Origin of the sequence: Streptomyces sp. NBC_00344, from assembly GCF_036088315.1 — a bacterium.
In the GTDB taxonomy this organism is placed as follows: Bacteria; Actinomycetota; Actinomycetes; order Streptomycetales; family Streptomycetaceae; genus Streptomyces.
Genome location: NZ_CP107996.1, coordinates 2,262,695 through 2,317,690, shown reverse-complemented (window position 1 = coordinate 2,317,690; position 54,996 = coordinate 2,262,695). Strand labels below are relative to the sequence as shown.

General features: G+C 70.5%; 59 protein-coding genes (2 of these 59 only partly in view). 37 read left to right on the top strand and 22 right to left on the bottom strand.

Features of this window, described 5'->3' with window-relative positions; all coding sequences use genetic code 11:
- The 3 genes in view from OHS16_RS10345 to OHS16_RS10335 are tightly spaced (each overlapping or abutting the next) and all read left to right on the top strand, a layout consistent with a single transcriptional unit that may run on beyond the window.
- On the top strand, positions 1-524 hold the 3' portion of the coding sequence (locus tag OHS16_RS10345; RefSeq protein ID WP_328536884.1) for an ABC transporter permease. It extends 217 nt beyond the left edge of the window; only the last 524 of its 741 coding nucleotides appear in the window; the start codon falls outside the window, past its left edge; its stop codon occupies positions 522-524.
- Entirely contained in the window at positions 521-1,672 is a 1,152-nt protein-coding gene (locus OHS16_RS10340) for a sensor histidine kinase (RefSeq protein ID WP_328536883.1), read from the top strand. The genes OHS16_RS10345 and OHS16_RS10340 overlap by 4 nt, the downstream gene beginning before the upstream one ends.
- Entirely contained in the window at positions 1,669-2,274 is a 606-nt protein-coding gene (locus OHS16_RS10335) for a response regulator transcription factor (protein ID WP_443042589.1), read from the top strand. The genes OHS16_RS10340 and OHS16_RS10335 overlap by 4 nt, the downstream gene beginning before the upstream one ends.
- A gap of 117 nt (positions 2,275-2,391) precedes the next feature.
- Here OHS16_RS10335 and OHS16_RS10330 read toward each other — a convergent pair whose 3' ends face one another.
- The gene (locus OHS16_RS10330; protein WP_328536882.1) at positions 2,392-2,847 is read right to left on the bottom strand and encodes a DUF2000 domain-containing protein; all 456 of its coding nucleotides are present in this window, start codon (positions 2,845-2,847) and stop codon (positions 2,392-2,394) included.
- 49 nt (positions 2,848-2,896) lie between these two features.
- On the opposite strand from OHS16_RS10330, the gene OHS16_RS10325 reads away from it, so the two are divergent.
- Positions 2,897-3,700, top strand: a complete 804-nt coding sequence (locus OHS16_RS10325) for a helix-turn-helix transcriptional regulator (protein ID WP_328536881.1) — start codon at positions 2,897-2,899, stop codon at positions 3,698-3,700.
- On the opposite strand, the gene OHS16_RS10320 is transcribed toward OHS16_RS10325, so the two are convergent.
- On the bottom strand, positions 3,693-4,538 hold the full coding sequence (locus tag OHS16_RS10320) for a transglutaminase-like domain-containing protein (RefSeq protein ID WP_328536880.1): 846 nt from the start codon (positions 4,536-4,538) through the stop codon (positions 3,693-3,695). The two genes, OHS16_RS10325 and OHS16_RS10320, sit on opposite strands and share 8 nt — an antisense overlap.
- A gap of 20 nt (positions 4,539-4,558) precedes the next feature.
- Positions 4,559-5,554, bottom strand: a complete 996-nt coding sequence (locus OHS16_RS10315) for a GNAT family N-acetyltransferase (protein WP_328536879.1) — start codon at positions 5,552-5,554, stop codon at positions 4,559-4,561.
- Between the two features lie 113 nt (positions 5,555-5,667).
- Here OHS16_RS10315 and fdxA point away from each other — a divergent pair, with 113 nt between their 5' ends.
- On the top strand, positions 5,668-5,988 hold the full coding sequence (gene fdxA / locus OHS16_RS10310) for a ferredoxin (RefSeq protein ID WP_018845645.1): 321 nt from the start codon (positions 5,668-5,670) through the stop codon (positions 5,986-5,988).
- 94 nt (positions 5,989-6,082) lie between these two features.
- Positions 6,083-7,180, top strand: coding sequence for a succinyldiaminopimelate transaminase (dapC, locus tag OHS16_RS10305; RefSeq protein WP_328536878.1), 1,098 nt, complete (start codon positions 6,083-6,085; stop codon positions 7,178-7,180).
- 100 nt (positions 7,181-7,280) lie between these two features.
- On the opposite strand, the gene OHS16_RS10300 is transcribed toward dapC, so the two are convergent.
- Both OHS16_RS10300 and OHS16_RS10295 read right to left on the bottom strand, forming a co-directional pair.
- Positions 7,281-7,631, bottom strand: a complete 351-nt coding sequence (locus OHS16_RS10300; RefSeq protein ID WP_328536877.1) for an ATP-binding protein — start codon at positions 7,629-7,631, stop codon at positions 7,281-7,283.
- A 322-nt stretch (positions 7,632-7,953) separates the two neighbouring features.
- Complete coding sequence (locus tag OHS16_RS10295) at positions 7,954-8,883, bottom strand: heavy metal transporter (protein WP_328536876.1); 930 nt, start codon at positions 8,881-8,883, stop codon at positions 7,954-7,956.
- A 38-nt stretch (positions 8,884-8,921) separates the two neighbouring features.
- Between OHS16_RS10295 and dapE the strand changes: the two genes are divergently transcribed.
- Entirely contained in the window at positions 8,922-10,001 is a 1,080-nt protein-coding gene (gene dapE, locus OHS16_RS10290; protein ID WP_328536875.1) for a succinyl-diaminopimelate desuccinylase, read from the top strand.
- Between the two features lie 65 nt (positions 10,002-10,066).
- Entirely contained in the window at positions 10,067-10,825 is a 759-nt protein-coding gene (locus OHS16_RS10285; protein ID WP_328536874.1) for a TIGR00730 family Rossman fold protein, read from the top strand.
- A gap of 77 nt (positions 10,826-10,902) precedes the next feature.
- On the opposite strand, the gene folP is transcribed toward OHS16_RS10285, so the two are convergent.
- Complete coding sequence (gene folP, locus OHS16_RS10280) at positions 10,903-11,763, bottom strand: dihydropteroate synthase (protein WP_328536873.1); 861 nt, start codon at positions 11,761-11,763, stop codon at positions 10,903-10,905.
- 169 nt (positions 11,764-11,932) lie between these two features.
- Here folP and OHS16_RS10275 point away from each other — a divergent pair, with 169 nt between their 5' ends.
- Together OHS16_RS10275 and OHS16_RS10270 are read left to right on the top strand one after the other, a co-directional pair.
- A complete protein-coding gene (locus tag OHS16_RS10275; protein ID WP_328536872.1) occupies positions 11,933-12,265 on the top strand; it encodes a DivIVA domain-containing protein in 333 nt (110 codons plus the stop codon).
- Positions 12,262-12,864, top strand: a complete 603-nt coding sequence (locus tag OHS16_RS10270) for a DNA-3-methyladenine glycosylase I (RefSeq protein WP_328536871.1) — start codon at positions 12,262-12,264, stop codon at positions 12,862-12,864. The genes OHS16_RS10275 and OHS16_RS10270 overlap by 4 nt, the downstream gene beginning before the upstream one ends.
- Before the next feature lie 96 nt (positions 12,865-12,960).
- Here OHS16_RS10270 and OHS16_RS10265 read toward each other — a convergent pair whose 3' ends face one another.
- A complete protein-coding gene (locus OHS16_RS10265) occupies positions 12,961-13,761 on the bottom strand; it encodes an enoyl-CoA hydratase/isomerase family protein (RefSeq protein ID WP_328536870.1) in 801 nt (266 codons plus the stop codon).
- A 316-nt stretch (positions 13,762-14,077) separates the two neighbouring features.
- Between OHS16_RS10265 and OHS16_RS10260 the strand changes: the two genes are divergently transcribed.
- Positions 14,078-14,245, top strand: coding sequence for a DUF3117 domain-containing protein (locus OHS16_RS10260; RefSeq protein ID WP_003966491.1), 168 nt, complete (start codon positions 14,078-14,080; stop codon positions 14,243-14,245).
- A gap of 101 nt (positions 14,246-14,346) precedes the next feature.
- Here OHS16_RS10260 and OHS16_RS10255 read toward each other — a convergent pair whose 3' ends face one another.
- Entirely contained in the window at positions 14,347-15,015 is a 669-nt protein-coding gene (locus OHS16_RS10255) for an O-methyltransferase (protein ID WP_328536869.1), read from the bottom strand.
- Between the two features lie 126 nt (positions 15,016-15,141).
- Here OHS16_RS10255 and sigE point away from each other — a divergent pair, with 126 nt between their 5' ends.
- From sigE to OHS16_RS10230, 5 genes are all read left to right on the top strand, one after another.
- A complete protein-coding gene (gene sigE / locus OHS16_RS10250) occupies positions 15,142-15,915 on the top strand; it encodes an RNA polymerase sigma factor SigE (protein WP_328536868.1) in 774 nt (257 codons plus the stop codon).
- The gene (locus OHS16_RS10245; protein WP_328536867.1) at positions 15,912-16,865 is read left to right on the top strand and encodes an anti-sigma factor family protein; all 954 of its coding nucleotides are present in this window, start codon (positions 15,912-15,914) and stop codon (positions 16,863-16,865) included. Before sigE ends, OHS16_RS10245 begins: the two co-directional genes overlap by 4 nt.
- An 81-nt stretch (positions 16,866-16,946) precedes the next feature.
- Complete coding sequence (locus OHS16_RS10240) at positions 16,947-18,575, top strand: S1C family serine protease (RefSeq protein WP_328536866.1); 1,629 nt, start codon at positions 16,947-16,949, stop codon at positions 18,573-18,575.
- A 101-nt stretch (positions 18,576-18,676) separates the two neighbouring features.
- A complete protein-coding gene (locus OHS16_RS10235; protein ID WP_328536865.1) occupies positions 18,677-19,132 on the top strand; it encodes a sec-independent translocase in 456 nt (151 codons plus the stop codon).
- A gap of 82 nt (positions 19,133-19,214) precedes the next feature.
- The gene (locus OHS16_RS10230) at positions 19,215-19,826 is read left to right on the top strand and encodes a hypothetical protein (RefSeq protein ID WP_328536864.1); all 612 of its coding nucleotides are present in this window, start codon (positions 19,215-19,217) and stop codon (positions 19,824-19,826) included.
- Positions 19,827-19,941: 115 nt separating this feature from the next.
- On the opposite strand, the gene OHS16_RS10225 is transcribed toward OHS16_RS10230, so the two are convergent.
- The 3 genes from OHS16_RS10225 to OHS16_RS10215 are packed head-to-tail and all read right to left on the bottom strand — an operon-like array spanning position 19,942 to position 22,931.
- The gene (locus OHS16_RS10225; protein WP_328536863.1) at positions 19,942-21,075 is read right to left on the bottom strand and encodes an Mrp/NBP35 family ATP-binding protein; all 1,134 of its coding nucleotides are present in this window, start codon (positions 21,073-21,075) and stop codon (positions 19,942-19,944) included.
- A gap of 43 nt (positions 21,076-21,118) precedes the next feature.
- Positions 21,119-21,640, bottom strand: coding sequence for a DUF1003 domain-containing protein (locus OHS16_RS10220; RefSeq protein WP_328536862.1), 522 nt, complete (start codon positions 21,638-21,640; stop codon positions 21,119-21,121).
- On the bottom strand, positions 21,630-22,931 hold the full coding sequence (locus OHS16_RS10215; protein WP_328536861.1) for a magnesium transporter MgtE N-terminal domain-containing protein: 1,302 nt from the start codon (positions 22,929-22,931) through the stop codon (positions 21,630-21,632). The genes OHS16_RS10220 and OHS16_RS10215 overlap by 11 nt, the downstream gene beginning before the upstream one ends.
- Positions 22,932-23,085: 154 nt before the next feature.
- Here OHS16_RS10215 and OHS16_RS10210 point away from each other — a divergent pair, with 154 nt between their 5' ends.
- Positions 23,086-23,838 (top strand): hypothetical protein, encoded by a 753-nt coding sequence (locus tag OHS16_RS10210; RefSeq protein ID WP_443042588.1) that lies wholly within the window; start codon positions 23,086-23,088, stop codon positions 23,836-23,838.
- 31 nt (positions 23,839-23,869) lie between these two features.
- Here the strand turns inward: OHS16_RS10210 and OHS16_RS10205 are convergent, their stop codons facing one another.
- Positions 23,870-24,379 carry a hypothetical protein gene (locus OHS16_RS10205; protein WP_328536859.1) on the bottom strand — a complete coding sequence of 170 codons (510 nt, stop codon included), beginning with the start codon at positions 24,377-24,379 and terminating at the stop codon, positions 23,870-23,872.
- Positions 24,380-24,625: 246 nt separating this feature from the next.
- On the opposite strand from OHS16_RS10205, the gene OHS16_RS10200 reads away from it, so the two are divergent.
- Positions 24,626-25,582: a DMT family transporter gene (locus OHS16_RS10200; protein WP_443042587.1), complete on the top strand. Its 957-nt coding sequence runs from the start codon at positions 24,626-24,628 to the stop codon at positions 25,580-25,582.
- A 30-nt stretch (positions 25,583-25,612) separates the two neighbouring features.
- On the opposite strand, the gene OHS16_RS10195 is transcribed toward OHS16_RS10200, so the two are convergent.
- Positions 25,613-26,728: a magnesium and cobalt transport protein CorA gene (locus tag OHS16_RS10195; RefSeq protein ID WP_328536858.1), complete on the bottom strand. Its 1,116-nt coding sequence runs from the start codon at positions 26,726-26,728 to the stop codon at positions 25,613-25,615.
- Positions 26,729-27,152: 424 nt separating this feature from the next.
- On the opposite strand from OHS16_RS10195, the gene OHS16_RS10190 reads away from it, so the two are divergent.
- On the top strand, positions 27,153-27,737 hold the full coding sequence (locus tag OHS16_RS10190; protein WP_328536857.1) for a suppressor of fused domain protein: 585 nt from the start codon (positions 27,153-27,155) through the stop codon (positions 27,735-27,737).
- An 18-nt stretch (positions 27,738-27,755) separates the two neighbouring features.
- Here the strand turns inward: OHS16_RS10190 and OHS16_RS10185 are convergent, their stop codons facing one another.
- Positions 27,756-28,997, bottom strand: coding sequence for an MFS transporter (locus OHS16_RS10185; RefSeq protein WP_328536856.1), 1,242 nt, complete (start codon positions 28,995-28,997; stop codon positions 27,756-27,758).
- 178 nt (positions 28,998-29,175) lie between these two features.
- Here OHS16_RS10185 and OHS16_RS10180 point away from each other — a divergent pair, with 178 nt between their 5' ends.
- The 3 genes from OHS16_RS10180 (at position 29,176) to OHS16_RS10170 (ending at position 31,405) form a co-directional block, all read left to right on the top strand.
- On the top strand, positions 29,176-29,811 hold the full coding sequence (locus OHS16_RS10180) for a DUF6758 family protein (RefSeq protein ID WP_328536855.1): 636 nt from the start codon (positions 29,176-29,178) through the stop codon (positions 29,809-29,811).
- Positions 29,812-29,883: 72 nt separating this feature from the next.
- The gene (locus OHS16_RS10175) at positions 29,884-30,747 is read left to right on the top strand and encodes a PHP domain-containing protein (RefSeq protein ID WP_328536854.1); all 864 of its coding nucleotides are present in this window, start codon (positions 29,884-29,886) and stop codon (positions 30,745-30,747) included.
- A gap of 52 nt (positions 30,748-30,799) precedes the next feature.
- Positions 30,800-31,405: a MarC family protein gene (locus OHS16_RS10170; RefSeq protein WP_328536853.1), complete on the top strand. Its 606-nt coding sequence runs from the start codon at positions 30,800-30,802 to the stop codon at positions 31,403-31,405.
- A 115-nt stretch (positions 31,406-31,520) separates the two neighbouring features.
- Here OHS16_RS10170 and OHS16_RS10165 read toward each other — a convergent pair whose 3' ends face one another.
- Entirely contained in the window at positions 31,521-31,673 is a 153-nt protein-coding gene (locus OHS16_RS10165) for a hypothetical protein (RefSeq protein WP_328536852.1), read from the bottom strand.
- Between the two features lie 258 nt (positions 31,674-31,931).
- Between OHS16_RS10165 and OHS16_RS10160 the strand changes: the two genes are divergently transcribed.
- Positions 31,932-32,819, top strand: a complete 888-nt coding sequence (locus OHS16_RS10160) for an NYN domain-containing protein (RefSeq protein ID WP_328536851.1) — start codon at positions 31,932-31,934, stop codon at positions 32,817-32,819.
- A 17-nt stretch (positions 32,820-32,836) separates the two neighbouring features.
- Here OHS16_RS10160 and OHS16_RS10155 read toward each other — a convergent pair whose 3' ends face one another.
- Together OHS16_RS10155 and OHS16_RS10150 are read right to left on the bottom strand one after the other, a co-directional pair.
- Entirely contained in the window at positions 32,837-33,697 is an 861-nt protein-coding gene (locus OHS16_RS10155) for an alpha/beta fold hydrolase (RefSeq protein ID WP_328536850.1), read from the bottom strand.
- A gap of 103 nt (positions 33,698-33,800) precedes the next feature.
- The gene (locus OHS16_RS10150) at positions 33,801-35,615 is read right to left on the bottom strand and encodes a DEAD/DEAH box helicase (RefSeq protein WP_328536849.1); all 1,815 of its coding nucleotides are present in this window, start codon (positions 35,613-35,615) and stop codon (positions 33,801-33,803) included.
- Positions 35,616-36,027: 412 nt separating this feature from the next.
- Between OHS16_RS10150 and OHS16_RS10145 the strand changes: the two genes are divergently transcribed.
- Positions 36,028-36,753 (top strand): ferritin-like fold-containing protein, encoded by a 726-nt coding sequence (locus tag OHS16_RS10145; protein ID WP_328536848.1) that lies wholly within the window; start codon positions 36,028-36,030, stop codon positions 36,751-36,753.
- Between the two features lie 14 nt (positions 36,754-36,767).
- Here OHS16_RS10145 and OHS16_RS10140 read toward each other — a convergent pair whose 3' ends face one another.
- The 4 genes from OHS16_RS10140 to OHS16_RS10125 all read right to left on the bottom strand — a co-directional run bounded on the left by OHS16_RS10140 (position 36,768) and on the right by OHS16_RS10125 (position 38,576).
- Complete coding sequence (locus OHS16_RS10140) at positions 36,768-37,061, bottom strand: hypothetical protein (RefSeq protein WP_328536847.1); 294 nt, start codon at positions 37,059-37,061, stop codon at positions 36,768-36,770.
- A gap of 160 nt (positions 37,062-37,221) precedes the next feature.
- The gene (locus tag OHS16_RS10135) at positions 37,222-37,449 is read right to left on the bottom strand and encodes a DUF3107 domain-containing protein (RefSeq protein ID WP_328536846.1); all 228 of its coding nucleotides are present in this window, start codon (positions 37,447-37,449) and stop codon (positions 37,222-37,224) included.
- 120 nt (positions 37,450-37,569) lie between these two features.
- On the bottom strand, positions 37,570-38,211 hold the full coding sequence (locus tag OHS16_RS10130; RefSeq protein WP_328536845.1) for a TetR/AcrR family transcriptional regulator: 642 nt from the start codon (positions 38,209-38,211) through the stop codon (positions 37,570-37,572).
- A gap of 140 nt (positions 38,212-38,351) precedes the next feature.
- Positions 38,352-38,576, bottom strand: coding sequence for a hypothetical protein (locus OHS16_RS10125; RefSeq protein WP_328536844.1), 225 nt, complete (start codon positions 38,574-38,576; stop codon positions 38,352-38,354).
- Between the two features lie 113 nt (positions 38,577-38,689).
- Between OHS16_RS10125 and OHS16_RS10120 the strand changes: the two genes are divergently transcribed.
- The 12 genes from OHS16_RS10120 (at position 38,690) to moeZ (ending at position 52,714) form a co-directional block, all read left to right on the top strand.
- Positions 38,690-39,655 (top strand): alpha/beta fold hydrolase, encoded by a 966-nt coding sequence (locus OHS16_RS10120; protein WP_328536843.1) that lies wholly within the window; start codon positions 38,690-38,692, stop codon positions 39,653-39,655.
- An 8-nt stretch (positions 39,656-39,663) separates the two neighbouring features.
- Complete coding sequence (locus OHS16_RS10115) at positions 39,664-40,884, top strand: DUF3152 domain-containing protein (protein ID WP_328536842.1); 1,221 nt, start codon at positions 39,664-39,666, stop codon at positions 40,882-40,884.
- 67 nt (positions 40,885-40,951) lie between these two features.
- Entirely contained in the window at positions 40,952-41,047 is a 96-nt protein-coding gene (locus tag OHS16_RS10110; protein ID WP_328536841.1) for an Ms4533A family Cys-rich leader peptide, read from the top strand.
- 152 nt (positions 41,048-41,199) lie between these two features.
- Positions 41,200-42,912 carry an ABC transporter substrate-binding protein gene (locus tag OHS16_RS10105; RefSeq protein ID WP_328536840.1) on the top strand — a complete coding sequence of 571 codons (1,713 nt, stop codon included), beginning with the start codon at positions 41,200-41,202 and terminating at the stop codon, positions 42,910-42,912.
- Positions 42,913-42,914: 2 nt separating this feature from the next.
- Positions 42,915-43,907: an ABC transporter permease gene (locus tag OHS16_RS10100; protein WP_328536839.1), complete on the top strand. Its 993-nt coding sequence runs from the start codon at positions 42,915-42,917 to the stop codon at positions 43,905-43,907.
- A complete protein-coding gene (locus tag OHS16_RS10095) occupies positions 43,904-44,893 on the top strand; it encodes an ABC transporter permease (RefSeq protein ID WP_328536838.1) in 990 nt (329 codons plus the stop codon). Before OHS16_RS10100 ends, OHS16_RS10095 begins: the two co-directional genes overlap by 4 nt.
- Positions 44,890-46,542, top strand: a complete 1,653-nt coding sequence (locus tag OHS16_RS10090) for an ABC transporter ATP-binding protein (RefSeq protein ID WP_328536837.1) — start codon at positions 44,890-44,892, stop codon at positions 46,540-46,542. The genes OHS16_RS10095 and OHS16_RS10090 overlap by 4 nt, the downstream gene beginning before the upstream one ends.
- 192 nt (positions 46,543-46,734) lie before the next feature.
- A complete protein-coding gene (locus OHS16_RS10085) occupies positions 46,735-48,384 on the top strand; it encodes a DUF3492 domain-containing protein (RefSeq protein WP_328540787.1) in 1,650 nt (549 codons plus the stop codon).
- Entirely contained in the window at positions 48,381-49,583 is a 1,203-nt protein-coding gene (locus tag OHS16_RS10080) for a hypothetical protein (protein WP_328536836.1), read from the top strand. The genes OHS16_RS10085 and OHS16_RS10080 overlap by 4 nt, the downstream gene beginning before the upstream one ends.
- A 168-nt stretch (positions 49,584-49,751) precedes the next feature.
- Positions 49,752-50,714, top strand: a complete 963-nt coding sequence (locus tag OHS16_RS10075; RefSeq protein ID WP_328536835.1) for an NAD-dependent epimerase/dehydratase family protein — start codon at positions 49,752-49,754, stop codon at positions 50,712-50,714.
- Positions 50,702-51,472 carry a spherulation-specific family 4 protein gene (locus OHS16_RS10070; protein ID WP_328536834.1) on the top strand — a complete coding sequence of 257 codons (771 nt, stop codon included), beginning with the start codon at positions 50,702-50,704 and terminating at the stop codon, positions 51,470-51,472. The genes OHS16_RS10075 and OHS16_RS10070 overlap by 13 nt, the downstream gene beginning before the upstream one ends.
- 63 nt (positions 51,473-51,535) lie before the next feature.
- Positions 51,536-52,714: an adenylyltransferase/sulfurtransferase MoeZ gene (gene moeZ / locus OHS16_RS10065; RefSeq protein WP_328536833.1), complete on the top strand. Its 1,179-nt coding sequence runs from the start codon at positions 51,536-51,538 to the stop codon at positions 52,712-52,714.
- 162 nt (positions 52,715-52,876) lie between these two features.
- On the opposite strand, the gene OHS16_RS10060 is transcribed toward moeZ, so the two are convergent.
- A complete protein-coding gene (locus tag OHS16_RS10060; RefSeq protein WP_328536832.1) occupies positions 52,877-54,427 on the bottom strand; it encodes an alpha/beta hydrolase in 1,551 nt (516 codons plus the stop codon).
- 188 nt (positions 54,428-54,615) lie between these two features.
- On the opposite strand from OHS16_RS10060, the gene OHS16_RS10055 reads away from it, so the two are divergent.
- Positions 54,616-54,996: the 5' portion of a hypothetical protein gene (locus OHS16_RS10055; protein ID WP_328536831.1), read on the top strand. Its footprint extends 60 nt past the window's final position; the window shows 381 of its 441 coding nt (coding positions 1-381); it begins with the start codon at positions 54,616-54,618; its stop codon lies off the right edge, out of view.

Below are 54,996 nucleotides of genomic sequence, written 5' to 3'. Positions count from 1 at the left end.
AGCGCATCGCCAAGGAACGCGAGAAGGGCTGGGTCCGCCAGTTGCGCCTCACCTCGCTGCCGGGCCGTGGCTATGTGCTGGCGAAGATCGCCAGCGCGGGAGTGGTGACACTGCCCTGCATCGTCGTGGTCTTCGTGGTCTCCGCATCCGCCAAGCACGTACGGTTCGACACCTGGCAGTGGCTGGCCCTGACCGGTGTCATCTGGGCCGGCAGCCTGGTCTTCGCCGCGCTCGGCGTCGCGATCGGCTACATCGCCAGCGGTGACGCGGTCCGCCCGATCACGATGATCATCTACTTCGGCCTCTCCATCCTCGGCGGCCTCTGGATGCCCACCTCGATCTTCCCCCAGTGGCTGCAGAACATCGCGGAATGGCTGCCCACGCACGCGTACGCCGCCCTCGGCCAGTCCATCGAGCTGGGCGGTTCCCCGCATGCCAAGGACGTCGGCATCCTCTTCGTCTACTTCCTGCTCTTCGCCGGCGGCGCCGCCTGGCTGTACCGGAAGGACACACTGAAGGCGTGAACGAGGAACGCGTCGTCGGCATCGGCAGGGTGCCGTCGAACATCCGGCAGGCCGGTGCCAAGATGCTCTGGATCGGCATCTGGCTGATCTTCATGAGCGCCCCGGTCGACGACCTCCTGGACGGCGGCCGCAGCACCGTCCAGGAGGTTTCCGGCTGGACCGGGCTGGCCGTCTTCGTCGCCGCCTACCTGGTGCTGGTCTTCCGGCAGACCGCCCGCACCCTCTCGCCGCGGGCGGTCTACGGGGCCCTGGCGTTCCTGGGTCTGCTCGCCCTCGGACTCGCCCTCGCTCTCGGTTCCGCGTGGCTCGTCCTCTTCGTGTACGTGGCGGTGAGCTGCGGGGCGGTACTGCCCCTGCGGACCGCCTCCTGGGCCATCCTCGGTGTCACCGCGCTGATGTGCCTGCTCGCGCTGCCCGACGCCCACGTCGTGAAGGACGCCGTCCCGCTGCTCGTCCCTGCCCTGCTGGGCGGATTCGCGATGACCGGGGTGCGCCAACTGGTGCGTACGACGGTCGAGCTGAAAGCTGCCCGCGCCACGGTCGCCCAGCTCGCCGCGAACGAGGAGCGCCTGCGGATGGCCCGTGACCTTCATGACCTCCTCGGCCACTCGCTGTCGCTGATCACCCTCAAGTCCGAACTCGCCGGCCGGATGCTGCCGGACCGCCCGGACATGGCGGCGGCGCAGGTCGCCGATATCGAGCAGGTCAGCAGGCAGGCGCTGACGGACGTGCGGGAGGCGGTCACCGGATACCGCCGCCCGACCCTGCCGGGGGAACTGGCCGGAGCCCGTACCGCGCTGGCGGCGGCAGGAATCACGGCGGACGTGCCACCCGAGTGCGATGTCGACGGGCTCTCCGCCGAAGAGGAGACGGTGCTGGCCTGGGCGCTGCGGGAGGGCATCACGAACGTGGTGCGCCACAGCGGGGCCCGGCACTGCACGGTCACGCTCACCGCACGCCAGACCCTCGACGGCCGCCGCTGCGAGCTCAGGGTCAGGGACGACGGCAGGAACGCCGCCGTCGCCGCTCACGGCAACGGTCTCACCGGTCTGACGGAACGCCTGCTCACAGTGGGCGGCTCGCTCAGCACGGAGGCCGACCGGGGCTTCACACTCACCGTGCGGGTCCCCATAGGATCCGGGGCATGATCAGGCTCTTGCTCGCCGAGGACCAGTCCATGGTCCGGGAGGCCCTCGCCGCGCTGCTCGGTCTGGAACCGGACTTCGAGGTCGTCGCCCAGGTGGCCCGCGGCGACGAGGTGCTGGCCGCCGCACGCGCCGGTGCCGTGGATGTCGCCCTGCTCGACATCGAGATGCCGGGTATGACCGGTATCGAAGCGGCAGCGGTACTGCAGCGCGAGCTTCCCGCGCTCAAGGTCGTCGTCCTCACCACCTTCGGCCGCCCCGGCTATCTCCGCCGCGCGATGGAGTCGGGCGCCCACGCCTTTCTGGTCAAGGACGCCCCGGCGTCCCAACTGGCATCGGCGGTGCGGAGAGTGCTGGCAGGCGAACGCGTCATCGACCCCACCCTGGCGGCTGCGGCCCTCTCGGACGGGGCGAACCCGCTGACCGACCGCGAGCGCGATGTGCTGCGCGCGGCGGCCGACGGTTCCACCAACGCGGAGCTGGCCGCCGCCCTGCACCTGTCCCAGGGCACGGTCCGGAACTACCTCTCGACCGCCATTCAGAAGCTGACGGCGCGCAACCGCGCCGAGGCGGTACGCATCGCGCGGGAGAAGGGCTGGCTCTGAGGCACGCGGTGGACGGCCGCCGTCCCTCCACCGGCCGCCCCGCACCCGCCGCCCGTCCCCGCATGGGGGTTGTGGCCGCACCGGCCGTCCTTGCACCGCGGCTGCGCCTGTACCGGCTCAGGGGTGCATCCGGGCACCCTTGAGCACCTTGTCCACGGCATTGCGCGGCCCGTACACGGCCAGCCCCACCAGGTCGAGCTGTGCCCCGCCCACCGCCGCCACGGCGGCGCGGTTGTCGCGGTCATTGCCGGTGGCGAAGAGATCACGGGTGAAGACCGCCCTCGGCAGGGCGCGGGACAGGGCCCGGCCGTGCGCGGCCGTCAGGGTCTCCTTGCTGCCCTCGAAGACCAGCACCGGCTGCCGGAACATCGGCAGATAGGCGGTGCCGTCGGCGTCCGCGTACGGTTCGCCGATCACCTCGGGCACCGCGGGCCCGAGACCGCTGACCAGGAAGGCCGTCACGTTCAGCCGCTGCCAGGTCTCCAGATCGTCGCGGAGCAGCACAGCGATCTTGGTGTCGAAGCGGACGGGGGCGTCATCGCGCCGGGTGTCCGGGGCGTTCTCGGTTCTCATGCCTCGAGACTGCGGCCTGCCCCGCCGCGCCGTCTTGTACGTTCCTTGCATGGTGGCCCGGCAGCAGATCTCCGCATGGCGCCCGCCGGTCGCGGGTGTCGTGGAGGTCTTCCATGCCCGCTTCACCGAGCACACCTATCCCATGCACGTCCATGACGCCTGGACGCTGCTGATCGTCGACGACGGAGCGGTCCGCTACGACCTGGACCGTCATGAGCACGGCACCCCGCGCGACACGGTGTCCCTGCTCCCGCCCCAGGTGCCGCACAACGGGTCACCCGCGACCCCGCAGGGCTTCCGCAAGCGGGTGCTCTATCTGGACATGACCCAGCTGGACGCAGGCTTCATCGGAGCGGCGGTGGACCGGCCCGATCTGGCGGATCCGGTACTCCGGCGACGGGTGGGCCAACTGCACACGGCGCTGGCGCGCCCCGGCGACGAGCTGGAGGCCGAGAGCCGTCTCGCGCTGATCGGCGAGCGGCTGCGCGGACATCTGCGGCCGGGGCTCACCGCCCGCCCGCCGGACGGTGACCCCGGCGTCGCCCGCGCGCTGCGTGAGCTCATCGACGAGCGGCTGGTCGAGGGGGTGACGCTGGACGAGGCCGGAATGCTGGTGCACGCCCACCCCACCCATCTGGTGCGCGCCTTCGGCAGCGCTTTCGGCATCACCCCGCACCAGTACCTGATGTCCCGGCGGGTCGACCGCGCCCGCGGACTGCTGCTCGACGGGCAGCGGCCCGGCGAGGTCGCCCTGGCCACCGGCTTCTACGACCAGTCCCATCTGACACGGCACTTCAAGCGGGTGGTGGGTATCACTCCGGGCCGGTACGCCCGTACCGGCGGGGTCAGTTGAGCATGGCCCGCGCGGACCGGGCGCGCCCGCGGATCGTCTCCGCGGTGTCCGGCTCGACCGCCGCGACCACCTCGGCGTACTCCTCCATCTCGGCGGCCCCGCGCAGGAACTCGCCGCGTTCCACCAGCAGCCGGGCGCGTTCGTAGCGCAGCCTGGCCGGGTGGGCGGGCAGCAGCAGGGACAGTTCGATCGCCCACAGCTGTACGTCGGTGCGCTCGGGCCGGGCAGCGGCCCAGGCCCGGATGTTGTGGAGAATGCGCAGCACGATCGCGGGCGGATCTGCCGGAGCGAGCGTGGCAGGATCCAGCGGCGCGCCGGTGGCGCCGGCCACCATCAGGCCCGCGTCCTCCCCGGTGAGCAGTCGGCCGCCGTCGAACGGATCGGCCAGGACCTGCCGCTCCGGAGGGTCCGACGGGTGGCCGAAGCCGACCACGAAATGGCCCGGCAGAGCGACTCCGTACACCGGCGCACCGGCTCGCCGGGCCACCTCGATCCAGACCACCGAGAGCAGGATCGGCAGGCCCCGGCGGCGGTGCAGCACCTCGTGCAGAAGTGACGACTCCAGACGCCGGTAGTCGCCCGCACTGCCCCTGAAGCCGTTCCGTACGCCAAGGACTTCGGCCAGTGCCTGCGCCCAGTCCCGGGCCCGGGTGATCCCGAAGGGCAGCAGCCCGGCCAGTCGGTCCAGTTCGATCTGGGCCGCGTCGATACCGTGCCGGCCCAGCAGCGGGTCGGCCTCCGCGCCCACCAGCAGACACAGCAGTGCGAGGTCGGGCCGCGCGGACCGGACCTCGTCGGCGAACTGCGCTCGCCGGCCGGTGGAGTCTTCCTCGTCCATGGTGTCCTCCTCGCCTCCGGTCAGGCGGATCGGAAGTGGTGATAGCTGTGGTGGGTCTCGAAGCCCATACCGTCGTAGAGGGTGCGGGCCCCCGCATTCTCCTCCTCGACCTGGAGCCAGGCGGCGGATGCGCCCTCGCCGAGCGCCCTGCGGGCGAGCGCCGTCATCACGGCGGTGGCCAGCCCCTGACGGCGGGCCGCGGGATCCACCTCGATCGCCATGAAGCCGGCCCACCGCCCGTCGACCACACAGCGGCCGATCGCGGCGGTGGTCTCCCGCCCCCCGGCGACCGAGGCGAACCAGGTGGAAGGGCCGCTGGCGATGACCTTCGTCACCTCGGGGCCCGGGGCGCTGAAGCGCCCGTACCGGGACAGCCAGGCGTCGTCGAAGGAACGGGACAGCGTGACCCGGGAGACGTCCACGTCGAGATCCCCGATCGGGGCGAGCGCACCGGTCCTGATCAGCGCGGTCACCTCACGCGTCCAGTCCCGCCGCTCCAACTCGGCTGCCAGCGCCTCCTGGGTGCCCTCGTGGCCGGTGGCCAGCTGCATGTACGCAGGCAGGTTCCGGGCCGCGTACCACGCGCGGACCCGGTCGAGCGCCTCGTCCAGCGGGCACCCGGGGTCGCCCAGCGGGAGCACCGAATTGGCGCGCCGGGTGAAGCCCGCCGCGGCCCTCAGCTGCCAGTCGCCCAGGTACTCGCACTCCACCGGCTGCCAGGCACGCGCTCCGGCCCGTGCCAGCTCGGCGAAAGTGGCCGCCGGGCCGCGCCGCCTGGCCGGTGCGGCGGGCACGACCCGGCCCGCGACCAGTACCGATTCCTCGATCCGCACCGACACGCCCGACCGCCGTGTGATGGACAGCACACCGTCGTTCCAGGATGTGAGAACCCCGACCGTGTCGGTGAACTTTCCCCCCGCGGTGCTCTCCCCCGTGAGCTGCCGGACTGATACCCGTTTGCCCACGTCATGGGGTGTAATTCGGACCTCGAGTTGTCCGCCGGTGGTGAATTCCACAGCTCTCTCCGCCCCTCCTGTTCGGATCGTGCCCAGGAACGGAGATACTAGGTGTGGGCATCGACGACGCCGCGCTCCCGCGCAGAGCAGCCCTACCGAGGAGGAACGACAGCGTGACTTACGTCATCGCGCAGCCTTGTGTCGACGTCAAGGACAAGGCGTGCATCGAGGAGTGCCCCGTCGACTGCATCTACGAGGGCTCCAGGTCCTTGTACATCCACCCGGACGAATGCGTCGACTGTGGTGCCTGTGAGCCGGTGTGCCCGGTGGAGGCGATCTTCTACGAGGACGACACCCCGGATGAATGGAAGGACTACTACAAGGCGAACGTCGAGTTCTTCGACGAACTCGGTTCGCCCGGTGGCGCCTCCAAGCTCGGTCTCATCGAGCGTGACCACCCCTTCATCGCGGCGCTGCCTCCGCAGAACGGCTGACCCCGTAACGCTCCCGGTCCCGTACGGCGATGCTGCCGTACGGGGCCGCGGTGTTTCCCGCGCAGCGCACGTCCGTACGAGAAAGTGAAGCTCTGTGTCCGCAGTCTCATCGCGTCTTCCCGTCTTCCCCTGGGACAAGCTCGAGCCGTACAAGGCGACCGCCGCCGCCCATCCGGACGGCATCGTGGATCTCTCCGTCGGCACGCCGGTGGACCCGGTTCCCGCGGTCGTCCGGAACGCGCTGATCGACGCCGCGGACTCGCCGGGCTATCCGACCGTGTGGGGGACGCCCGCGCTGCGGGACGCCCTCACCTCCTGGTGCGAGCGGCGGCTCGGTGCGCGCGATGTCGCGCACACCCATGTGCTGCCGGTCGTCGGCTCGAAGGAACTCGTGGCCTGGCTGCCCACCCAGCTCGGTCTCGGCGCCGGTGACCGGGTGGCCTACCCCCGGCTCGCCTACCCGACGTACGAGGTCGGTGCGCGGCTCTGCGGCGCCGAGCCGGTGGAGTACGACGATCCGACGGAGCTCGACCCCGCGGGGCTGAAGCTGCTGTGGCTCAATTCGCCGTCGAACCCGACCGGCCGGGTCCTCTCCCGGGAGGAGCTGGCCCGTATCGTGCGCTGGGCCCGCGAGCACCACGTGCTCGTCGCCAGCGACGAGTGTTATCTGGAGCTCGGCTGGGAGGCGGAGCCGGTCTCGGTGCTGCACCCGGCGGTCTGCGGCGGTTCGTTCGAAGGCCTGATCTCCGTGCACTCGCTGTCCAAGCGGTCGAACCTGGCCGGATACCGTGCCGCTTTCCTGGCGGGTGACGCCGAAGTGCTGGGCGAACTGCTGCGGATCCGCAAGCACGGCGGGATGATGACGGCCGCGCCGGTGCAGGCGGCGGTGGTCGCCGCGCTCGGGGACGACGTCCATGTCCAGGAGCAGCGGGCGCGGTACGCGGCCCGGCGGACGGCACTCCGTGCGGCGCTGGAGGCGCACGGCTTCCGGATCGAGCACAGCGAGGCCAGCCTCTACCTGTGGGCCACCCGCGACGAGCCCTGCTGGCAGACCGTGGCCCACCTGGCCGAGCTGGGCATCCTGGTGGCCCCTGGTGACTTCTACGGCCCGGCCGGCGAGCGGTTCGTGCGCGTGGCCCTGACGGCCACGGACGAGCGGGTGGCGGCGGCGGTGAAGCGGCTGGGCCAGTAGGCCCCTGACCCGGTACGACAGGGCCCCGGAGAGCGGATGCTCTCCGGGGCCCTGTCGTGTGGAGCGAGCCGCTACCGGCCCGGCGCCAGGCTCTGCGCGGTCACTTGCCCAGCGGCAGGTTCTTCACCGGCAGCTGGTCGGTGGGCAGGCCGGCCCCGCCGAGGGGGGTGGCGGTCCTGCCGACCTTCGCGACGGCACCCGAGGCGGTCGGGACGGCCTTCTTGACGGTCTTGGCGCCGGCGGTGGCGCCGCCGGTCAGACCGGTGGCCTGGTGGGCGGTGCCGCCGACCGCACCCAGGCCGGCGCTGTCGAGCGCGGTCATGCCGCCCAGGTTCGGCGTCGCCGGGAGTGTCGCGGCGCCGGCCGCGCCGGCCGCACCGACCACGGGGGCTGCACCCGCCGCGATGAGCAGCGCGGCACGGGCGATCCGACGGGTCAGGGAGAGGGACATGGTGCTCCTTGAGCGGGAGGGGACGGTGAATGTCCGGCGTTCGGACGCAGTGACAACCGCTCGAGGGGAGGGGGAAGTTGCGGTGACCAGAGGTAAAGACTTTTTAATGGGTCGCATAATCGGCTTCGGATAAAAACGGACAAATGATGTCGCGCCGATGTACTTGATGAATCGTCACTTCCCTTGTCGCCCATGGTGATTCCGGATCATGAGCCGACCTCCGAGCAGGGCAGCGGGAGACCACTCCGGACCTGCCTCGGGTGATGCTTCCGAGTGATCGGTCGTGCGGGTGTGCGGAAGGCGTGACGGGGCCGTTCCGTCGCTACTTCACCAGTTCGATGCGGACGTCGCCCGTGCCCTGCGCCGCCGGGCCCGCAGACTTCGGAGAGGGCCTGCTCCAGGAGTTCCCGTCGGCGCCCGCGGTCCACTCCCGGCCCGCATAGGCGACCCGCTCGATACGGAGGGCGGCCGAGTTGGCCACCGCCCAGTGCGCGAGTTCCCAGCCGCGCCGCCCGGCCGGGCCCCCGGCGGGCTTCGTGCCGGCTGCCGCGTCTCCGGCCCTGGCCACCGGCACCGTCAGATCCGACCGCCCCGCGGACCGGCCCGTGGGTGCTGCCCCCGAACCGAAGGCCCGCACCAACTGGGACCGGACCTTCGCCGGATCGCCGGCCATCGTGCTCTGCGCTCCCGAACAGGTGAACGAGGCGGCCACCCGGCCGGTCAGGGCCGAGGCCAGCAGCGTGGCGTCCGGTTCGTGTTTCGCGTACGCGTCGGGGAAGGCGCTGTGCTGCACCCGCTGCGCGGCGACGGTCAGCGGAAGCCGGGTGTAGCCCGGTACCAGGCTGAGGTGCTGATAGAACTTCCCGGCCGCGTAGACCGGATCCTGGATCTGCTCGGCATTGCCCCAGCCCTGCGAGGGCCGTTGCTGGAACAGCCCGAGCGAGTCGCGGTCACCGTGGTCGAGATTGCGCAGCCCGGACTCCTGGAGCGCGGTGGCCAGTGCGATGGTGACCGCACGCTCCGGCATCCCCCGCGCCGTACCGACCGCGGAGATGGTCGCGGCGTTGACGGCCTGTTCGGGGCTGAGGTCATAGGTGTCGCCGCCCCTGGAGCCCGCGGTGCAGTGCGGTGCGCCGCCGCCCCCCGTGACGTACTGCGCGATCACATAACCAGCCAGCGCGAGCAGGACGACGACAGCCGCCGCGATACGGAGGGCGCGGCCACGGCGGGGTGCGGTGCTGGGCTGGGACACGAGGCCACCGTACTGGAGGCTGCGTTAGGGTCTGAGCCATGTCCCGCACCCCGCTTGACCTCACACTCGACGGCCCGGCCCTGACCGCCCAGCTGGTGGATTTCCCGTCCGTGAGCGGTACCGAGAAGCCCCTCGCGGACGCGGTCGAGGAGGCGCTTCGCGCGCTGCCGCATCTGACCGTCGACCGCTTCGGCAACAACGTCGTCGCCCGTACGAATCTGGGGCGCGCCGAGCGTGTCGTGCTGGCCGGACACCTGGACACCGTGCCGATCGCGGACAACGTGCCGTCCCGGCTCGACGAGGACGGGGTGCTCTGGGGCTGCGGCAGCTGCGACATGAAGTCCGGTGTGGCGGTGCAGCTGCGTATCGCGGCGACACTCCCCGAGCCGAACCGGGACCTCACCTTCGTCTTCTACGACAACGAAGAGGTCGCTGCGGAGCTCAACGGCCTCAAGCACGTCGCGGAGGCCCGCCCCGACTGGCTGGTCGCCGACTTCGCCGTACTCCTCGAATCCTCCGACGGGGAGGTCGAGGGCGGCTGCCAGGGGACCCTGCGGGTACTGCTGCGCACCAAGGGTGAGCGGGCACACTCGGCACGCGGCTGGATGGGGTCCAACGCGATCCACACGGCAGCGCCGATCCTGGCGAAACTGGCTGCGTACGAGCCGCGCCGGCCGGTGATCGACGGCCTGGAGTTCCACGAGGGCCTCAACGCCGTACGGATCGAGGCGGGCGTCGCGAACAACGTCATCCCCGACGCCTGCACGGTGGTCGTGAACTTCCGTTACGCGCCTGACCGCAGTGAGGAGCAGGCCCTCGCGTACGTCAGGGAGTTCTTCGCGGACTGCGACGTCGACGAGTTCATCGTGGACGACCACACCGGCGGCGCTCTGCCCGGCCTCTCGCATCCCGCGGCCGCCGCTTTCATGGAGGCGGTGGGCGGCGTCGCCAGACCGAAGTTCGGCTGGACGGACGTGTCGCGCTTCAGCGCGCTGGGCGTGCCCGCGGTGAACTACGGCCCCGGTAACCCGCTGCTCGCGCACAAACGGGACGAGCGGGTCGAGATCACGAAGATCACACACGCCGAGGAACGACTTCGCGCCTGGCTGACGGCCTGAATTTCCCCATTCGTCACACGTGCCGACCTAGGCTGGCGGGACACGCACAGCGGAGGGAGCACAACATGGGCAACCCTGAGGGAGCACCGGCGCCGGAGGAACAGCGGCTCGGCCCGGTGGTGCGCCGCCGGGACCAGGTCCAGTCCGGCACCACCGACCAGCGGCTGCTCGACACCACCGAGGACGGCACGGACTGGGTGCACACGGACCCCTGGCGGGTCATGCGGATCCAGTCGGAGTTCGTGGAAGGCTTCGGTGCGCTGGCCGAACTGCCCAGCGCCATCAGCGTCTTCGGTTCGGCCCGTACCCGGCCCGGATCGCCGGACTACGACGCCGGTGTACGTATCGGCCGCGCCCTGGTGAACGCGGGCTTCGCAGTGATCACCGGCGGCGGGCCCGGCGCGATGGAAGCCGCGAACCGTGGTGCCAGGGAGGCCAACGGGATCTCGGTCGGCCTGGGCATCGAGCTGCCCTTCGAGCAGGGACTCAACCCGCATGTCGACATCGGTGTGAACTTCCGTTATTTCTTCGTCCGCAAGACGATGTTCGTGAAGTACGCCCAGGGTTTCGTGGTCCTGCCTGGCGGCCTCGGCACCCTGGACGAGCTGTTCGAGGCGCTGACGCTGGTGCAGACCCGGAAGGTCACCAAGTTCCCGATCGTCCTGTTCGGCACGGCGTACTGGAGCGGGCTCGTGGACTGGCTGCGGGGGACGGTGGTGGCCGAGGGGAAGGCATCGGAGCACGATCTGCTGCTCTTCCATGTCACGGATGACGTGGAAGAGGCAGTGGACCTCGTGACGAAGGAGACCGGACTCGAGGGCTGACCGGACTCCGGGAGGTCCGCCGCTACGCCCCGCCGGTCACCGGCGGGGCGTAGCGGCGCTCCGGCGGCGGGACGCCGCTACGCCAGCCCCCGCCGGGCCACCGCCGGTGGCCGGTGTCCGGCAATCGTCGCCACCATGTCCAGCACCTGCCGTGTCTCGGCGACCTCGTGCACCCGGTACACCCTCGCCCCCAGCCACGCCGAGACCGCGGTCGTCGCCAGGGTCCCCAGCACCCGCTCCTTCACCGGCCTGTCCAGGGTCTCGCCCACGAAGTCCTTGTTGGAGAGGGAGACCAGCACGGGCCATCCCGTCTCCGTCATCTCGCCGAGACGGCGGGTGGCCTCGAGCGAGTGTCTGGTGTTCTTCCCGAAGTCATGACCGGGGTCGATCATGATGCCGTCGCGCCGTACGCCCAGCGAGACCGCCCGCTCGGCGAGCGAGACCGTCACCCGCAGGATGTCGGCCATGACGTCCTCGTACTCGACCCGGTGCGGCCGGGTGCGCGGCTCCGCGCCCCCCGCGTGGGTGCAGACCAGACCGGCACCGCACCGCGCGGCCACCTCCGCCAGCTTCGGGTCCACCCCGCCCCAGGCGTCGTTGAGCAGATCGGCGCCCGCCTCGCAGACGGCCTCGCCCACATCGTGGCGCCAGGTGTCGACGCTGATCACCACATCGGGGTGGCGCCGCCGCACCTCGGCGACGAAGCCGACCGTGCGCCGCGCCTCCTCCTCGGCCGTCACGTCCTCGCCCGGGCCCGCCTTGACCCCGCCGATGTCGATGATGGCGGCGCCCTCGGACACCGCCTGCTCCACGCGTGCCAGCGCGGGCTCGTCGCGGAAAGTGGCTCCCTGGTCGTAGAAGGAGTCCGGGGTCCGGTTCACGATCGCCATGATCACCGGTTCGTGCGCGTCGAACTCGCGCCGTCCCAACCGCAACATTTCGCCGTATCCTCCTGAGGCTCTGGGTCGCCTGCGACCTTAGACCCACCGGCACCCGCCGGGCGGCTCGGCCTATTTCCGCCGGCGCCGTACCGGCCGGTCCTCAACGCCGGCGACCCATGGCACGATCGGACCCGCACCGTTCCGAAACCCGGGGAGAGGTTCGCACGTGTTCTGGTTCTTGCTGATCGCGATGGTCGTGGTGGTCGCCGCGGTGACACTCGCGGTGATCGGCGGTGACGGCGAAGGCACCGTACTGCCCGACGTGCCGCCCGAGCTGCCCACCGACCCGCTGCCCACCGCCCGCCCGGTGGCGCGGGCGGACATCGAGGCGCTGCGGCTGCCGATGGTGGTGCGCGGTTACCGGATGGCCGATGTGGACGACGTACTGAGCAGGCTGGGCGCCGAGCTCGCCGAGCGGGACGCCAGGATCGCCGAGCTCGAGGCGGCGCTCGCCGGTGCGCGGGCCGCCGCGGTCGCGGACGAGGACCGGCGGCGGTGAGTTCGGACGCGGTGGCGGGGCCGGACGGGAAGCTGCGCTGCCCGTGGGGCGTGTCCACCGAGGACTATCTCGCCTACCACGACACCGAGTGGGGCAGACCGGTCCGCGGCGACGACGCGCTGTACGAACGGCTCTGCCTGGAAGCATTCCAGTCCGGCCTGTCCTGGATCACGATCCTGCGCCGCCGCGAGGGGTTCCGTGCCGCCTTCGCCGGTTTCCGGATCGCCGAGGTGGCGGCCTTCACCGAAGCGGACAGGGAACGGCTGCTCGCCGACCCGGGGATCATCCGCAACCGCGCCAAGATCGACGCGACGCTCGCCAACGCCCGCGAGCTCGCCGGCTGGCAGGCCGGCGAACTGGACACCCTGATCTGGTCGTACGCACCGGATCCGGCGACCCGCCCGGCCCCCCGTGTCCTCGCCGATGTCCCCGCGGTCACCGCGGAGTCCACCGCGCTGGCCAGGGATCTGAAGAAGCACGGCATCCGCTTCGTCGGCCCGACCACGGCCTACGCCCTGATGCAGGCCTGCGGTTTGGTCGACGATCATCTGGCGCAGTGCACGGTGCGCACGGCCCGGTCCGGCGCCGCGCGGGACTGACCCCGGCAGACCGGCCGTGCCTGTCTCCTGCAAGCTCGTGCGGCGGGCCGGCCCGCTCGGTCAGCGGGCGCAGCCGCGGAAGCCCGGAGGCCGGGCTCAGCGCCCCAGATAGGTGGGCTTCACCTTGTTGACGAAGGCCTCGACCGCGATGACATGGTCCTCCGACGCGCCCGCGCGGGTCTGGAGTTCGTCCTCCTTCGCCAGGGTCTCGGCAAGCGAGTGGTCCGCACCGTAGGCCAGCGACTCCTTGAGCGCCGCATACGCCACGGTGGGCCCCGCAGCGAGCGCCCGGGCCACCGCGAGAGCCTGCGCGGCGAGCTCGGCGGCAGGCACCACCTTGTTGGCGATACCGAGCTCGCTCGCCTCCTGGGCGGTGAAGGAGCGCGGGAAGAGGAGCAGGTCGGCGGCGCGGCCGGGGCCGATCAGACGGGGCAGCGTCCAGGAGACACCCGAGTCCGCGGTCAGGGCGACACCCGCGAAGGAGGTGGTGAATGTGGCGGTGTCGGCCACCACCCGGTAGTCGGCGGCGAGCGCGAAGCCGAGTCCGGCGCCCGCCGCCACCCCGTTGACCCCGGCGACGACCGGCTTGGGCATCTCGGTGATGGCCCGCACGATGGGGTTGTAGTGCTCCTTCACGGTGCTCATGGTGGCGCCGCTGCCCTCCGCGCGGTCGGCCGAGAGCAGTCCGATGTGCTCCTTCAGGTCCTGCCCGACACAGAAGGCGCGCCCGGCCGCGGTGAGCAGTACAGCCCGTACTTCGGGGGCCGCGGCAGCGGTCTGCAATGCGTCGCGCAGAGCGGCCTTCGCCTCGATGTTCAACGCGTTCATGGACTCGGGTCGGTTGATGGTGACGGTCGCGAGACCGTCGGTCACCTCGTAGAGCACGGTGTCCGCCATGGGGCCCTCCACTGCTGTTTCGGCTGCTGATGCGGCTGGTTGGTCGTCCGCAGCTCAGCATGACGGAGATCGATCACGGCGAACATGTGACCTGCGTCAAAGAATGCTGGTCGACAATGGTGTGCGAGGCGGCGCAGTATCGCAGGGGGACCGCCGAAATGAGTGGTTTTGGGGAAGCACGTTGCGCAAGCGATGCAGACCGATGTTGGTCATCGGGTCCTGCGATGCGGGATAATGGCCGGGAAGCAATATGTTCGATGCCGGTGACACCTGGGTTGTCGGCTGCGATGAGCTGGTTTCAGGAAGGGGAACGAGCATGGCGGCCATGAAGCCGCGGACGGGCGACGGCCCGCTCGAGGTGACCAAGGAGGGGCGGGGCATCGTCATGCGCGTTCCGCTCGAAGGCGGCGGACGACTTGTTGTCGAGCTGACTCCGGACGAGGCCGATGCACTCGGCGACGCGCTGAAGAAGGTCGTCGGCTGACACCGGCGCCCCCCATATTTCCACCGCTGCCCCGGCCCCGGCCGGGGCAGCGGTGTTTCTCCGGACGGTTCTCCCGGCCGGCCTGGAGAACGCGGGAGCGCTCAGCCGCCCAGGCGTACGGCGCAGAGGAGCCCGTCGCCCACCGGCAGCAGCGAGGGCAGCAGTTCCTGGCTCTCGCGCACCGCACGCAGCAGCTCGCGCAGATGCTGCACCTCCGCGGGCTGGGACGCGGAGTCGACCGTACGGCCGTCCGCGAAGACGCCCCCGAAGCAGACGACACCGCCGGGGCGCAGCAGGCGCAACGATTCGGCGAGCACGTCCAGCGACTCCAGCGGGTCGCCGTCGCAGAACACGAGGTCGTATCCGCCGTCCGCGAGACGGGGGAGTACGTCGAGGGCGCGGCCCGGGATGAACCGGGAACGGTTGCTCGCGAAGCCCGCGGCGCGGAAGGCCTGGCGGGCGAAACCCTGGCGCTCGGGCTCCGGATCGACGGTGGTCAGTACGCCGTCCGGCCGCATGCCCTGGAGCAGATAGATACCGGAGACGCCGGTGCCCGTACCGATCTCCGCAACCGCCTTGGCGTCCGCGGCCGCGGCCAGCAGCCGCAGCGCAGCGCCGGTGCCCGGTGAGACCGAGGGCAGCCCGGCATCGCGGGCCCTGTCACGGGCCCAGCGCAGGGTCTCGTCCTCGGCGACAAAGGCGTCGGCGAACGCCCAGCTCGTCTGCCGGTTGGCGGTAATGGCCCTCTCCTGTCCCCGTAGTTGACGCACTCGTGACTGTATCCGCTGCACCCGGGAACCCGCAGATGGGACCGGGCGTTACAAGGGGGCAGGGGGATGCGCATGAACGAGGATTCCGGCAATCAGTCTTATCCGGAGCTAACGGGCGAGGTGGCTATGGTAGGGGCTCCACTGGACACCACCAGAGCCGACAGGGGAGGTGCGGCTGCGCCTGTGGATCGGGGAGGAGTGCTGCGGCGCTTTCTCAGGTCGGCGGGTGAGCCGAAATCCGTGACCGACATTGCTGACCACTCCATCGCTGCCGACTCCGCACAGACCGCGACCTTCGCCTCGGACACGGATGCGCAGACGTGGACTCCGCCCTCGTGGGAGGAAATCGTCAGCACGCACAGCGGCCGGGTATACCGCCTCGCTTACCGTCTGACCGGCAATCAGCACGACGCCGAGGACCTCACCCAGGAGGTCTTCGTCCGCGTGTTCCGCTCATTGTCGACCTACACGCCCGGCACCTTCGAGGGCTGGCTGCACCGCATCACCACCAATCTCTTCCTCGACATGGTCCGGCGCAAGCAGCGGATCCGTTTCGACGCGCTCGGTGACGACGCGGCCGAGCGGCTGCCGAGCCGTGAGCCCTCGCCCCAGCAGGTCTTCCACGACACCCACTTCGACGCCGACGTGCAGCAGGCACTGGACACGCTGGCGCCCGAGTTCCGCGCCGCCGTGGTGCTCTGCGACATCGAGGGCCTGTCCTACGAGGAGATCGCCGCGACGCTGGGTGTCAAGCTCGGCACCGTCCGCAGCAGGATCCACCGCGGCCGTTCCCACCTGCGCAAGGCGCTTCAGCACCGTTCACCCGAGGCCCGCCGTGCCGAGCAGCGCGCGCTGGCCGGGGTGACCCCCGGCCTGGACGGAGAGGATGGGAGCGCGTGAGTGGATCCAGTCCCACCCCTGCCGAGCAGCATCTCGGGGACCGGCTGGCCGCCCTGGTGGACGGTGAGCTGAACCACGACGCCCGCGAGCGGGTCCTCGCCCATCTCGCCACCTGCCCCCGGTGCAAGACGGAGGCCGACGCACAGCGCCGGCTCAAATCCGTTTTCGCCGAGACCGCACCGCCACCTCCTTCCGAGGGACTGCTGGCGCGCCTCCAGGGGCTGCCCGGCGGCCCCGGCGACGACTCCGGCCGTGGCGGCCCCTTCGGCGGCGGACGTCTCGCCGACGAGTTCTTCGGCCAGGCCCGATCATCGGGCAGACGGTCCTCGGACCCCCGGCTCGACACCTTCGGTCATCTGCCCGCGGGCGCCCACGGGGCTGCTGTCCCTGACGGCGGTCCCGGCACCGGATTCCGGATCCACCCGGTGGGTCGGCCGGGCCAGGAGCGCACGGCCTGGCGGGGGCGGCGGTTCGCCTTCGTGGCTGCCAGTGCCTTCTCGCTGGCGGCGATCGCGCTGGGCGGCACCCTGCCGCTCGACGGCCCGGGCGAGCCCGCCGCGCGTACCGAGGGCAACGGCAGCAACGTCACCCCGCTCAGCACCACCGAGCCGGTCGGCGCGAGCGCGGCAGCGGATCGCCGCCGCGGCGGCGAGGGTGACGGCGTCTTCGCCACGCACGGATACCGGCAGACGCCGGGCCGGCTGCTTCCGCCGACCACGTTCACGGCGGGGCACGCCGTGTCCGCCGCCACCGCCCCGCCCGTGCGGCCGCTGCTCTACTCGCTCACCACACCGCTGCTCAGCACCGTGCCAGTGCCCCCGGTCATCCGTCCGTCCGGCGTGGCCACGCCGACCGCGCGGACGACGCAGCCGAGTCCGGCGGCCACCCCGGCGCCGGTGCTGCTGGCCGTTCCCTCCGCAGCGGGTCTGCCGGTTTCCCGACAGCGCTGAAGGCTCCCGCCCGACCTGGTTGAATTCCTGCAGGGGTGCCTTCCACACGGGCACGCGGAGCAGGGGCAGGTGCGGGAGAGCATGAACGACGGGACACCCACCGGACCGCGGGCCACCTGGTGGAGCAGCCCCGCACCGAGGCGGCCAGGGCCGGCGCCACACTCCCCGGGGCCGGCGCCGCGGCCCGGACCGGTGCCCGAGCCGCTGGGCGGACCGGTGTCCGAGCCGCTGCCGGACGCCCCACAGGCGCCGGACGACCCACCTGCGCCGCGATTCCGGCCGGTTCCTGAGGGCATAGCCGGGGCCGCGCCGGACGGCTCAGGCTCCGCCGTGGGGCCGGCCACCGGCGCTGCGCCCGCCTTCCGCAGGCAGCCGCTGCACGAACCCGACACCTACAGCACCCCGCCCTACGGCGGCCCCGGTCCCTGGGCGCCCGCACCACCGGTACAGCGCCCCGTGCCCGCCCCGGCCCGCGGCGTTCCCGTCCCGTCTCCCCGCACCGGCCCCGCGCAGCCGTCGCCGCCCGGGCCGCCCGTGCCGCAGCCGTCGCAGTGGATGCGCTACGACCCCTGGAACCCGCCGCAGCCGGCGCCGGCCCCGAAGCGGCGCCGCCGGGGCGCCGGTCTGGCGGTGGTCATCCTCGCGCTGGTCACCGGTGTGATCGGCGGCGGCGTCGGTGCCTACGTCGAACGCAACGGCTCGTTCACGGACATCAGGCTGCCGCAGGCGGGCAGGGAGAGCCCGGACCGCGCCCCCGGCAGCGTCGCCGCAATCGCGGCCGGCGCGCTGCCCGGTGTGGTGACGCTGCACGTCCGGGGCAACGACGAGCAGGGCACCGGCACCGGCATCGTCCTCGACCGCGAGGGACACATCCTCACCAACAACCATGTGGTCGAGCCGGCCGGCTCGACAGGCGACATCTCCGTCACCTTCAGCGGCGGTCAGAGCGCCAGGGCCGAACTGGTCGGCAAGGACAGCGGCTACGACCTGGCGGTCGTCAGGGTCTCCGGCGTCTCCGGGCTCAGGCCGATGCCGCTGGGCAACTCCGACAACGTCCGGGTCGGAGATCCGGTGGTGGCCATCGGCGCCCCCTTCGACCTCGCCAACACGGTGACATCCGGCATCATCAGCGCCAAGGAGCGCCCCATCACCGCCGGTGGCGAGAAGGGTGACGGCAGCGACATCAGCTATGTCGACGCGCTGCAGACGGACGCGCCGATCAACCCCGGCAACTCCGGGGGCCCGCTGGTCGACACCGGGGGCCGGGTGATCGGCATCAACAGCGCCATCCGTGCCGCCGGCAACAGCGCGGATCCGGAAGGCGGTCAGAGCGGCTCCATCGGCCTGGGCTTCGCCATACCCGTCAACCAGGCCAAGCGGGTCGCCGAGCAGCTCATCAACAAGGGCCGGGCGATCCACCCGGTGATCGGTGCCACACTCGACATGCGGTACGCGGGCGACGGCGCGCGGGTGGCCGCCAAGGCGAACGACGGCGGCCCTTCGGTGGCGGCCGGCGGGCCTGGAGCGGCCGCGGGAATCGAGCCGGGCGACATCGTGACGGTGGTGGACGGGGAGCGGGTGCACACCGCTGAGGAGCTCATCGTCCGGATCCGTGCGCACGAGCCGGGCGACAGACTCCGGCTCGGCGTGCGGCGTGGGAGCCGGAGCCGATCCGTGACCCTGACCCTCGGTTCGGCCGACGGCACATGAACGTCACGGCAAGGTACCGTCCGTACAGCTTCGCCGGGTACCGTGGTCGAGGCCCCGACCCACCCGACCTGCGGGCCGCGGAGAACACGAGGAGCAACAAGGTGTTCAATGACATAGGCGCACTCGAGATCGTGACGCTCGTGGTCCTCGCCGTGATCGTCTTCGGCCCGGACAAGCTGCCGAAGGTCATCCAGGACGTCACCCGCACGATCCGCAAGATCCGTGAGTTCTCCGAGAGCGCGAAGCAGGACATCCGTACCGAGCTCGGTCCCGAGTTCAAGGACTTCGAGTTCGAGGACCTCAACCCCAAGAACTTCGTCCGCAAGCAGCTGATGGACAACGACGATCTGGGGCTGAAGGAGATCCGCAGCAGTTTCGACCTCAAGAAGGAGCTCTCCGAGGTCGCGGACGCGGTGCAGGGCAAGGAAAGTGCCACGGCAGCGGCTCCGGCGAACGGCTCCGGTACGAATGGCTCAGCCTCCGCCCCCGACCTGCTGAAGAAGAGTGTGAAGCTCGACACCGACGAGCGTCCGCCGTTCGACTCCGACGCCACCTGAGTATTCTCCAACTGTCCGGCAGTGAGGGCGCCCGTGGGGGTGGGCCGCTTCGGACACTGAGGATCGAGGAGGCGGCCGGCACATGGAAACGACGAGTCGGACGGGAAGACGTACCGTCGACGGCTATCTGAGTGCGCCATTTTCCTGGTACGGCCTCGACGAGGCCTTCACCGGACCGCGATGGCTGATGCAGGTGGGGGTCACCGCCGAAGGCGCAGTCCAGCACGGCTCGGTCGGACATGGCGACGAGCCTTCGGTACGGATGGAGACAGGGCCCGAGAAGGAACGCTTCGCGGTCGTGGTGACGGTCGGGCCCAGTCCCGTGCAGAGCAGCGGTGACGGTACGGGAGTCCTGGAGGCCACGTCGGTCTCCTCGGCGGCCTGGCTGGCCGGTTCCGGGCTGCTTGCGTACACCTGGCCCGCGCAGCTGGACCACGCGCTGCGCGACGAATGGCTCGAGCAGCAGACCGAGACGGCGTTCGAGCTGGCCGACGACCTGGCAGGCCCCGAGTGGTCGGCGCTGACGCTGCCGGTGGACGGGTCGCCGGCGGAGTTCGCCTACCGCGAGTCCGAGTTCGGATGGGTCCTCGCGGGTTCCACACCCACCGGTGTGCACCTCGGGGCGTACGGGCGCGGGATGAGCGCGTACGGTCTGGGCTTCGCGGTGGCCAAGGACATCGCGGCCTACGCGTAGTGCCGGGGCGCCGGCCCCGGCAGTGACGGGTGCCCCTCGGCCGCGGGTGACCCCTGGAAGCAACGCTGAAGGGGTGTCCCCGGCACGGGGACACCCCTTCAGCGGTACCGGTGGCTCAGAACTTGTTGCGCGGGGTCACACCCAGCGACATGCCCGCGAGGCCGCGCTGGCGGCTGCTGAGCTTGTCCGCGATGGACCGCAGGGCGGCGCCCGCGGGGGAGTCGGGGTCGGTGAGGACGACGGGCTTGCCCTCGTCGCCGCCCTCGCGCAGACGTACGTCGATCGGAATGGAGCCGAGGACCGGGACTGTCGCGCCGGTCGTCTTCGTGAGTCCCTCGGCGACCTTCTGTCCGCCGCCCGTGCCGAAGACATCGACCATCTCGTCGCAGTGCGGGCACGGCAGGCCCGACATGTTCTCGACCACGCCGACGATCTTCTGGTGGGTCTGTACGGCGATGGAGCCCGCCCGTTCGGCGACCTCGGCAGCGGCCTGCTGCGGAGTGGTGACCACCAGGATCTCGGCGTTCGGGACCAGCTGGGCCACCGAGATGGCGATGTCACCGGTGCCGGGCGGCAGGTCGAGCAGCAGGACGTCCAGGTCGCCCCAGTACACGTCCGCGAGGAACTGCTGGAGCGCGCGGTGCAGCATCGGTCCGCGCCACACCACCGGGGCGTTGCCCGGGGTGAACATCCCGATCGAGATGACCTTCACACCGTGCGCCGACGGCGGCATGATCATGTTCTCGACCTGGGTGGGCGAACCGTACGCACCGAGCATCCGCGGAACGCTGTGCCCGTAGATGTCCGCGTCGACGACGCCGACCTTGAGTCCGTCCGCGGCCAGTGCGGCCGCGAGGTTGACGGTGACCGACGACTTGCCGACGCCGCCCTTGCCGGAGGCGACCGCGTACACGCGGGTCAGCGAACCGGGCTTGGCGAAGGGCACCTCGCGTTCGGCCGTGCCGCCGCGCAGCGAGTTCGCGAGCTCCTTGCGCTGCTCGTCGCTCATCACGTCCAGTTCGACGCTGACCGATGTGACACCTTCGACCCGTGCGACCGCGTCGGTGACGTTGGTGGTGATGGTCTCGCGCATCGGACAGCCGGAGACGGTGAGGTAGACCGTGACAGCGACCGCCCCGTCCGCTCCGATGTCGACCGATTTGACCATGCCGAGTTCGGTGATCGGTCGGTGGATCTCGGGGTCGTTCACTGTCGCCAGTGCTTCACGCACAGCGTCTTCCATAGCCATGTACCGATGGTACGGCGCCCACTCCCGCCCCGGGAAAGAGCGGTCAGTGGTCGGCTTCGTCACTTTCCCGCGGGAATACGGTGTGCCGGTCGCCCAGTTCCTTCATCACGTCCTGGAGCTCCGAGCGGATCCAGTCGCGGGTCGCGACCTCACCGAGTCCCATCCGCAGTGCGGCGATCTCCCGGGTCAGGTACTCGGTGTCCGCGATGGAGCGTTCGTTCTGATTGCGGTCCTGCTCCAGGTTGACCCGGTCGCGGTCGTCCTGGCGGTTCTGGGCGAGCAGGATCAGCGGGGCCGCGTACGAGGCCTGGAGCGACAGCACCAGGGTCAGGAAGATGAACGGGAACGGGTCGAAGCGCAGGGCGCTGGGGACGCTGGTGTTCCACACCACCCAGACGGCGATGACCACCGTCATCCAGACGATGAACCGCCCTGTCCCGAGGAACCGCGCGACCCGCTCGGAGAGACGGCCGAACGACTCGGGGTCGTATTCGGGAAGCCAGCGCCGCCGCTGGGACAGCGGCTGGTCCAGCCGGCTCCTGGCCGGTACCGGTTCACTGCCCATCGCGGGCCTCCGGGAGACCGTCGTCGTCCGGGTCGCCGTGCTCGTGATGGAAGTCCATCTCGCGCCAGTCGTCGGGCAGCAGATGGTCGAGCACGTCGTCCACCGTGACCACTCCGAGCAGCGAGCCGCTCGCGTCCACGACAGGCGCCGCGACCAGGTTGTAGGCCGCGAGATAGCTGGTCACGGCGGGCAGTGTGGCCTCCGGTGACAGCGGTGGGAGGTCGCTGTCGACGACCGCGCCCACCAGGGTGAAAGGCGGGTCCCGCAGCAGCCGCTGGAAGTGCACCGTGCCCAGGTACTTGCCGGTCGGCGTCTCGTCGGGCGGCCGGCACACGTAGACCTGCGCGGCCAGCGCGGGGGAGAGGTCCTGCTGCCGTACCCGGGCCAGGGCGTCTGCCACCGTGGCGTCCGGACGCAGCACGATCGGCTCGGTGGTCATCAAGCCGCCGGCCGTCCGCTCCTCGTACGAGAGCAGCCGCCGAACGTCCGCCGCGTCATCCGGGCGCATCAGGGTCAGCAGCCGTTCCTTGTCCTCCTCGGGCAGCTCGCTCAGCAGGTCGGCGGCATCGTCCGGATCCATCGCCTCCAGGACGTCCGCGGCGCGCTCCTCCTTGAGCTTGCCCAGGATCTCGACCTGGTCGTCCTCGGGCAGTTCCTCCAGGACGTCGGCGAGCCGGTCGTCGTCCAGCGCGACCGCCACCTCGGCCCGACGTTTCGGCGACAGATGGTGCAGCACATTGGCGAGGTCGGCGGGGCGCAGCTGCTCGAAGGTCGCCACCAGGTTTTCCGCGCCCTGCCCCTCCTCCTCCAGCGAGAAGCCGGTGACCCCCGACCACTCGACGGTCAGCGTCTCGCCCCTGCGCCGCAGCGCGCCGCCTTTGCCCTTCCGTACGAAGACCTTGTCGATCTCCCAGTCGCGGCGGGCAGGCAGCTGCTGCACGGAGACGTCGAGGACGGTCACCTCTTCGTCCGTACCGACCAGATGCACCCGCCGGTCGAGCAGCTCGCCGAGCACCAGCCGTTCGGTCGGACGCTGTTCGAAGCGGCGCACATTGAGTACGCCGGTGGTGATGACCTGGCCGGACTCGATACCCGTGACCCGGGTCATGGGCAGGAAGATCCGGCGCCTGCTGACCACCTCGACCACCAGGCCGAGCAGCCGCGGTGGCCGGCTGCCCACGCGCAGCATCGCCACCAGGTCGCGCACCCGTCCCACCTGGTCGCCGTTCGGGTCGAACACGGCGACGCCGGAAAGGTGCGAGACGAAGATCCGGGGGGCGCCTCCCGCCATCCGTGCGCCTCCTCCGTGTCACCATGTGCCGCGTTTCTCGGACTTCACGCTAGCCCGTCCTGATCTGCACCGCTCCGGCAGGGCGTCCGGATGGCTGTCTGCTCTGCTCCGCGGCGGCACGGGTACGCTGCGGTCTGCTGTTGAGGACACTCGCATGAGAGGCAGTGCGCACGTGGCTGCATTTCCCCCGGCCGCCCGGACCCGCAGGACGGTATGGGCAGGAACGCTGTGCGCCGCCCTGGCGCTGTCGCTCACCGCCTGCGGAGGCGGAGACCCCGACGCGGGAACCAATGGCGTCGGCAAGCTCTCCGCGAAGGAGATCGAGGCCAGGGCCCGCGAGGCGGCGGACGGCTCCCGTGCGGTACGGCTCTCCGGCACGCTGGTCAGCAAGGGCGGTTCGTACAAGTTGAACATGCAGCTCAGATCGGACGGCGGCACGGGTTCCGTCACCTCGAAGAACAGTACGTTCGAACTGCTGCGGATCGACGACGCCCTCTATGTGAAGGCCCCGGCCGCCTTCTGGCGGCAGACGGACGGCCGGAGCGGTGCGACAGCAGCGGACAAGCTCGCTGCCAAGTACGTGAAGGTGCCGAAGGGTGACCCCGCCTATCAGCAGTTCCGTGGTTTCACCGACATGAAGGTGCTGCTGAACGGACTGCTGGCGCTGCACGGCCCGCTGGACAAGGGCGACCGCAGCAAGGTCGCCGGGGTCCGGGCCGTCCAGGTCACCGGCGGCGACGGCGGCCGGCTCGACGTGTCCCTCAAGGGAACGCCGTACCCCTTGCGGTTCGAGCGCGCCGGCGGGGCGGGCGTACTGCAGCTCGCCGACTGGAACCAGAACTTCTCCCTGGCGGCCCCGGCGAAGAGCGACACCGTCGACTACGGGCATGAACTGCCCCGGAAGTGAGACGGCCGGGGGAGAGCGACGCCGGGCCGCGTCAGGTCCGCCGCTTCCGCTTGAGCAGCAGCTTGGGCAACCCCGCCGGCATCGCCTGCCGTGTGGTGGCGGGCGATGCCACCGGCACCACGGCGAGCGAGCCGGACGGCAGGTCCGTGCTGATCACCCGCGGAGCCAGCCGTACCACCCGGCACTCCCGCCCCCAGCGGGACACCATGGCCTCGCCGTCCGGGGCGTTGAGACGCTTGCCCTTGAGTTCGGCGACCGCCGCCTGCCACTCGTCGGAATCCGGCACGAGTTCGGTGACGTCAGCGGTCCACGCCACCAGCCGCCCGCCCTTGTCCTTGCTGCGCACCGTGACCTCGGCCTCGCCCCCGTCGGCCAGCCCGGGCAGCGGCTGTTCCCCGGGTCCGTCCCCGACGAGCACGACCGCGCCCTCGTGCCACACATGCCAGAGCGCCTGGGCGGGACGTGTGCCCCGCACCCAGATGAGGCCGGACTTCTTGGTGGCCTCCTCGACGATTGCCTGCTCCAGCAAGGTCTGTGTCATGGGGCAAAGCCTAAGGGCTGCCTCGTGGTCGGTGGCGGGCGCACGACGGCAGCCACGGCGCATCGCCGCTGCCGGAACACGCGGATGCGTCCCGCTTGCGGTCGTCCCTCCGCCCAAGCGACGCACCGCGCCCGACGCCGTGCGCCGACCAGCAGGGATCACGGGGCAGGCCGCGGAGGCCGCCCGCGGATCGTGCCGGCGCCGAAGGACAGTTCCGTACGGCAGCCACGCCCCTTACTCTGAACCGTGCCCATCGCAACCCGCCGTACCTCCGCCCCCCTGGCGCCGCCCGCGCCGACCGGCCTGCACGCAGCGCCCCGGATCGACCTGGTGCTGCTCGGCGTCGCCGTGGCGAGTGTCTCGCTGTCCGCCCCGCTCATCGCGGCGACCGCCGCTCCTGCCCTGGCCATCGCCTTCTGGCGCAATGCCATGGCGGCCGGTGTCCTGACCCCCGTCGCGCTGCTCGGGCGGGGCCACCGCACCGAACTGCGCACCATGGGCCGGCGTGCGGTGCTGCTGGCGGCCGCCGCCGGATGTCTGCTCGCGCTGCACTTCGCGCTGTGGCTGCCGAGCCTGCGCATGACATCGGTCGCTTCGTCGACGGCGCTGTGCACCACGACACCGATCTGGACCACCATCGTGCTGTGGCTGCGCGGCCGGCATGTCCCCAGGATGGTGTGGGCCGGGTCCGTGGTGGCCATCGCGGGGGTGCTGATCCTGACCGGCGTCGACCTCTCGCTGTCGCCGCGCGCCCTCGCGGGCGACGCCCTCGCGCTGGGCGGCGGTGTCGCGGCCGCGGGCTATGTGCTGCTCGGCGCCGAGGTGCGGCGGACGGTGAGCACCACCGCCTACACCTACGTCTGCTATTCGACGGCCGCGCTGCTGCTCCTGGGGGTCTGCGTGGCCTCCGGCGCCCAGCTCGGGTCGTACTCCCCGGCCACCTGGGCCAAGCTCGCCGTGCTCACCGGGGCCGCCCAGCTGCTCGGACACACGCTGCTCAACCGGGTGGTGAGCACGCTCGGCCCCTCCGTCACCTCGACGTCGATCCTGCTCGAGACGCCGGGGGCCGCACTGATCGCGGCGCTCTGGCTCCACCAGCTGCCGCCTGCCGCGGCCTGGCCGGCGCTGCTGGTCATCCTGGTGGGGCTGGCCCTGGTGATCCGGGGTGACAGCGTGGCCCGGAAAGGGCCGGTGGGGGAGTGAGGTACGGCCGCCGGCGGTGGCGGCCGCACGTCAGAGCCAGCCGTTCCGCTTCAGCGTGCGGTGGATGGTGAGGCAGATGACCAGGATGCCGCCCATCACCGCCGGGTAGCCGAAGCGCCACTGGAGCTCGGGCATGTGCTTGAAGTTCATGCCGTACACCCCGCAGATCATCGTCGGCACCGCGATGATCGCCGCCCACGCCGTGATCTTCCGCATGTCCTCGTTCTGCGCGACGGTGGCCTGTGCCAGGTTCGCCTGGAGGATCGAGTTGAGCAGGTCGTCGAAGCCGACCACCTGCTCCTGGACCCGCGCCAAATGGTCGGCGACGTCCCGGAAGTACTTCTGGATGTCCGGGTCCACCAGCCGCATGGGGCGCTCGCTCAGCTGCTGCATCGGCCGCAGCAGCGGTGAGACCGCCCGCTTGAACTCGAGCACCTCACGCTTCAGCTGGTAGATCCGGCCGGCGTCGGTACCCCGCGCACTCCCCTTCTGGGGCTCGGAGAAGACGTCGATCTCGACTTCGTCGATGTCGTCCTGCACCGCCGACGCGACAGCCAGATAACCGTCGACGACCTGGTCGGCGATGGCGTGCAGGACGGCGGACGGGCCCTTGGCGAGCAGCTCCGCGTCCTCCTGCAGCCGGTGGCGCAGCGCCCGCAGCGAGCCCTGGCCGCCGTGCCGCACCGTGATGACGAAGTCCCGCCCGGTGAAGCACATCACCTCGCCGGTCTCCACGACCTCGCTGGTCGACGTGAGTTCGGCGTGTTCCACGTAGTGAATGGTCTTGAAGACCGTGAAGAGGGTGTCGTCGTACCGTTCCAGCTTGGGCCGCTGGTGGGCGTGGACCGCGTCCTCGACGGCGAGCGGGTGGAGACCGAACTCGGCTGCGATGCCGGAGAACTCCTCCTCGGTGGGCTCGTGAAGGCCGATCCAGGCGAAGCCTCCGGTGTCATGCACCCGGCGCAGTGCCTCACGCGGCGTCAGGCACTCCTCGCCCCGCTCCCGCAGTCCTTCGCGGTAGACCGCGCAGTCGACCACCGCACTGCTGGCCGACGGGTCCCGGGTGGAGTCGTAATTGCTGTACGCGGTGCTGCTCTTGCGCAGGGACGGACGGACCGCTGCACGCAGGTCACGGATCATCGACATGGCGGGCTCCTTCACGGAGAGGCCGTCAGCGAGCCTGGCACTGCCCGGAATGGAGGCGTATCGAGGCGTCGGTCTCGTACGTCGGCAAAGCGGGCGGAACCACGGCGTCGCGGTGGCGGCGTTCGCTACAGACACGGATCAGGCAAAGCGAGGTGCTCTTCCGGCGTGCGACATGCCATAAGACTCAGAGGTTTCCCGGCATGACGGCCGGGTAAGCAGGGTCTCGGGTCACAGAGAACACTGTGCGGAAGAGCGGCTAGTACTGCACGGTCGACTCGGATCTCGATCCATCGCAGTCCCACCTCCTCCGGCCGGTCCCCCGTAGGGGACGATCATGATGCCCTGACCAGCGGCCAAGACTATCAGCCGACTGAAGTGTCAAGCCCCCACTTTGCCCGTTCGATACGCGCTCTATGCTCGGCACATGGGAGATGTTCTTGCTCTGGTCGAAGCCCGGCTGCGCTCCGCGCTGGGCGAGCCGGACGCGCGCGCCGCAGTGACCTTCCTGGGCACCGACCGGATCGAGGTGCTGCGGTTCATCGACGGTGACATCGCCCGCTACGCCACGCTGGGGATGTCCGCCCACCCGATGGCCGATCCCACGGCCGCCCTCGCCGACCCGCTGCGCGGCCCACGGGCCGAGCTGGTGCTCTCGGTGCGCGCTGGGCTCGCCGACACCGACCCGGTGCTGCGCCCGCTTGCCGTGCTCGCCGCTTCGCCGCAGGTGGAGGGCGTGGTCGTGGCCGCCGGGGCCTCACTCGACGTGGGCGAACCGCTCTGGAGCGAAGCGCCCTTCAGCTCGGTGCTGGTCGCCGAGTCCGGCGGGCTCATCGAGGACCTGGAGCTCGACGAGCCACTGGATCCGGTCCGGTTTCTGCCGCTGCTGCCGATGACCGCGAACGAAGCCGCCTGGAAGCGGGTGCACGGTGCCGCGGAACTCCAGGAGCGCTGGCTGACGCCTGGCACGGACCTGCGCGATCCTCTGCGCAGGTCCGTGACCCTGGACTGAAGTCCCCTGAGGGGCAGGTCAGTTGGCGAAGGCCGAGACCCCGTCCTCGGTGGCGTGCACCGGCTGGAGTTCCGCGGCCTCGTGGCTCAGGGCCGAGCGCCGCACCCGGACCACACCCGCGCCGAGCACCGCGGCGACCGCGGCGACCACGAACGGGATGTGGATGTCGGTCCACCCCTCGATGTGCGGGGCGAGGAAGGGCGCGGCTGCCGCCGCGAACCAGCGGACGAAGTTGTAGCCCGCGCTGGCCACCGGGCGCGGCGCGTCCGAGACGCCGAGCGCCAGCTCGGTGTAGACGGTGTTGTTGAGGCCGATGAAGGCACCGGACACGATCGTGCAGACCACGGCCGTCAGGTGATCGCCGTAGCCGAGCACCACCAGGTCCACCGCGAGCAGCACCAGTGAGGCACCCAGCACCTTGAGGGTGCCGAAGCGCTTCTGCAGCCGGGGTGCGACGAGGACCGAGAAGACCGCCAGCAGCAGTCCCCAGCCGAAGAAGACGGCACCCGACTTGTACGGCGTCATGTTCAGCACGAACGGGGTGAAGGCCAGCACGGTGAAGAACGCGTAGTTGTAGAAGAAGGCCGATGCGGCGACTGACGCGAGCCCGCCGTGTCCGAGGGCCCGGATCGGGTCGAGCAGTGAGGTCTTGCGGGCCGGCTTCGGCTGCTCCTTGAGGAAGAACGAGATGCAGATGAACCCGATGGCCATCAGCACCGCGGTGCCGAAGAACGGATAGCGCCAGCTGGCGTTGCCGAGCAGGGCGCCCACCAGCGGCCCGCAGGCCATGCCGAGGCCGAGTGCCGACTCGTACAGCAGGATCGCCGCGGCACTGCCGCCCGCCGCGGCGCCGACGATGACGGCGAGGGCGGTGGAGACGAAGAGCGCGTTGCCGAGTCCCCAGCCGGCCCGGAAGCCGACCAGCTCGCCGACGGACCCCGATGTGCCGGACAGCGCGGCGAAGACCACGACCAGGGCGAGGCCGGCCAGCAGGGTCTTCTTGCCGCCGATCCGGCTGGAGACGAAACCTGTCACCAGCATCGCGACCGCGGTGATCAGGAAGTACGAGGTGAACAGCAGCGACACCTGGCTGGGTGTGGCGCTGAGCCCCTTGGCGATGGACGGCAGGATCGGGTCCACCAGGCCGATCCCCATGAAGGCGACGACGGACGCGCCTGCCGTGGCCCATACGGCCTTCGGCTGGCGCAGGATGCTGGTGGCCCCCTCGTCGAACGGATCCCTGTCCTGCGTCTCTGCCACTGCCACTCCCCGGTTGATGGTTGCGTTATACACACAATAGGTTAGCCGACCTAACAAATGCAAGATGCATCTATCTCGTTCCCTCCGTGGCCGCCGCAGAGGTGTCCGGGGAGCCGCCGCACCCCGGACGGGTGATCGTCCTTGACGCGGCGACGGGTGGGGAGGACCGTTGAGGGTTATGAGGGGCGAACCCAGTTGCCCGAAGTGCGGTGGCCGGGTGAGGGCGCCCGGTCTCTTCGCCGACTCCTGGCAGTGCGATGTGCACGGGGTGGTCCACCCGCTTCAGCCGGTGATACCGCCCAGCGTCGAGGGCCTCGGTGTCGTCGTCCACCGGGCGCAGGTACCGGTCTGGATGCCGTGGCCGCTGCCCCTCGGCTGGCTTTTCACCGGTGTGGCCTGCGCGGGTGACGACCGCAGCGGTGGCCGGGCCACGGCCGTGGCCTGTTCAGGTCCGGGCCCGCTCGGCGGCATGGGTGAGCTGCTGCTGGTGGCCGAGGAACTGGGGGTGGGTCTCGGAGCGCGCTATGCGGGCATCGACGGTCCCGACCCCGGCCCTTACATGGACGTCGCCACGCCCCCGCAGGCCAAAGTCCTCGCGGCGGGCCGGCCGGCGCCGCTGTGGCATGTCACGGCGCCGGGTGACCGGGCGGTCTTCGCGGGCGAGGCCCGCGGGCTCTGGCTGTGGGCCATCCTCTGGCCCGAACAGTCGGGGCTGCTGATGTACGACGAACTGGTGCTGACGGATCTGCGGGACGCGGGCGCCGAGGTGGATCTGCTGCCGTGCGGGGCCCTGTCCCCGCGCATTCTGTCCTGACCAGGACATGCCCGCGCGGCGGTTATCCTGGAGCGTCCCCCCTTACGTCCCTGAGCCCCGGAGTCCCGCGTCGTGCGCATCGACCTGCACACCCACTCCCGGGCGTCCGACGGTACGGACACCCCCGCCGAACTGGTGCGCAACGCCTCTGCGGCCGGGCTGGACGTGGTGGCGCTGACCGACCACGACTCGACCCGCGGCCATGCCGAGGCGGTCGCCGCCCTGCCCGCGGGGCTGACCCTGGTCACCGGCGCCGAGCTCTCCTGCCGGCTCGACGGGACCGGGGTGCACATGCTCGCGTATCTCTTCGACCCCGAAGAGCCGGAGTTCCTGCGCGAGCGCAAACTCGTGAGGGACGACCGCGTCCCGCGGGCCCGGAGCATGGTAGTCAAGCTTCAGGAACTCGGGGTGCCGATCACCTGGGACCAAGTGGCGCGCATCGCGGGTGATGCCTCGCTCGGCCGCCCGCACATCGCCACCGCGCTGGTCGAACTGGGTGTCGTGGACACCGTTTCGGACGCCTTCACGGCCGATTGGCTGGCCGACGGCGGCCGGGCGTACGCGGAGAAGCACGAGCTCGACCCCTTCACGGCGATCCGGCTGGTCAAGCAGGCCGGTGGCGTCACCGTCCTCGCGCACCCGCGGGCCGTCAAGCGGGGCCGGGTGGTACCGGAGTCCGCCCTGGCCGATCTCGCGGCCGCCGGACTGGACGGTGTCGAGGTCGATCACATGGACCATGACGAGCCCACCAGGGCCGCACTGCGCGACCTTGCCGGCGATCTGGGTCTGCTGACCACGGGATCCAGCGATTACCACGGCAGCCGCAAGTTCGTGGAGCTCGGCGCGTGCACCACGGATCCCGAGGTGTACGGAGAGATCACCCGGCGCGCGACCGGCGCCTTCCCGGTGCCGGGCGCCGGCGGACACTCCGCGTAAGCACCGCTCCCTCCCTCCTCCCCACCCTCTTCACTGAAGCAAGGCCCTCACTGTGTTCGACGTTGCCGTTTTCGGATCCCTCTTTGTCACGCTTTTTGTGATCATGGATCCGCCGGGGATCACCCCGATCTTCCTCGCTCTCACCGCGGGCCGCCCCGCCAAGGTGCAGCGCCGGATGGCCTGGCAGGCCGTGGCCGTGGCCTTCGGGGTCATCGCCGTCTTCGGCGTCCTCGGCCAGCAGATCCTCGACTATCTGCATGTGTCCGTGCCCGCCCTGATGATCGCGGGCGGACTGCTGCTGCTGCTCATCGCGCTCGATCTGCTCACCGGCAAGACCGACGAGCCGACGCAGACCAAGGACGTCAATGTGGCACTCGTCCCGCTGGGCATGCCGCTGCTCGCGGGGCCCGGTGCCATCGTCTCGGTGATCCTCGCGGTGCAGCACGCGGGCACCGGGTCCGCGCAGGTCTCCGTCTGGGCGGCGATCGTGGCGATGCACGTGGTGCTCTGGGTGACCATGCGGTATTCGCTGCTCATCATCCGGGTGATCAAGGACGGTGGTGTGGTGCTGGTCACGCGGCTGGCCGGGATGATGCTGTCCGCCATCGCGGTCCAGCAGATCATCAACGGTGTCACCCAGGTCATCAAGGGCGGCTGAGCTGTCCGCCGGAGCGCCCGCGACGCACAAGCGCCCCCGTGCATCGGCACGGGGGCGCTTCGTCCTGTCGTATACCTCTTCGTCGCGTACTTCTTCGTCTCTTGCTCTTACGGTGTTACAAGGCCGAGGTCTCGGCCGGGCGGATGTAGATGCGCTGGCCGATTGCGGCAGCCTGCTGCACGATCCGGTTGACGGAGGCGGCGTCTACGACGGTGCTGTCCATGGCGGTTCCATCGACATCATTGAGTCGCATGATTTCGAAGCGCAAGGCTTCTCCCTTCGTCTGATCCTCCTGCTAGGAGAACTACTGGTGCGGGACATCAGTCTTCTCCCGCGCGGCGTCCGGACGGTTGCCCATCCGTAAAGAGTGGATTGCGTGATGGAAGTGCGGCACGCTCCACAGGAGACAACGGCTTGCCTACAGCAAACATTCCCTACGCTAAAGAAAATTTTCGGGAGCCTAACTACTCATGGGTAGTGCGACAGGTTGTGCTCGTTGCGTGACGGCACGGACAATGAAGCCCGTATGAACGATCCTGATATCAGCGCTCAGCTGCAGCGCACCAACGAGCTACTCCAGCGCGTGCTGTCCGAGGTGTCCAAGACACCGTCGACCCACGCGATCTTCGTCGACGCCGGGTACGTGTACGCGGCCGCCGGCCTGCTGGTCACCGGCAACGAGGACCGCCGATCCTTCGACCTCGATGCGGAGGGTCTGATCGAGGCGTTCATCGACAAGGCCCGGACGATCTTCGCGGACAGCCGGCTGCTCCGGGTGTACTGGTACGACGGAGCCCGCCGCCGTATCCACACCCCGGAACAGCAGTCCATCGCCGAACTGCCCGACGTCAAGGTCCGGCTGGGCAATCTCAACGCGAACAACCAGCAGAAGGGCGTCGACTCGCTGATCCGCACGGACCTGGAGTCTCTCGCCAGGCACCGCGCGATCAGCGACGCGGCCCTGGTCGGAGGTGACGAGGACCTGGTCTCAGCCGTGGAGGCCGCGCAGGGATACGGCGCCAGGGTCCATCTCTGGGGCATCGAGGCGGGGGAGGGCCGTAACCAGGCCGAGCCCCTGCTCTGGGAGGTCGACAGCCAGCGGACCTTCGATCTCGACTTCTGGAAGCCGTACGTCGTCCGGCGCCCGGTGACCGTCTACGAGGACGCCACACCGCCGCCCTCCCGCGACGACGTCCGCTTCGTCGGTGCGCAGATCGCGGCGACCTGGCTGTCGGAGCGCGGCCGTCAGACGCTGGCCGAACTGCTGCCGGGCCGCCCCTATCTGCCGGGCCCGGTGGACCAGGATCTGCTGGTCGAGGCCGAGAAGCTGCTCCAGCGGTCGCTGCGCGGGCACGGAGATCTGCGACGGGCACTGCGGGACGGCTTCTGGAACCATCTGCAGTCGCAGTACTGAACGCGGCCGCGGTCGCCTCAGTGCTGCGCGTCCCAGAAGTCGGCCAGCGCCTCGGCGGTCCTGGCGGGCCGGTCGGTGTTGGGTGAGTGCTCGGCGCCTTCGATGATGCTGCGCCGGGCCCCCAGCCGGACGGCCATCTCGTCGAGCAGGGGCACCGGCCAGGTGTCGTCGCGTTCGCCGGAGACCACATGCTTGGGCAGCGGCAGGGCTGCCAGTTCGTCCACCCGGTCCGGCTCGACGGTCAACTGCCGCCCGGTGGCGATCAGCTGGGCCGGGCGATGCATCAGCCAGCGCCTGCGCAGTGCGGGCGTGTTCCCGTTCGGGTGGGCGTCCGGGTCGTCGGCATCCTGCGGGGGGTCCATCGCGCGCATCGCCTCCCACACCTGTCCCATGTCCATCACGGCGAGTGCCTCGCTCAGCATCCGCACTTTCTGCCGCTGCGTCTCGGTGACCCTGGCGGGCCCGGACGACATCAGTGTCAGCGACCGGAAGGGACCGGCGTCGAGAAGCACGGCGGCGCGGGCGATCTGCCCCCCGAGCGAATGTCCCACCAGATGCACCCGGTCGCCCGTGGCCGCTGTCTGCGCCAGCACATCCAGAGCCAACTCGCCCTGTGCATAGGCGTCTTGGCTGTCAGGTCCGGTGGATTCGTACTGGCCGCGCCCATCCACGGAGATGACGCGGTAACCGGCGGCGGCCAGTGGCTGGAGCATGGCGATGAAGTCCTCCTTGCTGCCCGTGAAGCCGGGGAGCAGCAGCGCTGTCCCCTTGCCGGGCGCGCTGGGAGGCGCTTCGAGAGTGGCGAAGGTTCCCCGGGTGGTGCGGAGAAGGCGGGAGCGGGTTCCGGGGGGCGGGGTGAAGGTCGCAGGCCTGCTCATGGGACGAGGCTAACGGGAGAGCCCGACGCACGTCCTCCGGGCTCCCCGGACACACCGGTGGCCCGGCCCCTGTGCAGGGACCGGGCCACCGGGACCGGGGAGATCAGCTCTCCGGCTGTGCCTTGGGCGCGCGGGCCCTGCGCCGCCGGGGCTTCGCTTCCGCGTCCTCCGCTGTTGCGGTGGCCGGGGCTGTTGCCGTGGTGTCGGTGGCCTTGGCGCGGGTGCGGGTGCGCTTGGGCTTTTCGGTGGCGGTTTCGGTGGCTTCCGCTGTTGCGGTGGCCGGGGCTGTTGCCGTGGTGTCGGTGGCCTTGGCGCGGGTGCGGGTGCGCTTGGGCTTTTCGGTGGCGGTTTCGGTGGCTTCCGCTGTTGCGGTGGCCGGGGCTGTTGCCGTGGTGTCGGTGGCCTTGGCGCGGGTGCGGGTGCGCCTGGGCTTCACGGCGACGGCCTCGGCGGCCTCCGCCGGAGGGGCCGCGACCGCCGCTTCCGCCACCACCGTCTGGGCGCCGGAGTCTGCCGCGTTCGCCCGGGTACGGCGCCGGCGGCGAGGCGTGCGCGGCTCATCGGCCTCCGGTGCAGGCTGTACCGGCTCGGCCACATCGGTGATCGTCGCTGTGGGCTCCGCCAGCGGAGAACCGCTGCGGGTGCGCCGCCGCTGACGGGGAGTACGCGGCGCGCGCTCCTCCCTGACAGCTGGTGCGGCGGCGGACGCCTTGCGGCCGCGGCCACCGGTCTCGCCCAGATCCTCCACGGCCTCCGCGCCGAGCCCGGCACGGGTGCGGTCCGCACGCGGCAGAACGCCCTTGGTGCCGACCGGGATGGAGAGCAGCTCGTAGAGGTGGCTCGATGTGGAGTACGTCTCCTCGGGCTCGTCGAAGGGCAGGTCCAGCGCCTTGTTGATCAGCTTCCAGCGCGGGATGTCGTCCCAGTCGACCAGCGTGATCGCGGTACCCGACTTGCCCGCGCGGCCGGTGCGGCCGATGCGGTGGAGATAGGTCTTCTCGTCCTCGGGGGACTGGTAGTTGATGACGTGCGTCACATCGTCGACGTCGATGCCGCGGGCCGCGACGTCGGTGCAGACCAGGACGTCGACCTTGCCGTTGCGGAAGGCGCGCAACGCCTGCTCACGGGCGCCCTGGCCGAGGTCGCCGTGGACCGCGCCTGAGGCGAAGCCGCGGGTGGCGAGCTGCTCGGCGATGTCGGCGGCGGTGCGCTTGGTGCGACAGAAGATCATCGCGAGGCCGCGGCCCTCCGCCTGGAGGATCCGGGAGACGAGCTCCGGCTTGTCCATGGAGTGGGCGCGGAAGATGTGCTGGGTGATGTTCGCGACTGTCTGGCCCTCACCGTCGGGCGATGTCGCCCGGATGTGGGTGGGCTGTGACATGTAACGCCGGGCCAGTCCGATGACCGCACCGGGCATCGTCGCGGAGAACAGCATGGTCTGGCGCTTCGGCGGCAGCATGCCCATGATCCGCTCGACGTCCGGGAGGAAGCCGAGGTCGAGCATCTCGTCGGCCTCGTCGAGGACAAGAGCGCGGATGTGACCGAGGTTGAGCTTCTTCTGACCTGCCAGGTCGAGCAGCCGGCCCGGGGTGCCGACAATGATGTCGACGCCCTTCTTCAGGGCCTCGACCTGCGGTTCGTACGCCCGGCCTCCGTAAATGGCGAGCACTCGGACGTTACGGACCTTGCCCGCGGTCTGCAGGTCGTTGGTGACCTGCTGGCAGAGCTCACGGGTCGGCACGACGACGAGCGCCTGGGGGGCGTCGGTCAGCTTGTCGGGCTTCGCCCGGCCGGCCTCGACGTCCGCGGGGACGGTGACGCGCTCCAGGAGGGGAAGGCCGAAGCCGAGCGTCTTGCCGGTGCCGGTCTTGGCCTGGCCGATGACGTCGGAGCCGGAGAGCGCTACAGGGAGCGTCATCTCCTGGATGGGGAAGGGGGACGTGATGCCGACAGCCTCAAGGGCTTCGGCGGTCTCGGTAAGAATGCCGAGGTCTCGGAACGTAGTCAGGGTGCTGCCTCTTCTGTGAGACGCGGTCCGAGGCGAACAAGGGGGTCGTACCGTGCCGGCTAGCGCGGGACCACTGCCTTCGCTCAAGCGCTCGTGCCGCTGAGGGGGCCCCTCACATCGGAATGGTGAGGGCGGTCAGGTGGAGCCGATCGGGCCACCGACCGGGCATCCTCATTCAAATGGCATGCCAAACATTCGGCAGGCGCATTACCACTGTACCCCCAAATCGCGCAGGTGTGTTGAGCCATTTCATAAGGAGAGGGAGGCCACAGTGGCTGACCGACCCCCTGCACACCGCGTCCGCCCCGCTATTGTGCGGTTCATGGAGACGTCTGACACCGCCAACGCACCCACTGGAATCGCCGCCCAGGACTGGATCACGGCTTCGGCCGACCCGAGGTACCACGCAGCGGTCGTGGATCTCCTCGGCGCGCTCGCCTACGGCGAGCTTGCGGCCTTCGAGCGGCTCGCCGAGGACGCGAAGCTCGCCCCCAGCCTCGGTGACAAGGCGGCGCTGGCGAAGATGGCGTCGGCCGAGTTCTCCCATTTCGAGCGGCTGTCGGACCGGCTGTCGGCTATCGACGTGGAGCCGACGGCCTCCATGGAACCCTTCGCGCAGGCCCTGGACGACTTCCACCGCCAGACCGCACCGTCCGACTGGCTCGAGGGCCTGGTCAAGGCATACGTGGGTGACTCGATCGCGAGCGACTTCTACCGTGAGGTGGCGGCCAGGCTCGACACCGACACCCGTGAACTCGTCCTCGCGGTGCTCGACGACACCGGCCACGGAAACTTCGCCGTGGAGAAGGTCCGCGCCGCGATCGAGGCGGACCCCCGGGTCGGCGGGCGGCTCGCGCTGTGGGCCCGGCGGCTGATGGGCGAAGCACTGAGCCAGGCGCAGCGCGTGGTCGCCGACCGGGACGCGCTCTCCACGATGCTGGTGGGAGGCGTCGCCGACGGCTTCGACCTGGCGGAGGTCGGGCGGATGTTCTCGCGGATCACCGAGGCGCACACCAAGCGGATGGCCGCACTGGGGCTGGCCGCCTGAGCGTCGTCGGCGCCTCAGCCGGCGGGCGAGACCGAGGACCGGGAGTCGGAGGGCAGCCTGCCCAGGGACCTGGGCCCGCGCAGCAGCAGCGACAGCGTCACGGCACCCACCACCACCGCTCCGAGCAGCGTGGCAAGGGCATGGCCCGGGCCGAGTGCGGAATGGGTGATCAGGGCACCGAAGAGCGTGCCGATCGGGCCGGTGGTGAACACCACCCTCCCGGACGGCAGCCGGGCCGGCATCGTGTGCGCTGCGGCCCAGGCCAGTGCGAGGCCGAGCAGTACGGAACCGAGGGCTTCCCAGAGCATGTCTTCCCTCCCGCGGGTCACGGCGTATCAGTGGTAGCCCGGTCCTACCCGATGCCCGTGACGTGCAATCCTTCCCCGGCGCCACCCACCACGTACGGGAACGGCCCGGCGGTCTGTTGACCGCCGGGCCGTTCCCGTCGTTCGTCCTGCGCGCGTGCGCCTACAGCGTGCCGAAGCCGACCCGGCGGGCCGCCGGCTCGCCGAGCTCCACGTAGGCGATGCGGTCGGCCGGTACCAGGACCTTGCGGCCCTTGTCGTCCGTGAGGCTGAGCAGCTGCGCCTTGCCGGCCAGCGCGTCGGATACCGCGCGCTCGACCTCCTCGGCGGACTGCCCGCTCTCCAGAACGATCTCCCGGGGCGCGTGCTGCACGCCGATCTTGACCTCCACGGCTATGTCCCTCCGACGGTCGTGCGATGCGCGGTCAGCCGCGCCGTACGCCCCACACATTAGCCGGGTGCGAAGGCCGGTAAGACGCCCGCTCTGCACGCCCGCAGCGAACAGCGGCTCTCAGTGCTGGTCGGTTCCGTGCAGCGGGAAGCCTGCGATGCCGCGCCAGGCGAGCGAGGTGAGGAGCTGGACCGCGGTGTCCCGCGGGATGGCGGATTCGCTGGAGAGCCAGTAGCGGGCGACCACCTGGGACACACCGCCGAGGCCCACGGCGAGCAGCATCGACTCCTCCTTGGAGAGCCCGGTGTCACCCGCGATGACGTCCGAGATCGCCTCCGCGCACTGCAGCGACACCCGGTCGACGCGCTCCCGGACGGCGGGCTCGTTGGTCAGATCGGACTCGAAGACCAGCCGGAAGGCGCCGCCCTCCTCCTGGACATACGCGAAGTAGGCGTCCATCGTCGCCGCCACGCGCTGTTTGTTGTCCGTCGTCGAGGCCAGCGCCGTGCGGACCGCTTGGAGCAGCGACTCGCAGTGCTGGTCGAGAAGGGCCAGATAGAGGTCGAGCTTGCCCGGGAAGTGCTGGTAGAGCACGGGCTTGCTGACACCGGCCCGCTCGGCGATGTCATCCATGGCCGCCGAGTGGTAACCCTGTGCGACGAAGACCTCCTGGGCAGCGCCCAGGAGCTGATTCCGTCGTGCGCGGCGCGGCAGCCGCGTCCCCCGCGGGCGCGCTGCCTCGGTCTGCTCGATGGCTGTCACGCCGCCTCCCAAATGATTGAACAAGCACAGTTGAACAAGCACACGCTGGTGCGTCGCCCTGCCATCGTACTTTTGGGTAACCCGGCTGTGTGGGGTGCGGACGCAGAATTTCACGGACCGGACGGCCGGAGAGGGGGAGATCAGCGGTAGTCCTCCTCGTCGAGGGGCACCACCCGTGCCTGCTCGCTGGCATCCGCCTCATTGGCCGATGAGGGATCGATGCCGGTCAGAGGGTCGTCCTCCTGCGGTGTGAGGTCCTTGCGCTGTTCCGCCCTGTCCGCCGGGTCGGCTTCCGACGGTTCATCCGCTCCGATGGCTCCGCCGGGTCGTTCGGCTTCGTTCGGTTCTGCGGGCTCGGTCGGCATGCTGGATTCCCCTTCCCTCTCCTACGAGCGTAGAAGCCTGCCCGCCGCGGCGCTATGCGGTCTGTGACGGCGAACACACGGACGTCGGCGTGATCGTCTCGTAACATCGCCCTATGTCTTCGACCGAGCTGCCGGGTATCGCGGCCGCCACCGCGGTCCCCAGAGCGAGCGCCGTACGGATCGCGGAGGGGGAGGAACTGCGGTCCGTGACGCTGCCAGGACTCACCCTGACCGTGCGTTCCCGCCCGCCGGCCCGCCAGGGGCTCCCGCCAGCGCTCTTCGTGCACGGGCTGGGCGGCTCCTCGCAGAACTGGTCCGGGCTGATGCCGCTCATCGACGACGAGGTGGACGGTGAGGCGCTCGATCTGCCCGGATTCGGGGACTCGCCGCCACCGGACGACGGCAACTACTCGGTGAACGGGCACACCCGTGCGGTGATCCGTCACCTCGATGCGAGCGGGCGCGGGCCCGTCCATCTCTTCGGCAATTCGCTGGGCGGTGCGGTCTCCACCCGGGTCGCGGCGCTCCGGCCCGATCTGGTGCGCACCCTCACCCTGGTCTCGCCGGCCCTTCCCGAGCTGCGGGTGCAGCGCTCGGCCGTGCCCACCGCGCTGCTCGCGGTTCCGGGCATCGCGAGACTCTTCCTTCGGCTCACCAAGGAGTGGACGCCGGAGATGCGCACCCGCGGCATGCTGGGCCTCTGCTACGGAGAGCCCTCGCGGGTCAGCGAGGAAGGCCTTCGCAACGCGGTCGACGAGATGGAGCGACGTCTCGAACTGCCGTACTTCTGGGACGCCATGACCCGATCGGCGCGCGGCATCGTCAATGCGTACACACTGGGGGGCCAGCACGGGCTGTGGCGTCAGGCCCAGCGGGTGCTCGCCCCTACGCTGCTGGTCTACGGAGGCCGGGACCTGCTTGTCTCGTACCGTATGGCGCAGAGGGCGGCGGCCGAGTTCCGCGGGTCCCGGCTGCTGACGCTGCCGGACGCCGGGCACGTGGCCATGATGGAGTATCCCGGGATGGTCGCCAGGGCCTTCCGGGAGTTGCTCGAGGACTACGACAGCAGTGGGAGCTGATCCGGGGAGTGGGACGTCACAGCCGTCGGGCCGATGCGCCTGGGAGCGCGGACGACACCGTGGAGAGCGCCGCAGACGCCGGTGATGAAGGGGCGCAGCCGGCCGGACCCGGATCGGGACGGCGCAGGAGGTCGCCCGGGCCACCGGCGCAGGTGCGCGGTGGTCACCCCGAGCAGCCCGAGTGGAACGCACCGGCCCCCGAGCGGTACGGCGAGTGGCAGGGGGTGCAGCGCGGGCCACGCATACCGGGACCGCGCAAGGAGTTCGTCGAGGCGTTCGAGACGCCGTCGCCACAGGCCCGGCCCGCGACGCTTCCCGAGTCCGGCCCGGTGCTGAGTACGCGGAAGCCGGAGGCGGACCGGGACACCGAGCCGCGTTACGAGCCGATCGTGCCCACCGCCGAGGCCGACGAGGCCAAGGGCGGCAGGGGAGGACGTACCTTCACCGGGATCGCGGCAGCTGCCGTGACCACCGTGCTGGCCGTCGTGGTGGCCGGGCAGGTGGCCCATGGCGGCGGAGGCCATGACGGCGCACAGGCGTCGGGTCCGGTGAAGCGGGAGACCGGCGCAGGCCCGGCATCGCGCGGCGACACCCGGACGGATCCGAAAGGGGCGGCCCCGCTGCAGGCCACCTACGAGCAGAAGATGGCCACGCTGTATCCGCTCTCGCCGAAGCTCACCGCATCCGGTTCCTTCGCCGTGGTGCCGGGATCCGCCGCTGCTCCGGGCAAGGGGCACAAGTACACCTACCGGGTGGATATCGAGAAGGGCCTGAGCCTCGACGGGGCGCTCTTCGCCGATGCGGTCCAGAAAACCCTCAATGACAAACGGAGTTGGGCCCACGACGGGACCATGACCTTCGGGCGTATTTCATCGGGACACCCGGATTTCGTGATTACGCTGGCAAGTCCTGGAACTACCGCGAAATGGTGTGCGAAGTCCGGTCTCGACACTCTTGACGAGAATGTGTCCTGTGATTCCGCCGCTACCGAGCGTGTGATGATCAATGCCTATCGCTGGGCCCGGGGTTCCACGACCTACGGTGATGCCAAGATCCTTCCGTACCGCCAGATGCTGATCAATCACGAGGTCGGCCACCGGCTCGGACACAACCATGTGACCTGCCGCACTCCGGGCGCGCTCGCGCCGGTCATGCAGCAGCAGACCAAGTCGCTGGACATCGGAGGGATCAAGTGCCGGGCCAATCCCTGGGTCCATCCCAAGGGGTGAGACGGTCGTCTCGTTCTCGGCCCCTACGGCTTTGACATCGGACTTTAGTTCGTTCATATTTCTCGGCATGTCGTACTGCCCTGTCGCCTCCGAACGCACCGCCATTGAGCTGGTGCTGTTCGGCGTGACCGAGCACTGCGTCGCCGACATTCTCTGTCGCTGACCCGCCTGTCCCGGTGCGCCCCTTTATCTCCTGCCGCGCTCCGGTCGCACATCATCCGCAGGCGCGGCATTTTGTTTTCCGGCTTCCTTCCGGTGTTGCAGCCTGCGCATAATCCCCCTGCTGCTTTCAGTACACCGAGAGGCCCCGCCCCCATGCGTCAACTGTCCCCACGCACAACGTCCTTGGCGGCCGCGAGTCTGGTCCTGGCCCTGGGCGCTGCCGCCTGCGGGCCCAAGGACAGCGGCGACGCCAAGTCCGGTGCCACCGGCAAGCCCGAGAAGGGCGGCACCCTCACCGTCCTCAACAGTCAGCCGCAGACGGACTTCGACCCGGCCCGTCTCTACACATCGGGCGGCGGCAACGTCCCCTCGCTGGTCTTCCGTACGCTCACCACCCGCAACCGGGAGAACGGCGCCGCGGGCTCGAAGGTCGTGCCCGACCTCGCGACCGACCTGGGCAGGCCCAGCAAGAACGCCACCGTCTGGACGTACACCCTCAAGGACGGGCTGAAGTACGAGGACGGCACGCCCATCACGTCGGCCGACATCAAGTACGGGATCGAGCGGTCGTTCGCCGCCGAGCTCTCCGGCGGAGCGCCCTATCTGCGCGACTGGCTGACGGGCGGGGCCCAGTACCAGGGCCCCTACAAGGACAAGAAGGGCCTCGACTCGATCGAGACGCCCGACGCGAAGACCATCGTCTTCCATCTGAACAAGCCCGAGGGCGAGTTCCCCTACCTGGCGACCCAGACGCAGACCACCCCGGTGCCGAAGGCCAAGGACACGGGTACCAAGTACGAGGAGCACCCGGTCTCGTCGGGCCCCTACAAGGTGGTCAAGAACGAGAACGACGGCGAGCGGGTGACGCTGGTCCGCAACACCAACTGGTCGGCGAAGACCGACGACGAGCGCAAGGCCTACCCGGACAAGATCGACGTCCGCTCCGGTCTCGACTCCTCCGTCATCAACCAGCGCCTCTCCTCGTCCCAGGGCGCGGACGCGAACGCCGTGACGACCGACACCAACCTCGGCCCGGCCGAACTGGCGAAGGTCACCGGCGACAAGAAGCTCGCCGCCCGCGTCGGCACCGGACACTTCGGCTACACGAACTACATCGGCTTCAACCCGAAGGTGAAGCCGTTCGACAACCCCAAGGTGCGCCAGGCGATCTCCTACGCCGTCGACCGCTCCTCGGTGATCAACGCGGCCGGCGGTTCCGCTCTCGCCGAGCCGGCCACCACCTACCTGCCGAACCAGAAGTCCTTCGGCTACACGCCGTACGACCACTTCCCGGCCGGCAGGACGGGGAACCCCGCCAAGGCCGAGAAGCTGCTCAAGGAGGCCGGTTACCCCAAGGGGCTGACCGTCACCCTCACGCACTCCAACAACAAGGACTTCGAGACCAGCCCGGAGATCGCGACCGCGCTCCAGGACGCCCTGAAGAACGCCGGTATCACCGTCAAGCTCAAGGGCCTCGAGGACAACGACTACAAGGACAAGATCCGCGGCGCCAAGACCGAGCCCGGCTTCTTCCTGGCCCACTGGGGCGCCGACTGGCCCTCCGGCGGACCCTTCCTGGCCCCGATCTTCGACGGACGCCAGATCGTCAGGGACGGCGCCAACTTCAACACCGGTTTCCTGAACGACCCCTCGGTCAACAAGGAGATCGACGCGATCAACAAGCTCACCGACCTGAACGCCGCGGCGCAGCGCTGGGGCGCACTCGACAAGAAGATCGGTCAGCAGGCGCTGACCGTGCCGCTGTTCCACCCGGTCTACAAGCGGCTCTACGGCGAGAACATCAAGAACGTCGTGATCAGCGACTGGACCGGTGTGCTCGACATCTCGCAGGTTGCGGTCAAGTAACCATGCCTGAAGCTTCGTTGGCCGAGGAGACGGGAGCGGCAGTCGCCGCCCCCGTCTCCGGGGCCCGTCAGTTCTGGCGGCGGCTGCGCGGACAGCGCGCCGCCGCCGTCGCGGCGTTCGTCGTCGCCCTGCTCGTCGTGGTCGCGCTCGGCGCGCCGCTGCTCACCGCGCTGGAGGGCCAGGACCCCAACGCCTACCACCCCGGTCTCATCGACTCGGCGCGCGGTGGCGTACCGGTCGGCCCCCTAGGCGGGATGAGCGGCACGCACTGGCTCGGCCTCGAGCCGCAGACCGGCCGTGATCTCTTCGCCCGGCTGGTGTACGGGGCTCGGGTCTCGCTCTCCGTCGCGTTCGCCGCGACCCTGGTGCAGGTGGTGCTCGGCGTCACCTTCGGAGTGGCCGCCGCGCTCGGCAGCAAGCTCGTGGACAACGTGCTCAGCAGGATCACCGACGTGGTCGTGGCCATGCCGCTGATGATTCTCTCGCTGGCCCTGATGGCGATCGTTCCCGACGGCTTTCCGCGCCCCGTGCTCGTCGCGCTGGTCATCGGACTGATCGCCTGGGGCGGTACGGCGAAGATCGTGCGCGCCCAGACCCTGACCCTGAAGTCGCTGGACCATGTCGATGCGGCCCGGCTCAGCGGCTGGGGCAAGTGGAGCATCGCCCGGCGGGAACTGCTGCCCGCGCTCGCCGCGCCCGTCATCACCTACGCGGCGCTGCTCTTCCCCGCCAACATCTCCGTCGAGGCCGCGCTGTCCTTCCTCGGGGTAGGTGTGAAGCCGCCCACCCCGTCCTGGGGGCAGATGCTCACCTCCGCCGATGTCTGGTACCAGGCCGCGCCGCAGTATCTGCTGCTGCCGGCCGGGGCGCTGTTCATCACCGTGCTCGCCCTGACCGTGCTGGGGGACGGAGTCCGTACGGCGCTCGACCCGCGGGCCGCGTCCAGGCTGCGGATCGGCACCGGGCGCAAGCGTGAGAAGAGGGCCGCCGCATGACCGGATTCCTGGTGCGCCGCTTCATCGGCGCCGCCATCACCCTCCTCGCCATCTCGGTGATCATCTACGCGGTGTTCTATGTCGCGCCGGGCAACGTCGCCCAGATCACCTGCGGGCCGCGGTGCTCACCGGTCCAGGTCCAGCAGGTCAGCGACCAACTGCAGCTCGGCGACCCGGTGTACGTCCAGTACTGGCACTTCCTCCAGGGCATCTTCGCCGGCCGCGACTTCTCCACCGGTACGTCGGTTGAGCACTGCGGCGCGCCGTGCCTCGGCCGGTCGTACCGCACCGACCAGCAGGTCACCGACCTCATCCTGACCAAGCTGCCGGTCACCGGGTCGCTCGCGCTCGGCGCGATGGTGATGTGGCTGATCCTCGGCATCGGCACCGGGGTGCTGTCGGCATGGCGCCGCGGCCGGCCCACCGAGCGGCTGCTCACCGGGCTCACCCTCGCCGGCAACGCCACGCCGGTCTTCGTCATCGGCCTGGTGCTGATGATCGTGGTCTGCGGGACGCTGGGCTGGCTGCCGTATCCGCAGTACGTGCCCTTCTTCGACGACCCGCAGCAGTGGGCCTGGAATCTGCTGCTGCCCTGGCTCTCGCTCGCGCTGATCGAGTCCGCCAAATACGCCCGCCTGACCAGGGCTTCGATGCTGGAGACGCTGGCCGAGGACCATGTTCGGACCTTCCGTGCGTACGGGGTCGGCGAGCGGGCCATCATCGGCCGTCACGCCCTGCGCGGGGCCATCGCGCCGGTCATCGCGCTCAACGCCAATGACTTCGGGTCGATGTTCGGCGGCGCGGTGCTCACCGAGTCGCTGTTCGGGCTTCCCGGCCTCGGCCGGGAACTCGTCCACGCGGTGACCGTCGTCGACCTGCCGGTGGTGGTGGGGATGGTGCTCGTCACCGGTTTCTTCGTGGTGCTCGCCAATGCCGTCGCGGATGTGCTGTACGCGGTGGCCGACCGACGGGTGGTCCTGTCATGAGTCTCATCGACGTCAAGGATCTGGCGATCACCTTCGACGGTTCGGTACGCGCCGTCGACGGGCTCTCCTTCACGCTGGAGGCGGGGCAGGCGCTCGGCGTCGTCGGTGAGTCGGGCTCGGGCAAGAGCGCCACCGCCTACGCCCTGCTGGGACTGCACCGGGGCAGCGGAGCACAGGTCACCGGGTCGGTCTCGGTGGCCGGAGTGGATGTGCAGACCGCGTCCGAAGCGGAGTTGCGGGGGCTGCGGGGCAAGAAGGCCGCCATGGTCTTCCAGGACCCGCTGTCCTCGCTCGACCCGTACTACGCGATCGGTGACCAGATCGCCGAGGTGTACCGCGTCCATGTGAAGGCCTCGCGCCGGGCGGCGCGGGCCCGTGCGGTGGAGGTGCTCGACCGGGTGGGAATCCCGGACGCCGCCCGGCGCGCGCGTTCGCGCCCGCACGAGTTCAGCGGAGGGATGCGGCAGCGTGCGCTGATCGCGATGGCGCTGGCCTGCGAGCCCGAACTGCTGATCGCCGACGAGCCGACCACCGCGCTGGACGTCACCGTGCAGGCCCAGATCCTCGATCTGCTGCACGGTCTGCGGCATGAGACGGGCATGGGACTGCTGCTGGTCACCCACGACGTGGGGGTGGCGGCGGAGTCGGTGGACGAGATGCTGGTGATGCGGGCCGGTCGTGCGGTGGAGCGGGGGCCGGTGCGGGAGACACTCGGCTCGCCCCGCGAGGCGTACACGAAGGCGCTGCTCGCGGCCGTGCCGAGGGTGGATGCGCGGCGCGTTCCCGCGCCGCCGTCCGCCATCCCTGCCGGGCCGGCGGAGGAAGCCGGGGCCGGGCACGGGGGCGCGCGGATCCCGGAGCAGCGTTCCGCCGCCGCTGGTCCCCCGCTCATCGAGGCGGTGGACCTCCGGCAGGTGTTCGGCAGGGGCAGATCCGCCCTCACCGCCGTCGACGGTGTGAGCCTCCGCGTGCACCCCGGCGAAACCCTCGGCATCGTGGGTGAGAGCGGCAGCGGAAAGACCACCCTGGGCCGGATGCTCGTGGGCCTTCTCGAGCCGACATCGGGCCGCGTGACCCGGGCGGACCGGGTGCAGATGGTCTTCCAGGATCCGGTTTCCTCTCTCAACCCGCGCCGCTCGGTCGGGGAGTCGGTCGCCGACCCGCTGCGGGCGCGTGGAGAGCGCGACGAGGCCGCGATCCGGGCCCGGGTCCGGGACCTGCTGGTGCGCGTCGGGCTCGACCCGGGTCAGTACGACCGCTATCCGCACGAGTTCAGCGGAGGCCAGCGCCAGCGTGTCGGTATCGCCAGGGCACTCGCGGCCGAGCCCGGGCTGATCGTCTGCGACGAGGCGGTGTCCGCTCTCGACGTGACGACACAGGCGCAGGTCACGGCTCTGCTGGCGGAACTGCAGCAGGAGCTCGGTCTTGCGCTGGTCTTCATCGCGCACGACCTGGCGGTGGTCCGGCAGGTCAGCGACCGGGTCGCGGTGATGCGGCAGGGCCGGATCGTCGAGGAGGGCGAGGTGGACGTGGTGTACGGCGACCCCAAGGACCCGTACACGAAGCAGCTGCTCGCCGCCGTCCCGTCGCTCGACCCGGTGCTTGCAGCGGCACGACGAGCTGCCCGCAGGGAACTGGCCGCGGCCTGACTCCGGGTTACGAAAAGGCACCGTAGCGCCACAGAACGCAACCGGCACGGGAAAGTTACGAGGTTTCACCCCTTCTGGTGGCGCGATGGACAACCGTCCATCGCGCCACCTGTGTATCCGCTTACGGTCGTCCCGTCTGCGAGTCGCCGGCATCAACGGCGGCCGTCCGAAGGGAGAACCGGGGGTGTGCTCGTGCGGATAGGACTGCTTACGGACGGTGGTTATCCGTATGCGACCGGTGAGTCGAGGCTCTGGTGCGACAGGCTCGTGCGCGGGCTCGGCGGGCATGAGTTCGACGTCTACGCACTGAGCCGCAGCGCGCACCAGGAAGAGTGCGGCTGGCTCGAACTGCCGCCTCAGGTGCGGCGGGTGCGCACCGCTCCGCTCTGGACAGCACCCCTCGGCGGCCGCCCCTACGGCCGCCGCGACCGGAACCGTTTCCTGGGTCACTTCAGGGAACTGGCGGCTGCGGTCTGCGGCGACGGTACGGAATTCGCAGCCGGACTCTACGGACTGGCCGGACTCGCCGCGGAGTGCGGCGGGCTGCACACCGCCCTGCGCTCCGAAGCGGCCGTACGCGCACTGGAGGCGGCCTGCCGTGCGCCGGGCGCGAACCGCACCGTGCAGTCGGCCAGGGTGCCCGATCTCCTCGCGTTCGCCGATCTGCTCGAACGTGCCCTGCGGCCCCTCTCGCTCGACTGGTACACCGCGGACGGCCTCGGCGCCGTTGACCTCTGCCATGCGGCTTCGGGCGGAACGGCCTCGCTGCCCGGCCTGTTGGCCAAACGCTTCTTCGGCGTTCCGCTGCTGGTCACGGAGTACGGAGTCCAGCTGCGGGCGCACTACATCGCGGGCGGCGCGGAGCGCGCTCCGGTGCGCGCGCTGCTGGCCGCCTTCCACGGCAGGCTGGCCGCCGAGGTGTACGGACAGGCCGCTGTCATCACCCCCGGCAACATCCACGCCCGCCGCTGGCAGGAGAGATGCGGTGCCGACCGCGCCAGGCTGCGCACGGTCTACCCCGGGATGGAGGCCACGCGCTTCGCCGCCGTCGGGGAAGGCACGGACAGCGGTGATCCGGACACGCTGGTGTGGGTGGGCCGTATCGAACCGGCCAAGGACCTGGTCTCCCTGCTGCACGCGTTCGCCGAGATCCGCAGGGAGGAAACCGGGGCACGCCTGCGCATCGTCGGCGCCCCGGCACAGGGGCCCGAAGGCGCCGCCTATCTCGCCCATTGCCGGGCGCTCGCCGCGCAGTTGTTCCCCGACGAGGCGGCGGACGCGCATGCCGTCGGCTCCAATCCGGTCACCTTCGAGGAGATCGGCGGGCCGGAGGCGCCGGAACTGGCCGACGCCTACGCGGGCGGCGCGGTGGTGGTGCTCTCCAGCGTGGTGGAGGGCTTCCCGGTGAGCCTGGTCGAGGCGATGTTCTGCGGCCGCGCGACGGTGTCGACCGATGTCGGCGCGGTCGTCGAAGTCATCGGCGGTACCGGCCTCGTGGTGCCGCCCCGAAATCCCCGCGCGCTGGCCGACGCCTGCGTGGCGCTGCTGCGCGATCCGCAGCGGCGGGAACGGCTCGGAGCCGCTGCGCGGGCACGCGCGCTGGAACTCTTCACCGTGGAGCAGAACGTCACGGCATTCAACGCTATTTACCTGGACCTGATCTCGCACTGCCCGGTGCGGCGCACGCCGGTGGGCGAGACCGGCGACCCGCGCCCCTTCGCGTACCCGGCGGAGGCGTATGTGGCGGGCAGCTGGACAGCCCCGGCGGCCACCGGCCGCACGCCGAGCTGGGCGGAGAGCGGGTCGGAACCGGCCCCTGCACACCGGGAGGCTGCCGTATGAGCCCGCACCGGACCCGGCCGCCATTGCCGTCGCAGCCCCCGTTGCCCCCCACGCCGGTGCGGCCGCCCGACAGGCCGGTCCCGCCCAGCGGTGGCGACGCCTGGGACGACCGATCCGACGCGCTGCTCGACGAGCCCCGGCCCGGGCCGCCCGTCGCCGCGGACCCCGCAACCGGACCGGCGCGCCCCGGCCCACGAGGTCCGGCCGATCCGGTGCGCGCCCTGATGCACCGTCACCGGGAGCTGTGCGAAAGGGCGGTGGATCCGCTGGAGATCGCCGCGGGCCTCGAGGCGTACGGTCTCACCGACCGCACCGCGGCCCGGTTCAGGCACCGCGATGTCTTCTCGCTCGCCGAGGAGCTCTACGCGCGGGTGCCGCGCGGGGCGGAAGCCGGAGCTGACGAGCCCCTGCCGGCTCCAGTGCCCGCTCCGCACGCACCCGTGCTGGGGCTGCTGCCCGGTGGACTCGCCGTGGTCACGGCGGCGACGGTCGCAGCCGTGCATGGTGAGGTGCGGCTGGCCGCTGCCGTGACCGGGGTCCTCTGCACCGCCGGCGCACTGGCTTTCACGCTCCGGCGCGGCCCGCTGAAGGCCCGGCGCCGCCCGGAGCCGGGCGCGCGGTTCTCGGTGTGCTGGCTGCTCGCCTACGCGCTCTGCGGCGACGGCCTGCTCGGCCAGTTGACGCACGGTGGCCCGGACGGGCCATGGCCGCTGACCGGAGTCGCGCCGGTCGGTCTCGCGCTGGCCGTCGCGCCTGCCGCCTGGTGCGCACGGCTCTTCTCGCAGCTGGCCCGGCGCAAGCTCACCGTCAGCCGGAGCACGGGGGACTTCGCCGCACACACCAGGCCGCTGGTCGTGCTGGTCACCGTCCTGTTCGCGACGGCCCCTGCCGCTCTGCTGTTCATGCCGGGCTTCACCGCGGGAGCCGCGGCGCTCGGACTGCTGCTCTTCGTCGCCAGGCTGCTCGTCGTCCACGGTTACCACCGCTCCACGGCCGCGGTGCTCGCCCTCGCCTGCGCGGCCGAGGCCCTCGCACCGGTCTCCGTCCTGGCGGCCCGCCTCCCCGGCTTCGGCTTCCTCGCCCTCCCCGTCGACGCGCTGGGCCCGGGAGCGGTCCCGGCCGTCGTCTGCGGGGCCGGCGCTCTCGCGCTGCTTGCGCACGCCACCACCGTGCTCTCCCGCGCGTCCGCCCACCCCTGAGCCGGCGGCCGAGTCCGGAGCGCACCGCCGACCCGGCCGCCAGAGACCTCCCGCGGAGCCGACGCCGCGGGCCCCACCCACCCGTAAACACCCAGAAGGAGAACGACAAATGAGCCCCGAACCTCCAGCCCCGGCCCCGGCCCGTCGGTATCGAGAGGTGGCCGCGCGATGAGGGTGCTGCTGCTCGGAGCCAATGGCTATCTCGGCCGCTACGTGGCCGATCGCCTGCTCGCCGACCCCGCTGTGCACCTCACAGCGCTCGGACGCGGCGACGACGCCGACGTCCGCTTCGATCTGGCGAGCGGCAGCCCGGGGGCGCTGACCCGCTTCCTGGACGCGGTGCACCCGGGAGTCGTCATCAACTGCGCGGGCGCCACCCGTGGTGGCGCCCGCGACCTGACCCGGCACAACACCGTCGCGGTCGCCTCGGTCTGCGAAGCACTGCGCCGCAGCAGCTGCAGCGCCCGCCTGGTCCAGCTGGGCTGCGCCGCCGAGTACGGCCCGAGCCAGCCGGGCTCGTCCACCGCGGAGGACGCGGTGCCGCGCCCCGGCGGCCCGTACGGCGTCTCCAAGCTCGCCGCCACCGAACTGGTGCTCAACTCCGGCCTCGACGCGATCGTGCTGAGAGTCTTCTCACCCGTCGGCCCCGGTACCCCGGCCGGCTCCCCCCTCGGACGGCTGGCCGAGGCTATGCGCCGGGCGATGCAGGCGGGGGACAACGAACTGAAGCTGTCCGGACTCGCAGTCCAGCGGGACTTCGTCGACGTACGGGACGTGGCGCGCGCCGTGCACGCGGCCTCGCTCTCGGCCGCCCAGGGCATCGTCAACATCGGCACCGGCCGCGCGGTGCGACTCCGGGACACGGCATCCGTCCTGGCCAGGGTGGCCGGCTTCGGCGGCGCGCTCCATGAGGTGGACGGCGTCCCGCACCGCAACGGGGGCCTGGTCGCCCCCCGGCCCGCGGAGCCGGTGCTGGAACATCTGGCCGCCCCATCGCCGTACCCGGACGGTTGCGGCAACTGGCAGCAGGCGGACGTCCGCACCGCCCGCGACCGGCTCGGCTGGCGCCCGCGGATCGCCCTCGAGGAGTCTCTCGCCGACATCTGGATGGAGGCGGCGTGCCGCATCTGACGACATCCGGCACCACGCACGACACCGGTGCGGCCAGGCTCGGCTTCGGCGTTCCCGGGTATGCGCACCCCCTCGTCGCCCCGGTCGAATGGGCCGAACTGACGCGCCCCGGTACGCCGTTGCACTGGGTGGTCCTCAACGTCGCCAACGGCCCGGGGACCCGGCCCGATCCGCACTGTCTGGTGGCGGCCGGACGGCTCCGCAACGCGGGGACCAGAGTGCTCGGCCATCTCGACATGGCGCACGGCACCCGGGATCCAGGGGAACTGCTCGCACAGGCCCGGCTCTTCGCCGACTGGTACCGGGTCGACGGCTTCTGTCTCGACCGCGCCCCGGCCGATCCGGCGGGCATCCCCGGAACCCGCCGGATCGCCGGCGCACTCCGGGGCCTCGGTGGATCCGGCTGCCATCTGGTGCTCGGCCACGGCTGTCATCCGCACCCCGGCTATGCGCGCGTGGCCGACCAGCTGGTCACCTTCAGCGGTCCGTGGTCGGAGTACCGCTGGTCGCAGGTGGCCGAATGGACGGCAGAGCACCCCGCGGAGCGCTTCTGCCACTTCGTGCACGGTGTTCCGCGCACCCATCTCGAGGAGGCCGCCCGGATCGCCCGCTGGCAGGGGGCGGGCACGATCTTCTTCACCGACCGCGGCGGACACGACGGCCGGAACGGTCAAGCGGGACACAATGCACCATTCGAGGCGCTGCCCGGCTACTGGGACGAAATCGTCTCGCGGATCGGACCAGGTGTCTCGGAATGAGTAGGGGCGTGGCAGTGTTACGAGAGGAACAACCGTACCGAGAAACCGACCAACGGAGTCCCCGTGTCGCTGCCACCCCTGGTCGAGCCAGCTGCTGAACTCACCGTCGACGAGGTCCGCAGGTACTCCCGCCACCTGATCATCCCCGATGTCGGGATGGACGGGCAGAAGCGGCTGAAGAACGCCAAGGTGCTCGCCGTGGGCGCGGGCGGCCTCGGCTCGCCCGCTCTCATGTATCTGGCCGCCGCCGGTGTGGGCACGCTGGGCATTGTGGAGTTCGACGAGGTAGACGAGTCGAATCTGCAGCGCCAGATCATCCACAGCCAGGCCGACATCGGCCGCTCCAAGGCGCAGTCCGCCAAGGACACCGTCCTGGGGATCAACCCGCTGGTGAACGTGGTCCTTCACGAAGAGCGGCTCGAGGCCGAGAACGTGATGGACATCTTCTCCCAGTACGACCTGATCGTGGACGGCACGGACAACTTCGCCACCCGCTATCTGGTCAACGACGCCTGTGTGCTGCTCAACAAGCCGTACGTCTGGGGTTCCATCTACCGCTTCGACGGCCAGGCATCCGTCTTCTGGTCCGAGCACGGCCCCTGCTACCGCTGCCTGTACCCGGAGCCGCCGCCCCCCGGCATGGTTCCGTCCTGCGCCGAGGGCGGCGTGCTCGGTGTGCTCTGCGCCTCGATCGGTTCCATCCAGGTCAACGAGGCCATCAAGCTGCTCGCCGGAATCGGTGAGCCGCTGGTCGGCCGCCTGATGATCTACGACGCACTGGAGATGACCTACCGCACGGTCAAGGTCCGCAAGGACCCCGAATGCGCGGTCTGCGGTGAGAACCCCACCGTCACCGAACTCATCGACTACGAGGCCTTCTGTGGTGTCGTGTCCGAGGAGGCCCAGGAGGCGGCGGCCGGTTCGACGATCACTCCCAAGCAGCTCAAGGAGTGGATCGACGCCGACGAGAAGATCGAGATCATCGACGTCCGCGAGCCGAACGAGTACGAGATCGTCTCCATCCCGGGCGCGAAGCTGATCCCGAAGAATGAGTTCATCATGGGCACCGCGCTGTCCGACCTCCCGCAGGACAGGAAGATCGTCCTGCATTGCAAGACGGGTGTCCGGTCCGCGGAGGTCCTCGCCGTTCTGAAGTCCGCCGGGTTCGCCGACGCGGTCCACGTGGGCGGCGGTGTGATCGGCTGGGTCCACCAGATCGAGCCCGAGAAGCCGGTCTACTAGAGCTGACCCGCTCTCTCCGGAGGGGCCGGTCCGCACGGGATGTGCGGACCGGCCCCTCCCGCATGCCCCGGCGCGGCGGTCCCGGCCGCACGGCGCCGCCGGCCGGGGCCCAGGCGCGCGCCGAGAGAGATCCGGAAGCGCGGTGGACTCCTGAGCGGAGTTCTAAGAGGTGCAGACCGTGCCGTCGGCCGGGACCTTTCCTTCGAGCAGATAGGCGTTCACGGTACGCGTCACGCACTCACTGCCGCCGTTGTACGCACCATGGCCCTCGCCCTTGTTGACGAGCAGTACCCCGACCCCCGGCCCCAGTTCGCCGGCCATACGTCTGGCGCCCTCGAAGGGTGTGGCGGGGTCGCCGGTCGTGCCGACGACCATGATCGGCCCTGCTCCCTTCGCACTGGCCTCCGGATGGTCGCGTTCCCCGGCGACCGGCCAGCCGGAGCACCAGCCGGCGGTGTCCCAGGCCAGGAAGTCACCGAACACCGGCGAGAGCTTCCGGAATGCGGGCAGCAGCTCCGCTGCCTGTGCGGCGGTCGGCCGGGCCTTGCTGTCGGCGCAGTCGATGGCCCGCTGGGAGCTGCTCTGGGTGGAGTAGTGGCCCTCGGCGTCCCGGTCGTTGTAGGCATCGGCCAGCGCCAGCAGCGCGCGTCCCGTGCCCTTCTCCTCCGCTTCGCCGAGCGCCCGTGTGAGAGAAGGCCAGGTGTCCTTCGAGTAGAGCGGACGGATGATTCCGGTCAGCGCGAGGGACTGGTTGAGCCCGCGGCTGGTGCCGGTCGGGAGCGGGTGGGCGTCGACGCGTTTCAGCAGTGCGGCGATCCTGGCGGTGCCGGCCTTCGGGTCCTGGCCGGTGGACCTGAGGTAGTCGTCGAGGGCGCGCTGGAAGCCGAGAGTCTGGTTGCGGGCGTGGCCGACCGTGTCGGCGGTGGGGTCCACGACCGCGTCGAGCACCGTCCGGCCGGCCTTCCCCGGGAACAAGTGCGCGTATGTGCCGCCGAGTTCGGTGCCGTAGGAGATGCCGAAGTAGTTCAGCTTCGGCTCGCCGAGCACCTGCCGGATGAGATCCATGTCGCGCGCCGAGTTGCTCGTACCGATCCAGGGCAGCACCCTTCCCGACTGCCGCTCGCATCCCGCACCGAAGTCGGCGCCGTCCTTGAGATACGCGCGCTGCTCGGCCGGGGTGTCGGGGGTGAGGTCGACGTTCCGTTCGGCAGCGGCCTGCTCCTTGTCCGAGCGGCAGACCACACCCGCGCTTCTGGCGACCCCGCGGGGGTCCCAGCTCACCAGGTCGTAGCGGGAGTTGAGGTCTCCGTACGCACTGGCCGCAGCGGGCAGGATGTCAACGCCCGAACCGCCGGGGCCGCCGAAGTTGAACAGCAGCGAGCCGAGCCGCCGCTCCCGGTCCCGCGCGGGCTTGCGGATCAGCGCGAGGGAGACGGTGGGCCCGGCGGGCCTGGCGTAGTCGAGCGGAGCCTTCGCGGTGGCGCACTCCCAGCCCTGCGGGTCGCAGGCATGCCAGTGCAGCCGCCGGCCGGTGAGGGAGGAGGGGAGCGAAGGGCTCGGCCGGGTGGCCCGCGGGGCTGCGGACGTGGTGGCCGCGGGGCCGTGTCCCTGGCCGGCCCCACCGGTGTCCGTACCGCTGTCGCAGCCGGTCACCGTCCCGGCGATCAGCAGTGCGGCGGAGGCCAGCGCGGCCCGGCGGATGAGTGCGGTCATGCGTGGGAGCCCCCTCGAACGGTGCGGCCATGCTAAGGGCAGCCCCTGCGTCCGGGTGGGCCCGGGACACTTGTCCTGCCGGAATGCGGACGCTTCGCTCTGCCGGTGGAGGGGGCGCGGGCGAGAAGCTTCAGGTGTCGGAAACGAGGCGCGGAACAGGCGCCGAACAAGCCTCAGGGGGCACCGAAATGACCGCAGTGAGCGTCGAGACGCCGGTACGTGTGACGAACGACCAGGAGATCCCGGAGATCAAGGGCCTGCCCAACTGGTACTTCCCGATCGTCGGCGCGTTCGCCGGTGTGTTCGACATCGCCCGGGCCTACCCGGTGGTGTACTGGCTGATCCCGGTGGTGGCCGCCGCGAACCTGACGCTCTCGCTCACGGTGCTGCGCACCCGGATGCGGTTCATGAAGGCGCTCTGGAAGAACAAGCGCACCCGGTTGCTCGCCGTGGGCCTGGTGGCCCTGCGCTTCGCGGTACGAGGTGCGCTGGGCATGGCGGGGTTCGCGATCGGCGAGGCTGCCGGCGGTGTGGCCGTCGGAGTCCTGATGGCGGCGCTCGGTACCGCG

What these genes read in the sequence shown, in the direction of transcription:
- OHS16_RS10285 (WP_328536874.1), top strand. Translation starts at nt 10,067, where the DNA reads ATGGGCAACCCTGAGGGAGCACCGGCGCCGGAGGAACAGCGGCTCGGC.
- OHS16_RS10335 (WP_443042589.1), top strand. Translation starts at nt 1,669, where the DNA reads ATGATCAGGCTCTTGCTCGCCGAGGACCAGTCCATGGTCCGGGAGGCC.
- OHS16_RS10080 (WP_328536836.1), top strand. Translation starts at nt 48,381, where the DNA reads ATGAGCCCGCACCGGACCCGGCCGCCATTGCCGTCGCAGCCCCCGTTG.
- OHS16_RS10155 (WP_328536850.1), bottom strand. Translation starts at nt 33,697, where the DNA reads ATGAGCAGGCCTGCGACCTTCACCCCGCCCCCCGGAACCCGCTCCCGC.
- OHS16_RS10075 (WP_328536835.1), top strand. Translation starts at nt 49,752, where the DNA reads ATGAGGGTGCTGCTGCTCGGAGCCAATGGCTATCTCGGCCGCTACGTG.
- OHS16_RS10120 (WP_328536843.1), top strand. Translation starts at nt 38,690, where the DNA reads ATGTCTTCGACCGAGCTGCCGGGTATCGCGGCCGCCACCGCGGTCCCC.
- OHS16_RS10180 (WP_328536855.1), top strand. Translation starts at nt 29,176, where the DNA reads ATGAGGGGCGAACCCAGTTGCCCGAAGTGCGGTGGCCGGGTGAGGGCG.
- OHS16_RS10100 (WP_328536839.1), top strand. Translation starts at nt 42,915, where the DNA reads ATGCCTGAAGCTTCGTTGGCCGAGGAGACGGGAGCGGCAGTCGCCGCC.
- OHS16_RS10320 (WP_328536880.1), bottom strand. Translation starts at nt 4,538, where the DNA reads ATGGACGAGGAAGACTCCACCGGCCGGCGAGCGCAGTTCGCCGACGAG.
- OHS16_RS10240 (WP_328536866.1), top strand. Translation starts at nt 16,947, where the DNA reads ATGAACGACGGGACACCCACCGGACCGCGGGCCACCTGGTGGAGCAGC.
- OHS16_RS10215 (WP_328536861.1), bottom strand. Translation starts at nt 22,931, where the DNA reads ATGGCGGGAGGCGCCCCCCGGATCTTCGTCTCGCACCTTTCCGGCGTC.
- folP (WP_328536873.1), bottom strand. Translation starts at nt 11,763, where the DNA reads ATGTTGCGGTTGGGACGGCGCGAGTTCGACGCGCACGAACCGGTGATC.
- OHS16_RS10205 (WP_328536859.1), bottom strand. Translation starts at nt 24,379, where the DNA reads ATGACACAGACCTTGCTGGAGCAGGCAATCGTCGAGGAGGCCACCAAG.
- OHS16_RS10105 (WP_328536840.1), top strand. Translation starts at nt 41,200, where the DNA reads ATGCGTCAACTGTCCCCACGCACAACGTCCTTGGCGGCCGCGAGTCTG.
- OHS16_RS10330 (WP_328536882.1), bottom strand. Translation starts at nt 2,847, where the DNA reads ATGAGAACCGAGAACGCCCCGGACACCCGGCGCGATGACGCCCCCGTC.
- OHS16_RS10300 (WP_328536877.1), bottom strand. Translation starts at nt 7,631, where the DNA reads ATGTCCCTCTCCCTGACCCGTCGGATCGCCCGTGCCGCGCTGCTCATC.
- OHS16_RS10060 (WP_328536832.1), bottom strand. Translation starts at nt 54,427, where the DNA reads ATGACCGCACTCATCCGCCGGGCCGCGCTGGCCTCCGCCGCACTGCTG.
- OHS16_RS10190 (WP_328536857.1), top strand. Translation starts at nt 27,153, where the DNA reads ATGGGAGATGTTCTTGCTCTGGTCGAAGCCCGGCTGCGCTCCGCGCTG.
- OHS16_RS10110 (WP_328536841.1), top strand. Translation starts at nt 40,952, where the DNA reads ATGTCGTACTGCCCTGTCGCCTCCGAACGCACCGCCATTGAGCTGGTG.
- OHS16_RS10260 (WP_003966491.1), top strand. Translation starts at nt 14,078, where the DNA reads ATGGCGGCCATGAAGCCGCGGACGGGCGACGGCCCGCTCGAGGTGACC.
- OHS16_RS10140 (WP_328536847.1), bottom strand. Translation starts at nt 37,061, where the DNA reads ATGCTCTGGGAAGCCCTCGGTTCCGTACTGCTCGGCCTCGCACTGGCC.
- OHS16_RS10225 (WP_328536863.1), bottom strand. Translation starts at nt 21,075, where the DNA reads ATGGCTATGGAAGACGCTGTGCGTGAAGCACTGGCGACAGTGAACGAC.
- OHS16_RS10325 (WP_328536881.1), top strand. Translation starts at nt 2,897, where the DNA reads ATGGTGGCCCGGCAGCAGATCTCCGCATGGCGCCCGCCGGTCGCGGGT.
- OHS16_RS10145 (WP_328536848.1), top strand. Translation starts at nt 36,028, where the DNA reads ATGGAGACGTCTGACACCGCCAACGCACCCACTGGAATCGCCGCCCAG.
- OHS16_RS10230 (WP_328536864.1), top strand. Translation starts at nt 19,215, where the DNA reads ATGGAAACGACGAGTCGGACGGGAAGACGTACCGTCGACGGCTATCTG.
- OHS16_RS10125 (WP_328536844.1), bottom strand. Translation starts at nt 38,576, where the DNA reads ATGCCGACCGAGCCCGCAGAACCGAACGAAGCCGAACGACCCGGCGGA.
- OHS16_RS10090 (WP_328536837.1), top strand. Translation starts at nt 44,890, where the DNA reads ATGAGTCTCATCGACGTCAAGGATCTGGCGATCACCTTCGACGGTTCG.
- OHS16_RS10160 (WP_328536851.1), top strand. Translation starts at nt 31,932, where the DNA reads ATGAACGATCCTGATATCAGCGCTCAGCTGCAGCGCACCAACGAGCTA.
- dapE (WP_328536875.1), top strand. Translation starts at nt 8,922, where the DNA reads ATGTCCCGCACCCCGCTTGACCTCACACTCGACGGCCCGGCCCTGACC.
- OHS16_RS10265 (WP_328536870.1), bottom strand. Translation starts at nt 13,761, where the DNA reads ATGGCGGACACCGTGCTCTACGAGGTGACCGACGGTCTCGCGACCGTC.
- OHS16_RS10095 (WP_328536838.1), top strand. Translation starts at nt 43,904, where the DNA reads ATGACCGGATTCCTGGTGCGCCGCTTCATCGGCGCCGCCATCACCCTC.
- OHS16_RS10220 (WP_328536862.1), bottom strand. Translation starts at nt 21,640, where the DNA reads ATGGGCAGTGAACCGGTACCGGCCAGGAGCCGGCTGGACCAGCCGCTG.
- OHS16_RS10210 (WP_443042588.1), top strand. Translation starts at nt 23,086, where the DNA reads ATGAGAGGCAGTGCGCACGTGGCTGCATTTCCCCCGGCCGCCCGGACC.
- OHS16_RS10150 (WP_328536849.1), bottom strand. Translation starts at nt 35,615, where the DNA reads ATGACGCTCCCTGTAGCGCTCTCCGGCTCCGACGTCATCGGCCAGGCC.
- OHS16_RS10195 (WP_328536858.1), bottom strand. Translation starts at nt 26,728, where the DNA reads ATGTCGATGATCCGTGACCTGCGTGCAGCGGTCCGTCCGTCCCTGCGC.
- sigE (WP_328536868.1), top strand. Translation starts at nt 15,142, where the DNA reads ATGGTAGGGGCTCCACTGGACACCACCAGAGCCGACAGGGGAGGTGCG.